This window comes from Amycolatopsis sp. MEPSY49 (assembly GCF_051337345.1).
GTDB lineage: Bacteria > Actinomycetota > Actinomycetes > Mycobacteriales > Pseudonocardiaceae > Amycolatopsis.
Genome location: NZ_JBDLYJ010000005.1, coordinates 401,087 through 456,564, shown reverse-complemented (window position 1 = coordinate 456,564; position 55,478 = coordinate 401,087). Strand labels below are relative to the sequence as shown.

Here is a 55,478-nt window from a genome sequence, read left to right as displayed (position 1 = left end):
TCGCGCACGACCCAGCGCCCCGGCCGGTCGGTGACCTCGGGCAGGATGCGGCCCGACGCCTCGACGAGGTGGAACCGGAGTTCGTCGCGACGCAGTTCGGGGTAGCGCTTGAGCAGCGCGGTGGCCAGCGACAGCAGCTCGCCGAAGCCTTCGACGCCCGAGAAGCCGCCGCCGACGAAGGTGACCGTGAGCAGCTTCCGCCGTTGCGGGCCTTCGGGGAGCACGGCGGCGCGGTCGAACGACGTGAGCAGCCGGTCCCGGATCGCGACCGCCTCTTCGACGTGCTTGAGGCCGATCGCCTCTTCGGCGACGCCGGGCACGGGCAGCTTGCGGGTGACGGCGCCGGCGGTGACGACGACGATGTCGTAGCCGAGCTCGAAGGCGTCCCCGTCGGTCGGCCGCACGGTGACGACGCGGTCCGCGTGGTCGATGGCCGTGACGGTCCCGGCGACCACGCGGGTCCGGCGCAGGTGCCGCCGCAGCGACACGGCGGCGTGCCGTGCCTCGACGGCCCCGGCGACGACTTCGGGCAGGAACGGTTGGTAGGTCAGGTAAGGCCGCGGGTCGACGAGGGTGACTTCGGCTTCGTCCGGGCGGAGTTTCTTCTCCAGCTTCCAGGCGGCGTAGAACCCGGCGTAGCCACCGCCGACGATCAGGATCCGGCGCATTTCGTCCTCTTTTCTCGCTTCACCCCTTGGACGAGGTGGCGGGCGAGGACGTGACTGATATCCGCGTCACAGCGAGGACGCGCTCCCGGTGGTGCTCCTCGTGCAGATCGCGGCGCCGGGCGTGCAGCAGCTGCGCGAGCGTGATCACCCCGCGGACCCGGTCCGGCTCGGCCCGGTCGACCACCACGGCCTGCGTGACGTTGCCGGCCGCCAGCTTGTTCGCCACTTCGCGGAGCGTGTCGTCGGGGTGGCAGGTCGCGTGGGCGCCGCGCGCCAGCAGCGCGTGGCCGACCTCCGGGTCGGCCGTCATGACTTCGTGCGCGAAGAACGTCTCCAGCGGGTCGGTCGTGTACTCGCGGGTGAGGTGCAGCCGGCGGCGGGCGATCTTCTCGGTCAGCACCGATCGCTTGAGCAGCAGCACGGACACCGCGTACGCCGACACCGACGCCACCACCAGCGGCAGCAGGTCGTTCCACGCGTGCGTCAGCTCGAGCGTGAACACGATGCCCGTCAACGGCGAGCGCATGACGCCGCCGACGACCGCGGCCAGGCCGCACACCGCCCAGAACCCGGCCGACACGTGGGGGAGCAGGCCGCCTTCGGCCGCCCCGAGCGCGGCGCCGATCATGAACACCGGCGCCAGCACCCCGCCGGACGTGCCCGAGCCGAGCGACAGCGACCAGATGAGCGTCTTGACCACCAGGACGCCGATGATCAGCGACGTCGTCGCCTGTCCCGTGAGCAGCTGGTCGATGACGTCGTAGCCGACGCCGAGCGCGCGCGGCTCGACGAGCCCGCCGGCGCCGATGACCAGTCCGCCGATCGCCGGCCACCACATCCAGTGGATCGGCAGCCGCGCGAAGCCGTCCTCGGCGAGGTAGACCAGTGCCGTCGCGGCGATCGCGAGCAGGCCGCCGGTGATGCCGGGCACGAGGGCGAGCACGTCGGCGCCCGCGCCCGGCGCCGGCGCGGCGGGCAGGCCGAAGACCGGGGCGGTGCCGAGGAGGAAGCCGCGGCAGAGCGTGCTGGTCAGGACGGCGGCGGCGACCGGCACGAAGCTGCGTGGCCGCCATTCGAACAGCAGCAGCTCGACCGCCAGCAGGATCGACGCGAGCGGGGCGTTGAACGTCGCCGCCATGCCGCCCGCGGCGCCGGCGACGAGCAATGTTTTGCGCTCGTCGGCTGACAGGTGCAGCAGCTGCGCGAGGATCGACCCGACGGCGCCGCCGGTCATGATGATCGGGCCTTCGGCGCCGAACGGCCCGCCGGTGCCGATGCTGACAGCGGCCGACACGGGCTTCAGCACGGCGACGCGCGGCGCGACCTTGCTCTCGCCGGTCAGGATGGCCTCGATCGCCTCCGGCATGCCGTGGCCGCGGATCTTTTCCGACCCGAACCGGGCCATCAGGCCGATCACGAGCGCCCCGGCGACGGGCGCGGTCAGCACCAGCCACCACGGGTGCGCGGCGGCGCCGGGCGCGACGAGCGCGGTGTCGAACCGTTGGTAGAACACGAGGTTCGTGATGAGGCCGATGAGTTTCAGCAGCGCGAGCGCGGCCAGCGCGGCGGCGCCCCCGACGGGGACCGCGAGCAGGGCGATCAGCAGCATGCGCGGCCGCACCTGGAAGTCGCCCAGGTGCGTGGCGCGGGGCTGCGCGGGCGTGGCGCCGCTCATCCGGCCTCCGTTCGTGTATTGCAGTCAGCAATACTTGTAGTGGCGAACGGTTGCGGTCAAGTCGAGCCGCGGTCGAGTGGCGGGGTTCACGGCAGGCCGAGGGGACGTTCCCCGCGTCCGGCGGGATCGGGTGGTCCGGTCAGCCCCAGATGGCTTCGGGTGCCGCGGCCGCGGGCGGTTCGCCGCCGGCTTCGGCGAACGCCGTGAGCGCGTCGACGAGCCCCTGCCTGCTCTCCGCCGGCATCCGGGCGACGATCTTGGCGATCTCCCGGCGCCGCCGGGTCGTCACCTGCCGGACGATCCGGGCGCCCTCCCGGGTGATGTCCAGCACGATCTCGCGGCGGGACACCGGGCTGTGCTGCCGGTCGACGAGCCCGGCGGCGACCAGGCGGTCGACCATCCGGCTGGCCGTCGACGGCGTGACGCCGAGGTGCTCGGCGAGCGTCGCGTGCTTGAGCGGCCCGCGGGTGTGCAGGACCACGAGGAGCCGGAACTGCGGCAGCGTCAGGCCGTCCTCGGCCGCGGCGATCGACCGGACGGACACCGCCACCAGCAGCCGCGACGCGGTGAGGACGGCGTCGGTCAGCGTGTCGACGCAGGCGGCGTCCATGCCCGGGTTCGTGCGGGTCATGCCGTCCAGTGTGCCGGAGCGGTCCTGCCCCGCGGGGGTGACCCCCGGCTTGACAGCGGGCCGCTCGTCTCGCACTATGCGAACAAGTGTTCGATAACTTTCTCCTGGGTGCGCCCGCCTGGTGCGGGTGTCTCCGGTGCGAGTACGTGGTGCTGGAGGTGAGCGGTGGTGGCGGTGCCGGACGCGCTGGCCGGGCTCACGGCGATCCCGGGGGTCCGCACGGCGGCCCAGCTGGGCGCCGCCCCGGCGTCGGATGACGTGCTGGCCGTGCTCCCACCGCTGGCCGGACTGCTGCCGGGCGGCGCCTTGCGACGCGGCACGACGGTCTCGGTACGCGGCGCGACATCGCTGGCGCTGGCGTTGCTGGCGGCGGCAACCCGCGACGGTTCCTGGGCGGCGGTGACGGCCCTCCCCGAGCTGGGCCTGGCCGCGGCGGCGGAACTCGGCGTCGACCTGGAGCGGCTCGCGCTGGTGCCGCACCCGGGCGCGGAGCTGACGGGCGTGTTGTCGGCGCTGGTGGACGGGTTCGACCTGGTGGTGCTCGGCCCGGTCGCCGTCGAGTCCCAGCTGGCGCGCCGGTTGGCGGGGAGAGTGCGCAACCGTGGGGCGGTGCTGCTGACGATGGGCCCGTGGCCGGGCGCCGACGTGGAGTTGCGGGTGTCGGGCCGCCGCTGGCACGGCTTGACGCCGGACGGGTACGGGCACTTGAGGACGCGCGAAGTGGTGGCGACGAGCGTCGGGCGAGGCGCGGCGGTGCGGCCGTCGTCGGTGCGGTTGCAGCTGCCGGGACCGGGCGGGGCGGTCGCGGCGGGTGAGCCCCGGAAGCGGCGGCTCGCCGAGGTGGCCGGGTGAGCCGTGTCGGTGGGAACGAAAGCCGGCTGTGGTGCCTTGCGTCCCCCGCGCGGTGACCAGCCGGGCGCCGTGCGCGATGTGCGGAGCCGCGCTGCGGGTGTGGTGGTTTCGGCGTGGCGGTGTGCGGTCGGGATGCTTTGCTGTGCTTGCGTTGTGAGTCGGGCTGCGGGTGTTCGCGCCGGCGAGATGCCTTGCTGCGCCTGCATTGTCAGCCGGACCGCGGTCGTCCGGGTCGGCCGCGCCACGAGCCGCGCCGCCGGCCGGGGGCGGGCGTTGCCCTCGTCCGTGCTTGCCTCGGCCGCGGGATGAGCGGTTCACCACGGCTGCTGGTGCTGTGGTGCCCGGACTGGCCGGTCGTCGCCGCCGGGGCCGCGGCCGGTACTCCGCCCCTCGCGCCCGCCGCCGTCTTCTCCGCCAACCGCGTTGTCGCCTGCTCCGCCTCCGCGCGCCGCGATGGGGTCGGGCGCGGGATGCGGCGGCGCGATGCCCAGTCGCGGTGTCCCGGTCTCGTCGTCCACCAGCACGATCCCGACCGCGACGCCCGCCTCTTCGAACCCGTCGCCGCCGCCGTCGAACGGCAGGCCGTCGGGGTCGAGGTCGTGCGGCCGGGCATCGTCGCCGTCCCGGTCGCCGGTGCCGCCGGGTACTTCGGCGGCGAGGAAGCGCTCGCCGAGCTGCTCATCAACGAGGTCGAAGCGGGCGCCGGCGTCGAATGCCAGGTCGGGATCGCCGACGGGCTCTTCGCCGCGACCCTCGCCGCCCGCCGCGCGGCCCTCGTCCCGCCCGGTGGCACGGAAGCCTTCCTCGCGCCCCTCCCGATCACCGAGCTGAACCAGCCGGGCGACGACCGCGGCGAGCTCGTCGGCCTGCTGCGGCGCCTGGGCCTGCGCACCCTCGGCGCGTTCGCCGCGCTGGCCGAACGCGACGTCGCCGGCCGCTTCCCGAAGGACGCCGTCACCGCGCACCGCCTCGCCCGCGGCCTCGCCGAACGCCCGCCGCTGCGCCGCGCCCTCCCACCGGACCTGACGGTCACCGAGGAGTTCGACCACCCCCTGAGCCGCGTCGACGAAGCCGCGTTCATCGCGAAGACCCTCGGGGAACGCTTCTTCGCGGGACTCGCGAACCACGGCTTGGCCTGCACGCGCTTGGCGATCGTCGCGGTCACCGAAGCGGGCGAAGAACGCGTACGCGTCTGGCGCTGCGCCGAGCCCCTGACCGCCCGCGCGACGGCCGACCGCGTGCGCTGGCAGTGCGAAGGCTGGCTCACCGCGCGCGACCGGCCCAGCGCCGGGATCGTCCGGCTGCGCCTCGACCCCGAAGAGGTCGTCGGCGGCCAGGCGCTGCAGCTGCAGCTCGGTTCCCTGGGCCGCGACGCCGACGCGGCCGAGCGCGCGGGCCGCGCGCTGGTCCGCATCCAGGGTCTCCTCGGCCCGGACGCGGTGGTGACGCCGCTGCTGGACGGCGGTCGCGGCCCGGCCGAGCGAGTCCGCCTGATCCCGTGGGGCGAACCGCGAAAGCCGGCGGTCGAGGACCGCCCGTGGCCGGGCCGCCTCCCGGCACCATCGCCGGCGCGGGTACCACCCGAGCCACCCCCGGCGAGCGTGCTCGACGCCGTGGGCGACCCGGTCGCCTGCACGGACCGCGGCGAGCTCACGTACCCCCCGGCGACGATCGCCATCGACGGCGGCCCGGTGCGCCGCGTCCTGGGCTCGGCGGGACCGTGGGTGGTGCAGTCGTCACTGCCGGCGAAGCGGGGCGACCGCCCGCTGGCCCGCATGCAGGTGGTGCTGGAGGGGGAGCACGACGACCTCGCGTTGCTGCTGAAAGTGACCGTGGGCAGAGATCCACAATGGACGGTCGAGGGTGTCTACGACTGACCGTCCGTTGTGATCGAGACGACGTCGAGTTGACACCGGCCCCCGCCGGGCTCAGGATCGAGCCAACGCAGTCGTACGTGTGTTCGAACAGTAGTCGCTGGCTTCCCCACAGCGAACTCCTTGTGGGGAGCGGAGTTTTGGCGTTCAACAATCCGAGTGTGCCGTGGTCCGAAGTGGAACGGATCGCCTCCGGGCGGCCGCCCGTTCCCGGTGACGGCAACGATGCTCCCGCGTGGTCGCGCAAACGCGAAGGGTACGCCGGCGCGCCCGAAGACCTGCGGCACCGCAGAGCCCGGGACGACGGCGGCGACCGGATCCGCGCCCCCTACGCCGAGCTGCACGTCCACTCCAACTTCAGCTTCCTCGACGGCGCCTCTCACCCCGAGACGCTCGTCGAGGAAGCCGCGCGGCTGGAGCTCGACGCCCTCGTCCTCACCGACCACGACGGCCTCTACGGCGCCGTCCGGTTCAACGACGCCGCCCGGGAGCTCGGGGTGCGCGTCGGGTTCGGGGCCGAGCTCTCCCTCGACCTGCCCGGCCCGCAGGCCGGCGAGCCCGATCCGAACGGGTCGCACCTGCTGGTGATCGCGCGGCAGCAAGCGGGTTACCACCGGCTCTGCAAAGTCATCTCGCGCGCGCAGCTCGCCGGCGAGGAGAAGGGCCGGCCCCGCTACGACCTCGACGAGCTGGTCGGCGAGCTGGCCGGGCACGTCGTCGTGCTCACCGGGTGCCGCAAGGGGCCGGTGCGCCGCGCCCTCGCCGCCCGTGGGCCTGCCGCCGCGCGGGCCGAGCTCGGCCGGCTCGTCGACCGGTTCGGACGCCGGCACGTCGCCGTCGAGCTGATCGACCACCGGCAGCCCCTCGACGACGCGGCCAACGACCACCTCGCCGAAATGGCGGAGGACCTGCGGCTGCCGACCGTCGTCTCGAACAACGTCCACTACGCCCGCCCCGAGGACGCCGTCGTGGCCGACATGGTCGCCGCCGTCCGGGCGCGGCGCTCGGCCGAGGACCTCGAAGCCTGGCGGCCGCCGTCGGGGCAGGCGTTCCTGCGGTCCGGGATGGAGCAGCGCCGCCGCTTCGAGCGCCGCTACCCGGGCGCCGTCGGACGCGCCGCCGTCCTCGGCGTCGAGGTGGCGTTCGACCTGAAGCTCGTCGCCCCCGACCTGCCGCCGTTCCCGGTGCCGCCCGGGCACGACGAGATGTCGTTCCTTGGTGAACTGACCTGGCGCGGCGCGGCGAAACGCTACGGGCCGCGGTATGAGAACCCCGAGGCCTACGCCCAGCTCGACCACGAACTCGACGTCATCGACAAGCTCGGCTTCCCGGGCTACTTCCTCGTGGTGTGGGACATCGTCCGGTTCTGCAAGGAGTCGAACATCCTGTGCCAGGGCCGCGGCTCGGCGGCGAACTCCGCGGTCTGCTACGCGCTGGAGATCTGCCACGCCGACCCGGTGAAGTGGAACCTGCTGTTCGAGCGCTTCCTCGCGCCGGAGCGGGACGGCCCGCCGGACATCGACATCGACATCGAATCCGACCGCCGCGAGGAGGCCATCCAGTACGTCTACGAAAAGCACGGCCGGTTCCACGCCGCGCAGGTCGCCAACGTCATCACCTACCGCGCGGCCTCGGCGATCCGCGACGCCGCGAAGGCCCTCGGCCACAGCCCAGGGCAGCAGGACGTCTACGGCAAACTCGTCGACCGCTGGGGCGCGATCAAGCAGCAGAACGCCGGCGAAATCCCCGCCGACGTCCTCGACCTGGCCGCCCGGATCGAGGACTTCCCGCGCCACCTCGGCATCCACTCCGGCGGCATGGTCATCTCGAAGCAGCCGGTGTCCGAAGTGGTCCCGGTCGAATGGGCGACCATGGCGAACCGGTCGGTGCTGCAGTGGGACAAGGACGACTGCGCGGCCGTCGGCCTGGTCAAGTTCGACCTGCTCGGCCTCGGCATGCTGTCGGCACTGCACTACATGATCGACCTCGTCGCCGAACACCACGGAGCAGGAGTGGACATCGGCAAGTTCGATCTCGCCGATTCGAACGTCTACGACATGCTGTGTGAAGCCGACGCCGTCGGAGTGTTCCAAGTGGAATCCCGCGCGCAGCTGGCGACGCTGCCGCGGTTGCGGCCCAGGGAGTTCTACGACCTCGTCGTCGAAGTCGCGCTGATCCGGCCCGGCCCGATCCAGGGCGGTTCGGTGCACCCGTACATCCGGCGCCGCCGCGGTGACGAGCGGTGGGAGCACGCCCACCCGCTGCTGGCGTCCAGTTTGGACCGGACGCTCGGCGTGCCGCTGTTCCAGGAACAGGTGATGCAGATGGCTGTGGACGTCGCGAGCTTCACCCCGGCCGAAGCCGACCAGCTCCGGCGCGCCATGGGTGCCAAGCGGTCCAGCGCCAAGATGAAGGCGCTGATGGCGCGGTTCTTCGCCGGCTGCGAGGCGAACGGCCTCGACCGCGAGCTGGCGACGCGGATCTTCGAGCAGATCCACGCGTTCTCCGGCTACGGTTTCCCCGAAGCACATTCGATGTCGTTCGCTCTGCTCGTGTACGCGTCGGCGTGGTTCAAGCGCTACTACCCGGCCGCCTTCTGCGCCGGCCTGCTGCGCGCGCAGCCGATGGGCTTCTACTCACCACAGTCCTTGGTGGCCGATGCGCGCCGGCACGGCGTCCGCGTCCGCGAACCGGACATCAACGCCAGCCTCGCGCACGCCACGCTCGAACCCGACGCCGAGAGCACCGGCGGCGTCGCGCTCCGCCTCGGCCTCGCCGGCGTCCGGCACGTCGGCGACGCCGTCGCCGGCGAAATCGTCGACGAACGTGCCGAGAACGGCCCATACGCCGGAGTCGGCGACCTCACCCGCCGCGTCCAGCTGAAGAAGAACGTCGTCGAGGCACTGGCCACCGCCGGCGCGTTCGGCGGCGACCGGCGGCAGGACCTCTGGGCCGCCGGTGCCGCGGCGGCCACCCGGCCCGGGCACCTGCCCGGTCTCGCCCCGGGCCTCGACGCGCCCGCGCTGCCGGGCATGACGCGGCTGGAGGTCACCGCGGCGGACCTGTGGGCCACCGGAGTCTCCCCGGACAGTCACCCGGTCGAGTATCTGCGCTCGTTGCTCAGGAAGCGCGGCGCGCTCACGACGGCGGAACTGGCGCGCGCCGAGGACGGGACGCGCGTCTGGGTCGGCGGCGCGGTCACCCACCGCCAGCGCCCGGCGACCGCCGGCGGGATCACGTTCCTCAACCTGGAGGACGAGACCGGCATGGCCAACGTCATCGTGTCCCAGGGGCTCTGGCGCCGGCAGCGGCTGGTCGCCCACACGAGCGCGGCGTTGCTGGTCCGCGGGTACGTCCAAGCGGCCGAAGGGGTGGTCACGCTCGTCGCGGACCGGCTCGAACCGCTCGACCTGTCGATGCGGACCGCGCCGTCCCGGGACTTCCGTTGACTTCCGGGCGCCGCGCTGGTTCTCTGCTCTGAGAGCGCTTCCAGCCATCCGTTCGTGCCCGACGAGAGGATGGACCCTTCGATGACAGCTCGACGTCTGCGCTGGGCGGCGTGGCCGGTGGCGGCCGTGTTCGTGGCGGCGGTGCCGGCGGCCGCCGCGGCGACGCCGGCCGAAACGACCGTGACCGTCAACGCGAAAGCGGGCCTGGCCACCGTGCCGGACACCGCGGTCGGCGTCAACCACGCCGTGTGGGACAGCCAGCTCGGCACCGATGCCGTCGCCGACCTGTTCGGCGCCGCCGGGGTCCGCACGATGCGGTACCCGGGTGGTTCCTACGGCGACATCTACCACTGGAAGGACAACACCGCGCCGGGTGGTTACGTGGCGCCGAACACCGATTTCGACACCTTCATGGGCGGCGTCCGGCGGGCGGGCGCCCAGCCGATCGTCATCGCCAACTACGGCACCGGGACGCCGGAGGAAGCCGCGGACTGGGTGCGGTACGCCAATGTCACGAAGGGTTACGGCGTCAAGTACTGGGAGATCGGCAACGAGCTCTACGGCAACGGCCACTACGGCGCGAACTGGGAGGCCGACAACCACGAGGACAAGAGCCCGGCCGCGTACGCCGCGGGTGTCGTGGCCTACGCCGACGCCATGAAGGCCGTAGACCCGACGGTCAAGATCGGCGCGGTGCTGACGACGCCGGCGAACTGGCCGGACGGCATCGTCGCGGCCGGCGACACCGGCACGTGGAACCAGACGGTGCTCTCGATCGCGGGCCCGCACGTCGACTTCGCCGTGCTGCACTGGTACCCGAGCGGATCGACGGCGGAGGAAGCGCTTTCCCGTACCGAGCAGGTGGACGACATGCTCTACCTGGCGCGCGAGCAGATCACGCGGTACGCGGGCAAGCCGCTCGGTATCGCGCTGACCGAGACGAACACGCCGGTGGGCATGAACACCCAGCCGGGCGCGTTGTTCGCGGCCGAGGCGTACGCGTCGATGCTGGAGAACGGCGTGTTCACAGTGGACTGGTGGGACACGCACAACGGCCCGACCGCATTGTCCACAGTGGCCGGTTACCCGGACTACGGTGACATGGGCGTGCTGTCCAGCGGGACCTGTTTGGACGGTGGTTGCGAGCCGGCGTTGAACACGCCGTTCGCGCCGTACTACGGGGTGAAGATGCTGAGCACGTTCGCGCGCCCGGGCGACCGGTTCATCCGCGCCTCCGCGGACGACCCGCTGATCGACGCGCACGCGGCCCGCCGTCCGAACGGAGACCTGGCGGTCCTGTTGGTGAACAAGGACCCGGCAGCGGCGCGGTCGGTCACCCTCTCCGGTCTGCCGTCGTCCGTGTCCGAGGTGTACACGTTCACGAACGGCGCGTCGTCGATCACCCGATCGTCTACCTGGGACCGGACATTGCCCCCGTATTCCTTGACGACGGTGGTGCTGCACGCCGGTGTTCCGCCGTTGGCCGCCCCCGGGCAGCCGACCGCGACGACAACCGACACGACGGCGACGATCAGCTGGCCCACGTCGGCGCCGGGCGTGAAGTACGAGGTGTACCGGCAGGTGGGGGCGGTCAGCGAGGAGTGGGGCGAGACGACGGGGACGTCGTTGTCGGTCCGGAACCTGGCCCCGGGGACGAGGTACACGGTGAACGTGCTGGCCCGCGACGCGGCGGGGAACGTGTCGTGGGCGTCGCCCCCGCTGACGTTGACGACGGGCGCGCCGGCGTCGAGCAGCTGCACGGTCCGGTTGACGGACGTGAACGACTGGGCGAGCGGTTTCGTGGGCGGGATCACCGTGTCGTCGTCGGTGGTGACGGGTGATTGGACGTTGACGTTCACGTGGCCGACGGCGAGGCAGCGGGTGACGAGCGGCTGGAACGGAACGTGGGTCCAGGAGGGGGCGGCGGTGAAGGTGACATCGTCGGCGGCGTTGGTATCGGGTACGGACGTCGGGTTCGTGGCGGACTACGGCGGGCCGAACATCCTGCCGACGGCGTTCCGGTTGAACGGAACCCTCTGCTCGCTCGGCTGAACCGACGTGAATGACTCATTCATGTCGCCAGGCGACATGAATGAGTCATTCACGTCATCCCAGGGTCCCGGCAAAGCCGAGGCGGCGTGGTCGGCGGCGGCTCCGGACGCCGACGTTGCCGAGCGCCTGACGTCGGCGCCGGTCAGCCGGAGTTCGCCAAGTGAGCCAGCGCCGACCGCAGCACCCGCCGCTCCTCGGCGCTCAACCCCGCCAGCTTGCGCTCCTCCAGGGTCCGGATCGCCGCCCGGACCGCCGCGTGCCGCTCGATCCCCAGCTCCGTCAACCGCACCACTCGCGCCCGGCGGTCGGCCGGGTCCGGGGCTCGGCTCACCAGCCCGGCCGCTTCCAGGCCGTCCAGCAGGGCGATCAACCGCGTCTTGTCGTAGTGGATCTGCTGGGCCAGCACGAGCTGGCTCGGCGCCGCGCCCGGGGACAGCGCCGACAACACCACGTACTGCCACATCGTGAGCCCGTGCGACTCCAGCACCGGGCGCTCGGCCTCGGCCAGCGCGCGGCCCGCTCCGGCGCACAGCGCCCCGAGATCGTCGTCCTCGTTCACGCGCCGGATTTTACGCGTGGACAGATGATAAGCAGATGCGTATCGTTTGCCTCATGACCGCATTCAAGCCGGGGCGCGCCGAGACGCGCACCATCTCCGTCTCCGCGCCGCCCGCGCGGGTCTTCGCCTACCTGTCCGACGCCCGCCGCCTGCCGGAGTGGGCGCCGGGCTTCGCCACTTCCGTCGAGCACGACCACGATGACGTCTGGCGCGTCGGCGAGGACGCGCGGCCGGTCGCCGTCAAGGTCGCGGCGGACCACGGCGTCGTCGACTTCGTCAGCGCCGACGCCCCGAACCTCGGCCTCTTCGCGCGCGTCGTGCCCAACCTGGCGGGGGCCGAGCTGATCTTCAGCCTGTTCTTCCCGCCGGACACGGACCCGGCGGCCGTCGCCGCGCAGATGGCGGTCGTCGACGAGGAACTGCAGGCCGTCCGCGCGCACGTCGAGCGGTGAACCGGGACATCCGGTCGCTCGACGACCTTTTGCGGATGCTGGACGGCCTCTTCGAAAACATCGAGTGGGACGGCTTCTACGCCGACCGCGACCGGCCGATCCCGTTCTTCGCCGACGAACCCGACGAAAACCTCGACGCCTGGACAAGAGACGGCCGGCTGACCGGCGGCCGCGCGCTGGAGCTGGGCTGCGGGCCCGGCCGCAACGCGCGAAGGCTCGCCGAAGCCGGCTACGACGTGGACGCGGTCGACGGCTCGCCCACCGCGATCGCCTGGGCGCGAGAACTCGGCGGCGGCGTCCGCTTCCACCAAGCCGACATCTTCGCGATGGACCTGCCGCACGAGGAATACGACCTGGTCTACGACTCGGGCTGCCTGCACCACCTCGCGCCGCACCGGCGGATCAGCTACCTGGCCCTGCTCGACCGGTACCTGAAGCCGGGCGGGCACTTCGGCCTCGTCTGCTTCGCCGCCGGCACCGGAAACCCCGACGCCGGCACCGAAATCCCGGACGCGCAGCTCTACCGCGACCGCAGCCTCCACGGTGGCCTCGCCTACACGCCCGACGAACTGCGAAAGCTGTTCGACGGCTTCACCGAACTCGAACTGCGCCCGATGAAGGAGAACACCGGCCGCTTCGGCACGACCTTCCTACTCGCCGGACTGTTCCGAAAGGACTGAAAACCCCGGCGGCACCCGAAGTTCGGTGACTTCGCCGGCAACGGAGATGGAGACGTCGAGGGTCCCACCCGCCAGCGGCAACCCCGTCACCCGCAACGCGCCGACCGGGCTCGGCCGGGGCGGGGACAAAGAAACCGTCCCCGCCGGAACGTCGACCGCCAAGCCGAGGAACGCCACCAGCAAGCTCACCGCGGCCGCCGCCGACCACGCCTGCGGGCGGCACGACGCCGGGTACGGCAAGGGCGCCGTCGTCTCCGCAACGCCGTACCCGGCGAACAATTCCGGCAGCCGGTAGTCGAACGCCGGCGCGGCCGAAAGCAGTTGCGCGCCCAGGGCGGCAGCGCGGGACCGCTGACCGGATCGCTGCAGACCCCGGACGACGATCGCCGTGTCGTGGGGCCAGACCGAGCCGCAGTGGTAGCTCAACGGCGAATAGCCACCCGCGGACGCGCTCATCGTGCGCAAGCCGAAGCCCGACGCCAGTGCGGGGTCCAGCAACAACGAACCGATCGACGCACTTTCGGAGGGGGAAAGCAATCCGGTACCCAGCAAGTGGCCGATGTTGCTCGTCAGCGCGTCCACCGGCCGCTTGTCGCCGTCCAAGGCCAATGCCGGATAACTCCCGTCCGAAGTGGACACCCAGAACCTGTCCCGGAACCGCGACCGAAGAGACGCGGCCCACTCGGACAGACCGGGAACGGGCTCGCCCAGAGCCGTCAACAGAGAATCCGCGCGTACGACGGCTTCGTGTTGATACGCCTGGACTTCACTCAACGCGATCGGCGGCTTCGCCTGCGCGCCATCGTGGAAGCGGACCGCGTCCCCGGAATCCTTCCAGCCCTGGTTGGCCAGGCCGTGGCCGCTTTCGTCGAGGTACTCGGCGAACCCGTCGCCGTCCGGGTCCGCGGCGCCGGTGATCCACGACAGCGCGAACCGCAGCGTCGGCAGCAGGTCGCGGACCTCGTCCTCGGGCAGGCCCCAGCGCCACGCGTCGTGCAGCAGGCACACCCACAACGCCGTCGCGTCGACCGTCCCGTAGTACTCGGCGGGCAGCGAGGCGCCGCCGATCGTCTCGAAGACGTCGCGGCGCCGCTCGTGCAGGATCTTGCCCGGCGCCTCGCCGGTCGCCGGGTCGTGGCGCGTGCCCTGCGCCCGGGCGAGCGTCCGGAGTGTCCCGCCCGCGAGGTCGACCGACAGCGGCAACGCGAGCCGCGCGGCCCACAGGCTGTCGCGGCCGAACAGCGTGAGGAACCACGGCGCGCCCGCGCCGGCGAACGCGTCGCCGGGGTGGTCGCGTTCGGCCAGGAGCAGCCCGTCGAGGTCGTCGAGCGCGCGGTCGAGCAACGCGGTGAACCGGCGGTCGTCGGCGTGCACCTCCGGCCGGGGCAGCCGGGTGCCGGCCGGCACGAACAACGCCCGCTCGTCGGAAATCCGCAGCGACCAGCGCAGCGTCGCCGCACCTTCGACGGTCCAGCGCAGCCGGAGCCGCGGCCCGTCGACGACGACTTCGGCGCCTTCGGCCGTCACCTCGGAGACGGCCGAGGAAGCGGCCCACCCGGTGCCGGCCGGGACGACGGGGGAGCGCCGCCCGCCCGACTTGATCTCGTCGATCGGTGCGAAGTCGGCGGCCAGCACGACCTCTACGACGCGCCGGCGGTTCACCGAAGCCGTCGAAACGAGCGAAAGCTCCTCGGTCATCCCCGACGCCGTCACCGTGCGGTCGCGCCGCAGCCACACCGTCGGGTCGGGGCCGGGGTCGCCGAGCCGGCGCAGCAGCCCGGTGAACCGCGCGCGGTCGGCGCCGGGCTCGTCGCCGCCGATGGCCTCCGGCTCGTCGCCGTCGACCGTCACGACGGCTTCGCTGAGCAGCCGCAGGTCGCCGTGGAGCAGGCCTTGGGTCCCGCCGGCGCGGATCTGCCCGTCCCGGCCGGACAGGACGACGGTCGGGGCGTGCAGCGCGATCGCGAGGTCGTGGAGCAGGGGTTGGAGGTCCACCATGACTACGATTGGATCGATCAAACGAAAGAATGTCAACTGACTTCGAAGTCTTGACAGCTCAGCGCCACGGGTTCAGAGTGGCCCGCAGTTGAACGTTCAAACCCGGAGGCACGACATGGGACGGCCCACGCTGAACTCGGTGGCCGAGGCGGCCGCGGTTTCGCGCCAGACCGTGTCCAACGTGATCAACTCGCCCGAGGTCGTGAGCCCGGAGACGCGCGAGCGCGTGCTGGCCGCGATCGAACGGCTCGGCTACCGCCCGAACACCGCGGCGCGGCAGATGCGGACCACGCGGTCGCAGATCATCGGGCTGTGCGTCCCGCCGTCGGGCAACGGCGTGAGCGGCGTCGTCCTCGACCAGTTCCTGCACTCGCTGACCGCGACCGCCGAGCGCTACGACCACCGGATCATGCTGTTCACGGCGGCCGACGACGAGGCCGAGACCCGCGCGTACGCCGACCTGATCGCCTCGGTCGGGATCGACGGGTTCGTGCTGACCAGCACCCACCACGACGACCTGCGCACCCGCTGGCTGCTCGAGCGCGAGCTGCCGTTCGTCACGTTCGGCCGGCCGTGGGGCGCGGAGGACACGCACCCGTGGGTGGACGTCGACGGCGCCGCGGGCACGCGGCTGGCCACCGACCACCTGGTCCGTCAGGGACACCGGCGGATCGCGTTCGTCGGCTGGCCCGAGGGGTCGGGCAGTGGCGACGACCGCCGCGCGGGCTGGGCGGCGGGACTCGCGGCCGCCGGGCTGGGCGAAGGTCCGCAGGTCGCGGTGTTCGACGGCGTGGAAGGGGGACGCTCGGCGGCCGCAAGGCTGCTGGACGGGGGCGGCTCGGCCGGGAGCAGCGGCTCGGCTCCCGCCCACCACCCCGGCGCCGGCGACCGGCCGAGTGCCGGCGACCGGCCCGGCGCCGCCGACCTCGCCGACGCCGGCGCGCCCACGGCGTTCGTCTGCGCCAGCGACTCGCTCGCCCTCGGCGTCACCGCCGAACTCCGGGACCGCGGCATCCGGCCCGGTGCCGATGCCGCCGTCATCGGCTTCGACGACACCCCCACCGCCGCCGTCCTGGGGCTGAGCAGTGTCGCCCAGCCCATCGCCGACGTCGCCGCCGAATGCGTGCGGCAGCTGCGGACCGCCCTGCGCGGCGAAGCGGCCTCCGAACCCGCGACCACCCTCTTCACCCCGCACCTCGTGCTCCGCACCACCTGAGTCCCCGCGCGATCAAGGAGGATCGATGCTTTCCCGCCGAACTGTGGCCGCCTTCGCGGCAGCCGGCCTGCTGCTCCCGCTTTCCGCCTGCGGCAGCGGCTTCGACGATTCGTCCCAGCCCGCCACCCAGCAGGCCGGCCCCGCCACGCTCAAGGTGATGATCGCCGCGAGCGGGGGCGCCGAGCTCAAAGCCATGCAGGACGCCGCCGCCGCGTGGCACCCCGAAGGATCGAAGGCCGAGGTCGTCTCCGCCAACGACCTCGCGCAGCAGCTGAGCCAGGGGTTCGCCGCGGGCAGCCCGCCGGACGTCTTCGCCGTCGACGCCACCAAGTTCCAGGGCTACGCCGACGAAATGCTCCCGTACGGCGACACTCTGTCCTACAAGGACGACATCTACCCGACGCTGCGCACGACGTTCACCAAGGACGGCAAGCTTTACTGCGCCCCCAAGGACTTTTCGACGCTGGCGCTCGCGATCAACACCGACGACTGGGCCGCCGCCGGGCTGACCGACAACGACGTCCCCAAGACGTGGGACCAGCTGAAGACCGTCGCGCGGAAGCTGACCACCGGCGGCCGCACCGGGCTCGTCTTCAACGACACCCGTGACCGCATCGGCGCCTTCCTCGTCCAGGCCGGCGGCTGGGCCGTCGACGCCGACCAGAAGAAGGCCACCGCCGACACCCCGCAGAACCTGCAGGCCCTGACCTACGTCCGCGACCTGCTCGCGTCCGGCGTCGCGAAGTACCCGAAGCAGATCGGCGCGGGGGACTCCGGTGAGGCGTTCGGCCAGCACAAGGCGTCGATGAGCATCGACGGCAACTGGATGGCCGGCGGCATGAAGAAGGACTACCCGGACGTCAAGTACCGCGTCGTCGCGCTGCCCGCCGGGCCGGCCGGACCCGGGACGCTGTCGTTCACGCAGTGCTGGGGCATCGCCGCCAAGAGCAAGTTCCAGGAGCAGGCCAAGCAGCTCGTCGACTCGTTCATGCAGCCGCAGCAGCAACTCGCCTTCGCCGAGGCGTTCGGCGTGATCCCGTCGCGGCAGTCCGTGCGGGCGCAGTACGAACAGAAGTTCCCCGCGCAGGCGGCGTTCGTCGCCGGCGCCGACCACGCCCACGGGCCCGTCACCCTGACCACAATGGACCCCGTGCTGACCGACTTCGACGCCCAGCTGCAGCAGCTGCCGGGCGCCGACCCGAAGCGGATCCTGCAGCAGCTGCAGCAGAACACCGCGGCCGCGCTCGGGCAGTGACGCCGTGAGCACCGTCCTCACCGCTCCGGCCGCCGCGCCCGCGCGAGGCGGCCGGAGCCGCCGCCCCCTCCGGCGCGACGGCCGGGCCGGCTGGCTCTTCCTCGCCCCGACGCTGCTCGTGCTCGGCCTGTTCATGGTGCTGCCGATCCTGATGGCGCTGTGGGTGAGCGTCAGCGACTGGACCGGCAACGGCAGCCCGTTCTCCTCGCGCGTGCGCTTCGTCGGCGGGGACAACTACGCCGCGCTGCTCGCCGAACCCGGGCTGACGCGCCGGAACTTCGCCACCAGTGTCCGCAACAACGGCTACTTCGTGCTGTTCGTCGTGCCGCTGCAGACGGCGCTGGCGTTGTTCCTCGCGCTCACCCTGCACCAGAAGAAGCTCAAGGGCCGCCAGTTCTTCCGGACCGCGTTCTACTTCCCGACCGTCACCAGCTCGGTCGCGATCTCGGTCGTTTTCCTCTTCCTCTTTTCCAGCACCGGCACGGTGAACGCCGCGCTGAAGCTGTTCGGAGTGGACGGTCCCAGCTGGTTCGCCGACCCGCGCGGCATTTTCCACCTCGCCCTCGGCGACCCGGCGAACCCGCCGTCCGCCCTGGCGGGCCACGGTTTCCTGGGACTGTCCTGGTGGGACTGGCTGGCCGGCCCCAGTGTCGCGATGTGCTCGATCATCGTGCTCGTCGTCTGGACCTCCACCGGCGGCTTCATGCTGATGTTCTACGCGGCCCTGCAGAACCTGCCGCCGTCGGTCGACGAGGCCGCCCTCATCGACGGCGCGACGTCGTGGCAACGCTTCTGGCGCGTCACCCTGCCGCAGCTGCGCCCGACGCTGTTCCTCGTGCTGACGCTCGGCCTGATCGGCACCTGGCAGGTCTTCGACCAGGTGTACGTGCTCAGCCGCGGCAACCCCGCCAACACCACGCTCACCCCGGCGTACCTGTCGTACTCGACGTCGTTCGTCGGCCACCAGTGGGGCCAGGGCGCGGCGATCGCGTTCCTCCTGTTCGTCGTGATCGTGGCCTTCACGCTGGTGCAGCGCTGGGCCTTGCGGGAGCGCCGATGAAGAAGCGCTGGTTGGGCTACGCGGTCCTCGTCCTGGTCGCGGCGCTGTACATCTACCCCTTCCTCATCCAGCTCGCGACGGCGTTCAAGACCGACGCCGACGCCACCGCGCACCCGCTCCTGCCGTGGCCCCGGCAGTGGTCGGTCAGTGTCTTCCGGACGCTGGCCGAGCAGGACTTCCCGCGCTGGGCCATGAACTCCGTGTTCGTCTCGGTGACGATCACCGTCGGCCGGGTCGTGTTCGACTCCCTCGCCGGCTACGCGCTTTCCCGGCTGCGGTTCCGCGGCAGGCAGGCGGTTTTCGGGGCCGTCCTGGCGGTCATCGCCGTTCCGAGCGTGGTGCTGCTGATCCCGAAGTTCCTGGTGCTCAACCAGCTCGGCATGTACGACACCTACGCGGCGATGATCATCCCGCTGCTGGTCGACGGGACCGGGGTGTTCATCATGAAGCAGTTCTTCGACACCGTGCCGGTGAGCGTCGAGGAAGCCGCCCGGATCGACGGCGCCGGTCCGTTCCGGACGTTCCGGTCGGTGGTCCTGCCGATGTCGAAACCGGCGTTGATCACCGTGACCATCCTGTCGTTCCAAGGATCGTGGAACGAGCTGCCGCACTACATCGTGTCCCGGCAGGACCCGGCGCTGAACACGCTGACCAGCGGCGTGGCGAGCCTGGTGTCCGGCGAACTGGGCCAGGGCAACCAGTTCCCGCTCAAGCTCGCCGCGGCGCTGCTGATGACGCTGCCGGTCGCGATCGTCTACTTCGTCTTCTCGCGCCGGTTCACCCAGGGCACCTACGAGGGAGCCGACAAGTAGCTCAGCGGATCAGCTCGTCGGCGACCCACTGGACCACGCCGTCCGGGTACGGGTTGCCCAAGCCGAGCACGACGTGCCCGAACCCGTTGTCGACCGCTTCCTCGATCTTCTCGCGCGTGGCGGCCGGCTTGTCGTAGTCGACGGCGAGGAAGATCGAGCGCAGGATCGAAGCCGGGTCGCGCCCGATCTCCGTGCAGTAGCGGTCGAGGAGCTTGCTGCGGCCGACGAGGTCGTCGATGTCGCCGCCGCCCGGGATGTTCCACTGGTCGGCGTGCTCGGCGACCACGCGCAGCGTCGCGCTCGCCCGGCCGCCGATCATGATCGGCGGGTGCGGCCGCTGCACGGGCTTCGGGTTGCCGAACGCACCCTTCAGCTTGACGTACTCGCCGTCGAAGTCGAACGGTGCGTCCGCTGTCCACAAGCGACGGATGACCGTGCACGCCTCGGCCAGCGCGGCGACGGCGTCGTCCTGCGTGTGGTACGGCAGGCCGTGGCCGTCGTATTCGCGGCGGGCGAGGGGATGACTCGGGCGGGAACCGGCGCCGATGCCGAAGTCGAGCCGTCCGCCGGACACGACGTCCACGGTGGTCGCGATCTTCGCCAGCACCGCCGGTGGCCGGAAGCGGTTGCTGGTGACCATCAGGCCGAGCCGGATCCGCTCGGTCTGCGCGGCCATCGCCGAGAGCAGCGTCCAACCCTCGAAGATCGGGCCGTCCGGGTCGCCGCCGATCGGCATGAGGTGGTCGAACAGCCAGGCGTGCTCGATCTCCGGGATCTGGTCGGCTTCACGCCAGACGCGCTGGATCTCGTCGTAGCCGACGTTCATCGGCGCGGTCAGGATGCCGAAGCTGGTCATCAACGCCTCCGGAGGGACGGGTCGAGCAGGGCGGGCGGGGTGTCGAACTTCTCGTGCGCGGCCAGGTCGACGCCGGGCGCGACGACGGCGTCGATTTCGTCGAGGACGTCGGCGGGCAGGACGGTGTCGGCCGCCGCGAGCTGCGACGTCAGGTGGCCGAGCGTGCGCGGGCCGATGAGCGCGCTGGTCACGCCCGGGTGCGCCGTCACGAACCCGAGCGCGAGCTGAATCAGGGAAAGATCCGCCTGCTCGGCGAGCTTGACGAGCTTCTCGACGGCGTCCAGCCGGGCCTGGTTGGCGGGGTCGGTGAGGTCGAAGCGCTGGGGCAGGGCGCCGGCGCGGTTCGTCGTGATCTCGCGCCCGGCGCGGACCGCGCCCGAGAGCCAGCCCGAGGCCAAGGGGCTCCAGGCCAGCACGCCGAGGCCGTACTCCTGCGTCACCGGCAGGACGTGGGCTTCGATGCCGCGTTGCAGGATCGAGTAGCTGGGCTGCTCGGTGACGTACCGGCCCAGCCGGTTTTCCCGCGCGGCCCACTGGGCCTGCACGATCCGGTAGGCGGGGAACGTCGACGAGCCGAAGTAGCGGATCTTGCCGGCGCGCTGGAGGTCGGTCAGTGCGGAAAGCGCTTCCTCATCGCTCGTGGCGGGGTCCCAGCGGTGCATCTGGTACAGGTCGACGTGGTCGACGTCGAGCCGGCGCAGGCTGTCTTCGAGGGCCTTGAAGATCCAGCGGCGCGAGGTGCCGCGGTGGTTGCGCTCCTCGCCCATCGGCATCGCGGCCTTGGTCGCGAGCACGAGGTCGTCGCGGCGGTTCTTGATCGCCTTGCCGACCATGACCTCCGACTCGCCCTGGCCGTACATGTCGGCGGTGTCGACGAGGTTGATCCCGCCATCGAGGGCGGCGTCGACGATGGCGGTGGCCTCGTCCTGGGTGGTGCGCCCGATCGCGCCGAAGTTCATCGCGCCGAGGGCGAGGCTGCTGACCTGGACGCCGGTGCGGCCAAGGGTGCGGTACTGCATGAGGGGATTCCTCCGTGAGATGATGGCAAGCGGAACGTTGCTCCGTTAACCATACGGAGCATTGTTCCGGTTAGCAACCCCGGGAGGTGTGGTGAACAAACCCAAGCGCGCGGACGCCCGGCGCAACGAGAAGGCGTTGCTCGACGCGGCGGCCGCGGTCTTCGTCGCGTCCGGGGTGGACGCGCCGGTGCGGGACATCGCGGCGAAGGCCGGCGTCGGGATGGGCACGATCTACCGCCACTTCCCGACCCGGGCCGACCTGATCGTCGCGGTCTACCGGCACCAGGTCGAAGCCTGCGCCGACGCGGGCCCGGCGCTGCTGGAGACGGCTTCCTCGCCCCATGCCGCGCTGGCGGAGTGGATCGACCTGTTCGTCGACTTCCTGGTGACCAAGCACGGGCTCGCGGGGGTCCTGCAGGGCGACGGCTTCGCCTCGTTGCACGCGTACTTCCTCGATCGCCTGGTCCCGGTGTGCGCCCAGCTGCTCGAAGCCGCCGAGCTGACCGCGAGGGTGCGTCCGCTGGAGCTGATGCGCGGGGTGGGCAACCTGTGCGTCGGCGCGGAGGACGGCAACCCGGACTACGACGCGCGCCGGCTGGTCGGGCTGCTCATCGCGGGGCTGCGGGCGTGACGATCGAGCAGCTCACGACCGACCCGTACCCGCTGCTGGCCCGGCTCCGGGCGACCGATCCGGTGGCCTGGCTGCCGGAGCTGAACGGCTGGCTCGTCACGCGGCACGACCTCGCGCTGCAGGTCATGCGCGATGCCGCCACGTTCACCGTGGACGACCCGCGCTTCTCGACCGCCCGGGTCGTCGGCCCGTCGATGCTCTCGCTCGACGCGGGTGCGCACACCCGGCACCGGACGCCGTTCGCGCGGCACTTCCGGCCGCGGGAGATCGAAGACCGGTTCGCCGGGTTCGTCCGCGCCGAGTGCGCCCGGCTGGTCGACGGGTTCGCCGCCGCCGGCCGGGCGGAGCTGCGGCGGGCGCTGGCCGGGCCGCTGTCGGTCGCGGTGGTGGCCGACGCGCTGGGCCTGGACGGCACCGACACCGCGCGGGTGCTGGCCTGGTACGACGCGATCGTGTCCACAGTGGACGACATTTCGGCCGGACGTGAGCCGGGAGACCGTGGCGCGGCGGCGTTCGGCGAGCTGCGCGCGCACATCGAGGGCACGGTCGGGCGGCCTTCGCTGCTCACCGAGGCGGCGTCGGCGCTGGAACTGCCGGAGGTGGTGTCGAACGCGGCGGTGCTGATGTTCGGCGGCATCGAGACGACCGAGGGCATGATCGCCAACCTCCTGCTGCACCTGCTGCGTGAACCGGCGCGGCTCGAGGCGGTGCGGGCGGACCGCGCGCTCGTCCCGGCCGCGATCGAGGAGTCGCTGCGCCTGGAACCCGCGGCCGCGGTGGTCGACCGGTACGCCACTCGCGACGTCTCGCTGGCCGGAGCGTCGATCGCGCGGGGCGACCTCGTGACGGTCTCGCTCACGGCCGCCAACCGCGATCCGGCGGTGTTCGCGAACCCGGACGTCTTCGACCCGACCCGGCCGGACCTGCGCAAACAGCTGGCGTTCGCGCACGGGCCGCACTTCTGCCTCGGCGCCGACCTCGCCCGGCTGGAGACGCGGATCGCCGTGGAGACCGTGCTCGACCGGTTGCCCGGGATCGCGCTGGCGGAGCCGGCCGCGCCGGCGGGGCTGGTGTTCCGCAAACCCGTCGCCGTCCCCGCGCGGTGGCTGCCATCATGACCGGATGACGGCGTGGCGTGAGTTCGAAGCGGCGGAACCGGAGTTCGCCCGGCGCGTGCGGACGTTGTTCGACGCGCGCAGGCACAAGACGATGGCGACCCTGCGCGCCGACGGTTCGCCCCGGATCTCGGGCATCGAAATGAAGTTCGACGACGGCGAGCTGACGTTCGGGTCGATGCCGAACGCGCGCAAGGGCGCCGACCTGCGGCGGGACCCGCGGGTGGCGCTGCACAGCGCGACGGTCGACCCAGTCGACGGCGAAGAGGCGAAGTGGCCGGGGGAGGCGAAGATCTCCGGCCGGGCCGTCGACGACGGCGAGCGGTTCCGCGTGGACGTCGCCGAGGTGGTGCACACGCACCTGAACGAGGCGGCGACGCTGCTGGTCGTCGAGTGGTGGACGCCCGAGGCGGGCCTCCGCAAGGTCGAGCGCGAGTAGTCCGGCGGCCGCCGGACGTCATGAAAGAGTCGTTCATGACGTCCGGCGAGGTGAAAGGGTCGTTCATGACCTTCGAGGCGGCGCCAATTAAGTCAAGCGCTTGACGTAATCGGGTTTCGTGGCCATGCTGCGTCTTAGGGGTCATTCACCAACGAGGAGACCGCCATGACGCAAAGCCACCCCGAGCTGCCGCGCTTCCCGTTCGTCGCCGAGACCGCGCTCGCGCCGCCCGCGGAGTGGGCCGAGTTCCGGACGAAGTGCCCGGTCGCGCCCGTGCGGCTGGCCAGCGGGGACGAGGCCGCCCTGGTCACCCGCTACGCCGACGTCAAAAAGGTGCTGTCCGATCCGCGGTGGACCCGGCCCACGCCCGCCGACAACGCCGCCCGCGTCGCCGACACCGAATCCGGCGGGGTCTTCAACAGCGAGATGGCGACCGTCCTCCCGCGGCACGGCGAAGCCCACCTCACCTGGCGCCGCACGATCGGGAAGTGGTTCACCGCCAAGCGGATGACCGCGCTGCGGCCCGGGATGGCCGCGATGGCCGAGCAGCTCATCGACGACCTCGTCGCCAAGGGCGCGCCCGGGGACCTCAAGGCCGGCCTCGCCTTCCCGCTGCCCGTCTGGGTCATCTGCGACATGCTCGGCGTGCCCGATTCCGACCGCGACCGGTTCGCGCACTGGTCGGACGTCATGCTCAGCATGACCCGCTACACCCAGGCCGAGTTCGACGCCGCGCAGCAGGAGTTCGGGCGGTACATGGGCGGGCTCATCGCGGCCAAACGCGACGAACCCGGCGACGACATCCTCAGCGCGCTGCTGCCCGAAGGCTGGTCCGACGCGATGCTGACCGCCACCGGCATCGGCCTGCTCATCGCCGGCCACGAGACCACCGCCAACATGATCGCCAAGATGGTCGCGATGCTGCTCGCCGACCGGACTCGGTGGGAGCGGCTGCTGGCCGACCCGGCGCTCGTGCGCACCGCCGTCGAGGAATCCCTGCGGTTCGACGCGAACGCGGGGATCGGCATGTCCCGCTACCTGTCCGGCGACTTCGAGGTCGCCGGCACCGTCCTGCCCGGCGGCACCACCGCGATGTGCAGCATGGCCGCCGCGAACCGCGACGAGACCGCGTTCGAGAACGCGTCCGAAATGGACCTCGGCCGCAGCCCGAACCCGCACCTCGCGTTCGGCGCCGGCGCGCACGCCTGCCTCGGGCAGCCGCTGGCCCGTACCGAACTGCAGGTGACGCTGGAAGTCCTGCTGCGCAAGCTGCCGTCGCTCGAGCTCGCCGTCCCCGCCGACGAGCTGCGCCGCGTCGAAGGGCTCGCCGTCGGAGGACTGCGGGAACTGCCCGTCCGGTGGTGACCGCTCCTGCCCGGGCGTCCGCGACGAGGGAGGCGATCCTGACCGCGGCGGAACGGCTCTACGCCGAGCACGGCGTGCTCGCCGTGTCCAACCGGCAGATCAGCGAGGCCGCCGGACAGGGCAACAACACCGCCGTCGGCTACCACTTCGGCACCCGCGCCGACCTCGTCCGGGCCATCGCCCGCCGGCACTCCGCGGCGGTGGAAGAGCTTCGGGCGCGCAGGCTCGCCGAGCTCGGCCCCGGCGCGGACCTGCGAGACTGGGTCCGGTGCCTGGTCCACCCGTCGACCGAGCACCTGGCGCGGGCGGGCACGCCGAGCTGGTTCGCCCGGTTCACCGCGCAGGTGATGACCGAGCCGTCGCTGCGGTCGGCCATCGCCGTCGAGACGCTCTCGTCGCCGTCGCTGGCGCGGACCGTGGAGGGGCTGAGCCGGTGTCTGCCCGAACTGCCCGCCGACGTCCGCGCCGAACGCAACGCCATGACCCGTCAGCTGCTGATCCACACGATGGCCGAGCGCGAACGCGCGCTGGCCGAAGGCAGCGATACCCCACGAGCCAACTGGCATGAGGCCGCCATCGGCCTCACCGACGCCCTCGTCGGCCTCTGGCTCGCCCCCGTGACACCCCGGAACCCAGGAGAGGAACAGGCATGAAGGTCACTGTGGACGAAGGAAAGTGCTGCGGCGCCGGCACCTGCGTGATGCTCGCGCCGGACGTGTTCGACCAGCGCGACGACGACGGCATCGTCATCCTCCTCGACGAGACCCCCGGCGAAGAGCTGCACGCGACCGTCCGGGAGGCGGCGAGCGTCTGCCCGGGCGTCGCGATCTCGGTCCGCGAGGACGCGTGAACGTCCTGGTCGTCGGCGCGTCGGCGGCCGGCCTCGCGACCGTGGAGGCCCTGCGCCGCAAGGGATACGACGGTGGCGCGACCGTGCTGGGGGCCGAGGCACACCTCCCGTACGACCGGCCGCCGCTGTCCAAACAGGTCCTCGCCGGTGCCTGGGCGCCCGAGCAGACCAGCCTGCGGACACCCGACGCACTGTCCGCATTGGACGTCGAGTTCGTGCTCGGCGATCCGGCGGTGCGGCTGGACGCCCAGGCACGGACCGTCCACACGGCACAGGGGCGGGCGCTGACCGCGGACGCCGTCGTGCTCGCCACCGGGCTCCGGCCGCGCACGCTGCCGGGCCAGGACGGCCTCGTTGGAGTCCACGTGCTGCGTACTCTCGACGACGCGCTGGGCCTGCGCGCGGACCTGGCGCCGGACAAGCGGGTCGTGGTAGTCGGCGACGGCGTCCTCGGCGCGGAGATCGCGGCGACCGTGTGCGGCCTCGGTGTGCCGGTCACGCTGGCCGGCCCACAGTCCGCGCCGCTCGCGTACCAGTTCGGGCCCTTGGCCGCGGGTCTGCTCGCCGACCTGCACGCCGGCCGCGGCGTCGAACTGCGGCTGGGATCCGCGGTCACCGGACTGTCCTCGGAGGACGGTCGGGTCACCGGCGTGCGTCTGGAGACCGGTGAGGTGCTGCCCGCCGACGTCGTCGTGGTGGCGTTCGGCGCGGCCCCGGCGACGGACTGGCTGGCGGGCAGCGGCGTGCTGTGCGACAACGGCGTCGTGTGCGACTCCCGCTGCCGGGCGGCGGACGGGATCTACGCGGCCGGCGACGTGGCCCGCTGGCACCACGAGGGCCTCGACGTGCTGCTGCGCCTGGAAAACCGGACCAACGCGACCGAGCAGGCGGCCGCCGTCGCGGCGAACATCCTGGGCGAAGACCGCCCGTACACGCCGGTGCCGTACTTCTGGACCAGCCAGTTCGACGCCCGGATCCACGTGCACGGGACGCTGTCCGCCGACGCCGAGATGTCCATTGTGGAAGGTGAGGTGGCGGCGGGCCGGTTCGTGGCGCGGTACCACCGGGGCGGTGAGGTGGTCGGCGTGCTCGGCTGGAACATGCCCAAGCAGGCCCGGCAGCGTCGTCAGGAGATCGCCGGGGCGGCGGTGTTCGCCGGGAAGCCGTGACCGCGATACCCCCGTTCGCCGGTTGACGGAACTCCCCGGGGTGGGTGACCCTGTTCACGTTAACATCGTGGAAGGGGTGGCCGTGGCGACGCGTTCCCGGATCCTCGGCGTGCTGGCGGCCGTCGTCCTTTCCCTGGCACCCGCCCCGCCCGCTTCCGCGGCGGCCGTGTCCGCGGCGAAGATCGGGGACACCCAGCTCGACGCCACGGCGCTGTACTTCGTCTCCTACGACGGGCTGGTGAACAACGACTCGTTCCAGCAGAGCGGGATCTTCAGCTACGCCGGCTACCAGTACGCGGCCTGGTACACCGCCGACCGCAGCGCCGTGCTCGCCCGGCGGGCCGGCACCGGCGCGTGGCAGACCGCCGTACTGCCGCACAAGCTGACCGTCGACGACTCGCACAACGTGATCTCGATGGGCGTCTCCGCCGACGACGGCCGGCTGCACGTGGCGATGGACACCCACGGCAACCAGGTCTTCTACGTCGAGTCGGTCGCGGGCCTGCTCTCCGCGCCCGCCTCGCACGCCTGGACGCCGGCCGCGTTCGGCCCAGTGCAGCGCACGCTGAACGGCGTGGACCTCGGCGCGATCACCTACCCCCAGTTCGTGGTCACGCCGGAGCGGCGGCTGCAGCTGAGCTACCGGACCGGCGCGTCGGGCAACGGCACCAACGAGCTGGCCGAGTACAGCGGCGGTAGCTGGCGCAAGCTCGGGAAGTGGACGTCGGCGACCGGTTCGTGGACGGCCGGCAACGGCGTCACCAGCACGACGCGGAACATGTACCTGCACGGCCTCACCTACGGCCCCGGCGGCCGGCTGCACGCCGCGTTCACCTGGCGCGAAGGCAATTCCGGCGTGCTCTGCAACGCGGGCGGGCTCGCCAACCACGACACCGGGTACGTCTACAGCGACGACCGCGGCCGCACCTGGCGCAACAACGCGGGCACGGCCGTCGCGACGACGGGCGGCACGCCGGTGGCGGTCGGTGCGCCGGGCGCCGTGGTCGACCCGCTCGGCGTCGACCACGGCCTGATGAACCAGGAGAGCCAGGCGGTCGACTCCGCCGGGCAGCCGCACGTGGTGATCAGCTACGTACCCGGCCGGTTCACCCAGTGCGTCACGAACTACTCCGCGCAGCGCAGGCAGTACGGCCGGACGTTCTTCCTCAGCCGGGCCGCCGACGGCGGCTGGACCAAGCGCGAGGTGCCGGTCGCGCCCGGGTCCACCCAGCGCACGAAGCTGGTGTTCGACCGCGGCGACAACGCCTACCTCGTGATGCCGTACGGCCGGATCGTGGCCGCGTCGAAGGCGAGCGGCTGGACCGACTGGACGACGGTGTACGCCCCGGACCTGAACGCCTTCGGCGAGGTCGACGTCGACGACTCGCGCCTCGCCGCCACCGGCGTGATTTCGGTTATGTACCAGCAGGTCTCGACCGGAACGACGCCGTCGCCGATCCGGGTGGCCGACTTCCGCCTCGGCTGACGCCTACTCGACGGTGACGGACTTGGCGAGGTTGCGCGGCTTGTCGATGTCGTAGCCCAGCGTCAGCGCGGCGTGGTAGGCGAGCAGCTGCAACGGGATGGTCAGCAGGATCGGGTCGAGCTCCGGCTCGGTCCGCGGCACGATGATCCGCGGGACGTCCAGCTCGCCGAAGTCGACGTCCTCGTGCGTCACGGCCAGGACGGACCCGCCGCGGGCCTTGATCTGCTGCAGCGCGGCCAGGTTGCGGCCCGCCAGCTCGTCGGCGGGCACGATCGCGACCGTCGGGAGCGAGTCGTCGATCAGGGCCAGCGGGCCGTGCTTCAGCTCGGACGTCTGGTACGCCTCGGCGTGGCGGTAGGAGATCTCCTTGAACTTCTGCGCGCCTTCGCGGGCCACCGGGAACCCGCGGACGCGGCCGATGAAGAACAGGCTCTTCGCGGTGGCCGCGGCCTTCGCGTGCTCGGCGATCGCGGGCTCGTCGTCCAGAACGGACTTGATCTGACCGGGCAGCGCGCGGATCGCGGCGATGATCCGCTGACCGTCCGCATTGGACAGATCGCGCACCCGGCCCAGCGCCAGCGCGATCAAGGCGAAGCCGACGGCCATGTTCGTCAGCGCCTTGGTCGAGGCGACCGCGATCTCCGGGCCGGCGTGCAGGTAGACGCCGCCGTCGCAGGCGCGGGCGATGGTCGAGCCGACGACGTTGACCAGGCCGACGACCCGGCCGCCCTTGCGCTTGATCTCCTCGACGGCGAACGCGGTGTCGATCGTCTCGCCGGACTGGCTGACCGCGATGTAGAGCGTGTCCGCTTCGATGATCGGGTTGCGGTAGCGGAACTCCGACGCGGCTTCGGCGTCGGCCGGGATCCGGGCGAGCTCCTCGATCATCGTCGCGCCGATCTGGCCGACGTAGTAGGCCGAGCCGCAGCCGAGGATCTTCACGCGGCTGAACCCGCGCAGCTCCCGCGGCGTCAGGTTGAGCCCGTCGAGCCGGGCGACGCCGAACCGGTCGTCGAGCCGGCCGCGGATGATCCGCTCGACGGATTCGGGCTGCTCCTGGATTTCCTTGACCATGTAGTGCGGGAAGCCGCCGAGGTCCAGGTCTTCCGCGGCGATGTCGATCTCGGTGGCCGGCTTGGTGGTGTCGCTCTCGTCGACGGTGAACGTGCGGTAGCCGGTGGCGAAGACCGTGGCGAACTCGCCGTCGTCGAGGTGCGTGACCTGCGAGGTGTGCCGGACCAGCGCGGCGAGGTCGCTGGCGACGAACATCTCGCGCTCGCCGACGCCGATGATCAGCGGGGAGCCGTTGCGCGCGATCACCAAGCGGTCCGGGTGTTCGCTGTCGGCGACGGCGATCGCGTACGTGCCGGTGATCCGCGAGACGGCCTCGACCACGGCGTCTTCGAGCGTTTCGGCGGCCGAGCGCGCGATCAGGTGGGCGAGGACCTCGGTGTCGGTCTCGGAGCTGAGGGTGACGCCGGCGTCGGTGAGCTGGGCGCGCAGCGCGTCGGCGTTGTCGATGATGCCGTTGTGGACGACGCTGATCCGGCCGTCCTCCGACGTGTGCGGATGCGCGTTGGCCTCCGACGCCGGGCCGTGCGTCGCCCAGCGCGTGTGGCCGATGCCGGCCTTGCCGGCCAGGCGCTTGGGCAGCGCGGCGGCGAGGTTGCGGACCCGGCCGACGACGCGGTGGACCTGCGGGGCGCCCTTGGCGCCGAGGACGGCGATGCCCGCGGAGTCGTACCCGCGGTACTCGAGCCGGGTCAGGCCCTCGAGGAGGATGGGGGCGGCGTTCTGGCCGCCGATGTAGCCGACGATCCCGCACATGGCGAACCTTCTTTCAGCCGTAGACGATGCGCCGCAGCTGGCGCTCGGAGAGGTCGGGCGCGGCCACCAGCCTGCCGCGGAGCTCGGCGGCGATGAGCGGGAAGATCTCGGGGTTCTTCCGGCCCTCGGCCTGCAGCTCGGCGTGCCGGCGGCGGACGTAGGCCTCGGTGGGCGTCCGGTAGTAGGCGAGGACGTCGTCGACGACGCGGGCGGCGACCCCCGGCGGCAGACCGGTGGACGCGGCCACGCGCTCGACGATGTCGGTCTCTGCCACGTCGGCCATCATGCCCTGCGCGTGTCGTGGACTTCAAATTCCTGCCCGAAATCGGGCAAGCTTTAATGGTTGGACAGGTTTAGGGGTGGCGGCGAGGGTGGAGGTGTGCGTCAAGAAGACATCTGGGACGTCGAGGCCGCCGAACGCTACGACACCCCGGGCCGCGGCATGTTCGCGCCCGAGGTCGTGGACCCGGTCGTCGACCGCCTCGCCGCGCTGGCCGGCGACGGCCGCGCGCTGGAATTCGCGATCGGCACCGGCCGGGTGGCCGTCCCGCTCGCCGCGCGGGGCGTGCCCGTCACGGGCATCGAGCTGTCCGAGCCGATGCTCGCCAAGCTTCGCGAGAAGGCGGCGATCCCGGTGGTCGTCGGCGACATGGCCACCGCGACGGCGCCGGGCGAGTTTTCGCTGGTCTACGTCGTGTACAACACGATCGGCAACCTGCTGACCCAGGACGAGCAGGTCGAGTGCTTCCGCAACGCGGCCCGCCACCTGAGCCCGGGCGGCCGGTTCGTGATCGAGCTGGGCGTCCCCGAGCTGCGGCGGCTGCCACCGGGCCAGGACGCGCTGGTCTTCACGGCCGAGTCCGGGTACGTCGGCGTGGACACGTACGACACGGTCCGCCAGCACCTGGTGTCGCACCACTTCACGTTCGGCGACGGGCGGCAGGCACGGGTGAGCCGCTGCCCGCAGCGCTACATCTGGCCGGCGGAGCTGGACCTGATGGGGCGGCTGGCCGGGTTCGAGCTGGAGTCCCGGCACGCGGACTGGACCGGCGGGGAGTTCACGACGCGATCGCCGTCGCACGTGTCGGTCTACCGGCTGCCGTCGAGCTGACCTCGACCAGCGGGAGGCGGACCGTCGCGTGCGGGAGGACCCCGAGGTCGGCGAGGGCCGCCTTGGCCGCGGTCGTCCCGGGGCCGGCCCGCATGATCGTCTCCACCAGCGGGACCAGTGCGTCGTTGATCGCCCGCGCCGACTCCAGGTCGCCGCGGCGGACGGCGGCGATCAGGTCCGCCGTGCGGTCCGCCGCCACGTTGGCGACCACGCTCACCACGCCCGCCGCGCCGCACGCCAGGTACGGCAGGTTCAGCTCGTCGATGCCGCAGTAGTACGCCAGTCCCGTGCCCGCCATGACCGTCATCGCCTCGAACAGGTCGCCCTTCGCGTCCTTGACCGCCCGGATCCGGGGGTGCGCGGCGAGTTCGGCCAGCGTCGCCGGCGTCATCGCGATGCCGGCGCGCGCGGGGACGTCGTAGAGCATCACCGGCAGCCCGGTCGCGTCGGCCACCGCGAGGCAGTGGGCGACGACGCCGGCCTGCGTCGGGCGGGAGTAGTAGGGGCAGACGAGCAGGAGCCCGTCCGCGCCGGCCGCCTCGGCGTCGCGGGCCCGGCGGACGCTCGCGGCGGTGTCGTACGTGCCGACGCCGGCGATCACCCGCGCCCGGCCGGCGACCCGGGCCACCACGCTCCGGACGAGCCCGGCGGCTTCCGGCTCGGTCAGGGTGGGGGATTCGCCGGTCGTCCCGCCCACGACGAGGCCGTCGCAGCCGGTGGCGAGCAGGTGGTCGACGAGGCTCGCGAGGCCGGGTTCGCTGATCGCCCCGCCGGGCTGCATGGGGGTCACCATCGCGGCGAGGTTGGCGCCGAAGTCGGTCATGACGTCGACACTGCCCGGCGTGACTGATGCAGTCCAGCGATGCTTTTTTGGCAATATTGCGTAGCCTGGCTTGATGATCGAAGTCGGAGCACTGCGGGCGTTGCGGTCGGTGGCGGCGCTCGGCACCCTGGCCCGGGCGGCCGACGAGCTGGGGTTCACGGCGTCGGCGGTGTCGCAGCAGCTCAAGCGCCTGGAGCGGCAGGTCGGCGTGCCGGTGCTGGCGCCGGCGGGCCGTGGGGTGGTGCTGACCCCGGCCGGCCAGGCGATCGCCGACTTGGCGCCTTCGGTGTTCCAGGCGCTGGAGCGGTGCGCGGAAGCGGCCCAGTCGGTGTCGGAGGGGGCGCCGCGCGGCACGCTCCGGGTGGTGGCGTTCTCGACGGCGATCCGCGGTTTGCTGGCGCCGGTGCTGCGGGGACTGTCGGAGCGCTGTCCGGACCTGCGCGTCCGGATCACCGAGCAGGACCCGGACGAGGCACTGCGCAGCGTCGACGCGGGAACGGCCGACGTCGCGCTCGTCCACGACGCCGACGGGTTGCCGGCTCCGCTCCCGCCGTCGATGACGCAGCGGCTGGTGCACACCGACGTCGGCGACGTGGTGCTGAGCCGTGCGCATCCGCTGGCGGCTCTTGCGGAACCGCTGGGCCGGCTCGACCTCGCGGGGCACGCGTGGGTGACCAGCCCGCCGGGAACGGTGTGCCACCAATGGTTCCGTCGGCTGGTCGCGGACGCGCCGGAGGAGCCGGACGTGCGTCACCTGGTCGACGACTTCGCGACGCAGCTGGCGTTGGTCGCGTCGGGCGAGGTGATCGCGTTGATCCCTCGGCTGGCCCGGCCGCCGTTGGGGGAGGACTTGGTGGCCCGTCCGTTGCGCCGGCAGCCGAAGCGGGAGGTCCACGCGGCTTGGCGGCGGAGCGCGGACGCCAGCCCGGCGATCCGGGCGCTGCTCACGGAACTCGGTTAAGCTGACCACAAGCGGGTGCAGCGTCGGAACGCCCGCCCGGAAACCCCATGGCGCACTACGTCAAAGGAGTGCGCCATGATCACGTTCGCCGGCTTGAGCCTGCCCGTCACCGACTTGGGCCGTTCAGTCCCCTTCTACACCTCCCTCGGGTTCACCGTCGAAGTCCGCAACGGCCGGTTCGTGTTGCTGCGCCTGGATTCCGGCACCCTCGGCCTGCTCGAACTCGGCGCCGTCGTCGCGCGGGAAGCCTCGAACCTGCGGCAGTTCGTCCAGGTCGAACTGCTCGCCGACGACCTCGACGAGCTTTACCGGGACTTCCTCGCGCGCGGCGTTCCCGTGCACAGCCCGCCCCGCGATCGCGGCTTCGAACGGCAGCTCCAGCTGCGCGACCCGGACGGCTTCACCGTCGAGTTCGCCGATCGGAGCGCGCGAGGTCTCCATCCCACGCCGGCGGGGCCAGGTCGGTGACCCCGACGCGCGCCAGTGCGCGCCGGGCCGTGTGGTCCACCACGTCGTCCAGCGTGGCCGGGTTCGGGTAGAACGCCGGGACCGGTGGGGCGATGATCGCGCCCGCTTCGGCGGCCGCGGTCATCGCCCGCAAGTGCCCCACGTGCAACGGTGTTTCGCGCACCATCAGCAGCAGCGGGCGGCCCTCCTTGAGACACACGTCCGCCGCGCGGCTGACCAGGTCGTCGGTGTAGCTCCAGGCGATCGCCGACAACGTCTTGATCGAGCACGGCGCGACCAGCATCGCGTCCACCGGGAACGAGCCCGACGCGATGGACGCGCCGATCTCGCCCGGCCGGTGGTGCACCGTCGCGAGTTTTCCCAAGTCCGAAGGGGAAAGCCCGCACTCGTGGCGCACGGTCACCGCGCCCGCCTTCGACAGCACCAAGTGGACTTCGACGTCCGGCCGGTAGGCCAGCAGCTCCAGGATCCGCACGCCGTAGCACGCGCCGCTGGCCCCCGTGATCGCGACGACCAGCGTGGTCATTCGATCGCCTCGATGCGCCGTCCGGTCTTGTCCGGCGCCGCGATCGCGAGGACCGCGGCGGCGACCGGGCCGACGATGCCGAGCGCCAGCGCGAGCGGCACCGTGCCCGCCAGCGACAGCGCGACCAGCGGGAACAGCCCGGCGCCGAACCCGCGGCCGGCGTAGTAGGACAGGTTCGACCCGCTCGACCGCACGCGCGTCGGGAAGAACTCGGCCATCCAGATGCCCAGCACGCCGAACCCGCCGCTGCCGCCGGCGCACATCATCAGCGCCCAGAACGTCGGGTACGCCCAGAAGTCCGTGCCGATCTTGGCCGAGCCGCTCACGACGAGGCTGAGGAACCAGCCGAACCCGAGCACCCCGAACACCGCCGACGCGAACATCGCCCACTTGCGCTTGAGCACGTCGGACAGGATTCCCGTGAGCGGATAGGTGATCCCGGTGACGACCAGTCCCAAGAGGACGATCAGGCTCGCGGTGCCCAGCGGCACCTTCTCCACCTTGATCAGGAACGTCGACAGGTAGGAGATGAGCGAGTTCGTCGTCAGGAACAACGCCGTCGCCAGCGCCATGAACACGATCGTGCCCAGCGCGTAGCCGCCGCGGAACACGTCGAACAACGGCACCTTGGTGCGCCGCAGTTCCTCCGGCACCCGGCCGGCCTTCAGCTCGCGCTGGTAGAGCAGCCACTGCTCGGACTCGGGCAGCAGCACGGCCGACGCGACGCCGATCACCAGCGTCGCGACGCCGATCAGGACGTACCCGGTGCGCCAGCCGCGGTCCTCGCCGAACGCGACGAGGCAGCCGTACACCACACCCTCGGTCAGGATCTGGCCGACGAAGTACATCGCCTGGATCGAGCCGCCCATCATGCCGCGCTTGCGCGTCTTCCAGCACTCGGCGAACATCGAGAACGACAGCCCGAACAGGCCGCCCATCCCGACCCCTGCGAGCAGCCGGGTCAGCAGGAACACGAAGTAGTTCGGGGCGAGCCCGCCGAGCAGCGCGGCGACGCCGAACGCGAGCACGGACCCGGTGTAGGTCCACCGCCTGCCGTAGAGGTCGCCGAGCCAGCCGCACAGGATCCCGCCCGCGATCGAGGCGAACCCCTGCAGCGTCGCGACCTGCACGATCTGGATGGTGCTGACGTGGAAGCTCTCGGCCAGATAGGACAGTGGGTAGCCGACGAGGTTGAGCTCGGCGCCGTCGAAGAGCGTGCCGAGGAAGGCGAAGAAGAGGATGCGGGCGGTTTGCGGGCGTGCCGAAGTGAGCCCACCGGCACCGGTGGGCGTGCGCAGGGTCGACAAGGAGGGTCCCTTTCCCGGGGATCAGTCAGGCAGCTGTTGGCCCCGGGTCTCGGGGCAGAACGGGGCGACGACGAGGCCGAGCACGTAGATCGACCCGACGGCGGTCGCGGCGACGCCGTACCCGCCGAGCTTCGAGATGATCGCGCCGGCGGTGAGCGGGCCGAGGAAGGCGACGAACCGCGCGGCGTTGAACACGAACGCCGCGCCGGTGGCGCGCAGGTGGGTGGGGTAGAACTCGGGCAGCCACACCGGCATCCAGGTGTACTGGCCGAGCGTGAAGAAGCCGTTGACGACGAGGACGACCACGATCAGGCCGAGGCTGTGCGTCCACAGGAACAGCACGGGGGTGAGGACGAGCGAGGCGGCGAAGTACAGCAGCACCGCGGGTTTCCGGCCGAGCCGGTCGGCGATGAAGCCGAAGGCGATGTACCCGGCGATGGCGCCGGCGTTGTAGATCATCCCGGCGCCGCTGGCCCACGCGGTCGCGGACTGCCCGGAGCCGGCGGCGCGCGAGGCGACGTAGGCCGGGACCCAGGTCGAGATGCCCCACCAGCCGAGGGTGGTGACCAGGGACATCAGCGAGCCGAGGATGGTCAGCCTGCGCAGCTTGGGGTCGACCAGGATCTGGCGCAGGGTGAGGCGGGTGAACGACTTTTCGTGGGCGGTCAGCTCGCCGTCCCGCTGCTTCAGCTCGCGACGGCGACGGTGCGCGCTGGTCCACGACTCGGACTCGGGCACCTTGCGGCGCAACCACAACGCGAACAACGCGGGCAGCACGCCGATGAGGAACATGTACCGCCACGAGTCCGGTCCCAGCGGCGCGATGAAGTACCAGCACGCCGACGCGACGAAGAACCCGAGCCCCAGCCCGCACTGCATGAGGCCGGCGGCCTTGGCCCGCGCGTGCGCCGGCCAGGTCTCGGCGACCAGCGACGTGCCGGTGCCCCACTCCGAGCCGAGCGCGAAGCCGGTGATGAACCGCAGGACGAGGAACGACGTCCACGACCAGGAAACCGCGGTGAGCCCGGTGAAGGCGGCGTAGAGCACCATCGACGTCAGGAGGGCTTTGCGGCGGCCGAAGTAGTCGGCGAACACCCCGCCGGCGATCCCGCCGAAGCCCCAGCCGAGCAGCGTGACGGCGATCGTGGCGCCGGTCAGGAAGGAAACTTGGGTGGCCGGGGCGCCGGGCTCGAGTGTCCTGAGGACGAGACTGGCGGTCAGGATGAGCGCGTAGGTCTCGAAGCCGTCGAAGAGCCAGCCGAGGTTCGCGGCGAGCAGGGACCGCCACTGCGTGCGGTCGAGTGTCTTGGCCCAGGGCTTCCGGGCGAGCGCGACCTCGGACACGGGATCTCCTTTCCGGGCCGCCGTGGGCCGGATCTTGTCCTCCATCGAGGACATCGAGTCCTGCTGGCGGGAACGGTAGGCGAGGTGGCGGGTGAGGTCAAGGAGCGGTCGGGTGCGGGAGGGTGCTCGGTTGCCGCAGTTGCGGAGATCGGGGCTGTTCGGCCCCCGTGTTTGCGGGGATGGCGGTGGGTTTGGACTCGCACCGGCGGATCGGTGCGGGGATGATCCACAGTGGACTGGATGACGTGAATGACTCATTCATGTCGCCAGGCGACGTGAATGAGTCATTCACGTCATGTGGGGACCCTCGCCTCCTGCGCGACCCCGGCCTTCCCGTTCCGGCTTTGCGGCCGGTGGCAGGGGGCCTGGCGCGCGACCTTGCCGGACCCCTGCGGCGCCACACGACATGAATGAGTCATTCACGTCATGTGGGGGACCCTCAGCCGGAAACTTTCGCCGCGCCGCCGGTGCGCTCGGTGATCCGGAGCGCGCATTCGCGGATCAAGGCACCGTAGTGATCCACAGTGGACTCGTTGAGTTCCGAGGCGAACGCCAGCGAGCACACGACCATCCGGACGTGCCCCTGGGCGTCGAAGACCGGCGCCGCCACGCCGGACTGGCCGAGGTCGTACTCGCGGATGCTCTCGGCGTAGCCGCGCTCGCGGGTGTCCTCCAGGACTTCGCGCAGCTCGTCGGGGGTTGCGACCGTCTCGGGGGTGAACTCCTCGACGCCGAACTGCGCGATCAGCCGGTCCACCTCGGCCGGCTCGGACCAGGCGTGGAACGCGCGCATGATGGCCGGCGCGGAGAACGGGAACGTGTCGCCCACGCCGACGGTGATCCGCACGCCCTTGCCGCGGTCGCCCTTGGCCAGCACCGAGTACTCGCCCTTCCCGTGCGGCTGCACGGCGAAGACGACGAAGTTGATCCGCTGGTTGAGGTCGTCCAGTTCCTGCTGGACGATGTCCGTCATCCAGTCCTCGGACAGCCGGGCCATCGCCAGCAGGCGCGGGCCGAGCGACCAGCCGTCACGGCTGGTGGTCCAGCCCGCTCGCTGCAGGGTGCCGAGGATGTTGTAGCAGGTGCTGCGGTTGAGTCCCAGCTCCTCGATCAGCACCCCGGAGGCCACCGGTTCCGGCCAGTCCCGGGCGATCCGCTCCAGGAGCCGCACGGCGCTCAGCACCGCTGGTACGTCGCTCGTCATCCTCGCCCCTCGTCGTTCTTCCTTCGCGCACGGTAGCTGAGCGGGTTTGCGTGTCGCCAGGACCGTGTTAGTGTCCTCTATATTAGACACCTAGTCCTCTCTGGTGGTCATATGAAGCTCGGATCCTCCTTCCTCGTCCCCGCCGGGCACGATCGCGTGTTCGCGCACTTCCTCGATCCCGACTCGATGCGGGTCAGCGTGCCCGGCTGCACCGAGCTCGACCGCGCGGATCCCGCGCACTACCGCGGCCGGCTCGTCAACGAAATCGCGCACGTGCGGTTCAGCGCCGGGTTCTCCGCGGAGATCACCGAGCTGGACGAGCCGAAGCTGGTGCGCGCGCTGCTCAAGGGCGAGGACCACAAGCTCGGCAGCTCCATCAAGATCGACGCCCGGCTCGCGGTCCGGCCCGACGGCGCGGACTCGTCCAAAGTGGACTACAGCCTGGACGTCGCGATCTGGGGCCGGATCGGCCGGCTCGGCGAGTCGCTCGTGCGCCGCCGTTCGCAGGAGGTCGAGAAGGAGTTCGTCGCGGCCTTCTCCGAGATCTGCGCCGCCGGTCCGCCGGGGCCGGGCAACCCGGGCCTGCGCAGTGTCCTCGAGCGGCGCAACGGTCCCTCGGAAAAGACCGAGACGCCGGCCTCGTGGTGGCGCCGCCTGCTCGCTCGCCTGTTCGGGAAGAAGAGCTGATGCCCGTCTACCACTACCCGGACACGCTCGGCGAAGCCTGTTCGATCCTGGCGGCCGGCGAAGACGCGATGGTCTACGGCGGCGGAACGGCCGTCCAGATCCTGCTCAAGCAGGGCGTGCTCTTCGCGTCCGACCTGGTCGACATCGGCGCCGTCCCGGGCCTCGGGGAGATCACCCGGACCAAGGACGGCCTGCGCGCCGGCCCGCTGGTCACGCTGCGGCAGATGGAAACCAGCCCGCTCGTGCGGGAGCTCGCGCCGCTGGCCGCCGAGGTCTACGGCCGGGTCGCCAACCCGCGCGTCCGCAACACCGCGAGCGTCGGCGGCAACCTCGCGCACGGCGACTACCGGCTCGATCCGCCGACCGCGCTGATGGTGCTCGACGCCCGGGTCGAGCTCACGTCGTCGCGGGGCAAGCGGGCCGTGCCCGCGCGCGAGTTCTTCGTCGACTTCCAGCAGACCGCCCTCGAACCCGGCGAGATCATCACCGCGGTCGAAATCCCGCGGCAGCCCGAAGACTCGGGCGCGCACTTCGCCAAGCTGTCCAGCCTGGCGGTCAACGACTGGCCGGCCGCGTCCGCCGCCGCGCTGGTCGTGCCGGCGTCCCGCGGCCGCCGCCAGGTCCGGCTCGGGCTCGGCGCGCTGGCCCACGTGCCGGTGTTCACCCAGTTCGAGCTGGCCGGCGACACCCCGGTCGACGAAGCCGTGGCCACGGCGAAGGAAGTCGCCCGGCCGCTGATCGACCCCCTGCCGGACGTGCGCGGGGGAAACGCTTACAAGACGCGGCTCGGCCTGGTGGCCGTCGAAGAAGCCGTGCGAGGTTCCTGGAAGGAGCGAGACGATGAGCGACGGATCCCGTTCCTCGGCCGGCGCCGCCGTCGGTGAGCGGTGGGCCCGCACCGACGGGCGCGCCAAGGTCCGCGGTGAGTTCCGGTACGCCGCCGAAGAACCCGTCCGGCCGTGCCTCGACGTCGCCGTCCACCGCAGCACCCGGCCGCACGCGAAGATCGTCGCGGTCGACACCTCCCGGGCGCTCGCGGCCGACGGCGTCGTCGCGGTCGTCACCGGCGCGGACCTGTTCGCCCTGCTCGGCGACCGGATGATGACCGGGCCCGCGTTCTCCGACCAGCCGTGCCTGGCCGTGGGCAAGGTCCGGTACGTCGGCGAGCCGGTCGCGGCCGTGCTGGCGCACAGCGTCGCGGCCGCCCGCCGGGCGGCCGAGGAGATCCAGGTCGACTACGACGAGCTGGACCCGGTGCACGACGTCGACGCCGCCATCGCCGGAACCGCCTACGTGCACGAGGAACTCCGGCCGTCGGCGGTGTTCGGCGACCTCAAGCACCTGCGCGGCAAGCGCGACACGAACGTGAACTACGAGTTCAACCTCCGCCGCGGCGATCCCGACGCGGCGTGGGGGACCAAGGTGAGCGCGGAGTTCTGGGCGCCGCCGACCCACCACGTGCCGATCGAGCTGCCGTACGCGGCCGCGTGGCCCGAAGGCGACCGCGTCGAGCTGCTCGCGACGACGCAGACGCCGTCGTACGTCCGCCAGAGCCTCGCCGACCTGCTCGACCTGCCGCTCAACCGCGTCCGGGTGCGGACCGCGCCGCTCGGCGGCAGCTTCGGCGCCAAGATGTACGACCGCCTCGAACCGCTGGTCGCGGCGCTGGCGTGGACGCAACGGAAAGCCGTGCGCATCACCGCCACCCGCGAGGAGGCGTTCCTGCTCACCACGCGCCACGGCGCCGCCGTGTCGGGCAGCATGACCGCCGACGAGGACGGCCGGATCGTCGCCGCCACCGCCGACGTCCGGTACGACACCGGCGCCTACGCCGACGTCGGCCCGCGCATCACGGCCAAGTCCGGCATGGTCGCGACCGGTCCGTACAAAGTGGACAAGGTGCGAGTGCGGTCCCGGTGCGTCTACACGAACAAGCCGTCCGCCGGGCCGTTCCGCGGCTTCGGCGTGCCGCAGGTGACGTGGTCACACGAGTCGCTTGTGGACGAACTGGCGCGCGAGCGCGGCGAAGACCCGGCCGAGTTCCGGCGGCGCAACCTGCTGCGGGAAGGCGACATCGCGCCGGTCGGCACGCCGATGCACAGCGCGGACTTCGTCGGCTGCCTCGACGCCGTCACCGAAGCCATCGGCTGGTCCGAGCCGCTGCCGCCGGCGGACGGCCGGTTCGTGCGCGGGCGCGGCGTCGCGGTCGGGATCAAGGCGGTGCTGACCCCGACGATCTCCAACGCGACCGTGCAGCTCAACCAGGACGGCTCGGCGACCGTGCTGATCAGCACGGTCGACATGGGACAGGGCAGCGACACGATCATGGCGCAGATCGCCGCCGAGGTGCTCTGCCTCGGCGAGGGCCGGGTGCGCGTGATCGGCGCGGACACCGACGTCACGCCGTACGACACGATCACCGCGGGTTCGCGGTCGACCTATCACACCGGCAACGCCGTCCGGCTGGCCGCGGAGTCCATGCGCGACAAGCTGATCGCGCTGGCGGCGAAGCACTTCGACGTCGAGCCGACCGATATCAAGATCACCGGCGACGGCTTGGTCAGCGCCCAGAACCAAGCCACCGTCGGCGTCCCCGACCTGCTGCTCGCCCACTTCGGCGCGCGCGGGACCACGCTCACCGCCGAGGCGAACTTCAGCACGTCGTGGCAGCCCTACGACCACGAGACCGGGCAGTCGCCGCAGGTCACCGAGCACTGGTTCGCCGGTGCGGCCGCCGTCCAGCTGACCGTGGACACCGCGACCGGGCGCGTGCACGTCGAGCACCTCGCGGTCGCCGGCGACGTCGGCCGCGCGATCAACCCGGCCATGGTCGAGCAGCAGCTCTCCGGCGCCGCGATCATGGGCCTCGGGCACGCGCTGTTCGACCAGCTCGTGTTCGACGAGGGCCAGATCGTCAACGGCACCCTGCTGGACTACCAGCTGCCGTCCATCAAGGACATGCCGGACCGGCTGACCCCGATCGTCGTCGAGAGTCCACATCGGACCGGGCCGTTCGGCGCCAAGGGCGTCGGGGAGACCGCGATCATCCCGCTCGCCCCGGCGATCGCCAACGCCGTGCGCGACGCGACCGGCGTCCGGCTGACCGAGCTGCCGCTCACCCCCGAGCGGATCCTCACCGCGATCACCGAGCAGGAGCAGTCATGAGGGAGATCCAGCTGACCGTCAACGGACGGCGCCGCCGCCTCGCCGTCGCCGACGACGAGCTGCTGCTCGACGTGCTGCGCCGCGAGTTCGGCGTGACGAGCGCGCGCGAAGGCTGCGGCGTCGGCGCGTGCGGGGCCTGCACGGTCCTGGTGAGCGGACGCAGTGTCTCCAGCTGCCTGACCCGCGCCGCGCGGTACGACGACGCCGAGATCACGACCGCCGACGGGCTGCCCGAAGACGACGAGGTGGTCGAGGAGTTCGTCGCGGCCCGCGCGATGCAGTGCGGCTACTGCATTCCCGGGTTCGTGCTGATGGCGCACGAACTCCTCGAAGAGAACCCGCGGCCGACCGACGACGACGTCACCGAGCACCTGGAAGGCAACATCTGCCGCTGCGGCACCTACGGCGAGATCCGCACCGCGATCAAAGCCGCGGCCGCCCGCCGGGAAGCCCGCGAGGGAAGGAAGAGCGCGTGAAAGAACTGAACGTCCACCGCACCGGGACGCAGGGGCGGCCCGTCGTGCTCCTGCACCCCCTTGCGCTCAGCGGCGCGGTCTGGGACCCGGTCGCGGAGTACCTCGGGCAGCGGCACCGGGTCCTCGCCCTCGACGCGCGCGGGCACGGCGAGTCCTCGTGGGACGGCGCCGAGTTCACGGTGGAGGATATGGCCGCCGACGCGGCAGCCGTCATCGAAGACTTCGGCGTCGGCCCCGCGGACGTCATCGGGTTGTCCATGGGCGGCAGCACGGCGCTGGTGCTCGCCGCGAGCCGGCCGGACCTCGTGCACCGACTCGTCCTCGCCGACGCGACCGCGTGGTACGGCCCGGACAGCGCCGCCGAATGGGCGCACCGGGCCGAGCGCGCGCTCGGCCTGGACCGCCGGGCCCAGCTGGAGTTCCAGCGGGACCGGTGGTTCGCCGAGGCGTTCCGCGCGGCCCGGCCCGACGAGGTCGAGCGCGTGTGCGAGATCTTCGTCGCGACGGACTCGAAGGCGCACGCGGCCGCGTGCCGGGCACTGGGCACTTTGGACGCGCGCGACCGGCTCACCGACGTCCGCGCCGAAACCCTGGTCCTGGTCGGGGCCGAGGACTACGCGACGCCGCCATCGATGTCCCGTGAACTGGCGGACGGGATCGCCGGTGCGCGGCTCCAGGTGCTCGACCGCGCGCGGCACCTGAGCCTGCTGGAACGGCCGGACCTGTGGCCGGTCGTCGCCGCGCACTTCGCCGGGGAGCCGTCGTGACGGAACCGCTGCTGAGCCTGCGTACGCACCTCGACGCCGTCGCCGGGTTCGGGGAGCTGCGGACCGTGCGGGGCGCGCACTGGGACCTCGAACTCGGCGGGATCGCCGAGCTGAGCTACCGGCTGCCCGGGACGCCCGCGGTGCTGTTCGACGAGATCGCCGGCTACCCGGCGGGGATGCGCGTGCTCACCGGGAGCACGGGGTCGCCGCGGCGGTTCGGGCGGACGCTGCGCCTGGGCGACGACCTCGACGACGCCGGCGTGGTCGAAGCGCTGCGCGGCAAGCCGTCGCGGTGGGCGGCGGCGGCCCGGGACTTCCCGGTCCGGCCGGTCGGCGACGCTCCGGTGCTGGCCAACGAGGTCCCCGGCGAGAAAGTCGACTTGTTGACCTTCCCGGTGCCGCGCTGGCACGAGCACGACGGCGGCCGGTTCATCGGCACCGGCTGCTTCGTCGTCACCAGCGACCCGGACACCGGTGTCCACAATGGTGGGTGCTACCGGATGGAGGTCGTCGACGAAGGCCGGTCCGTCACCCTCGCCGTGGTGCCGGGCAAGCACGGCGACCAGAACATCCGGCGGTGGTTCGAACGCGAAGGCCGTGCGCCGGTGACTGTCTCCTTTGGACACGATCCGCTGCTGCTGGTGCTGGGTGGCACCGAGGTGCCGCACGGGATTTCCGAACTGGAGTACGCCGGCGCGGTGCTCGGCGAGCGCGTCCCGGTCGTGCCCGGGCCGGACACCGGGCTGCCGATCCCGGCGGGCAGCGAGCTGGCGATCGAGGGCTGGCTGCGGCCGGACCACCTGCGCGACGAGGGGCCCTTCGGCGAGTGGACGGGCTACTACACGGGCCTTCGCCGGCCGAACCTGGCCGTGGACATCACGCGGCTGTACCACCGCGACGACCCGATCCTGCTCGGCGCCCCGCCGGGCAAGCCACCGCACGACTATTCGTACATGCGCACGGTGATGAAGTCGGCGATGATCCAGGACGAGCTGGCGGCTTCAGGAGTCCCGGGTGTGGTCAAGGCGTGGGCCCACGAATCGGGCGGTGGGCGGCTGTTCGTCGCGGTGTCGGTGAAGCAGCGGTACGCGGGTCACGCCCGCCAGGTCGCGTGCCTGACCGCGCAGTGCCCGGCGGCGGCGTACATGAACCGGTACGTCGTGGTGGTCGACGACGACATCGACCCCGCGGACCTCGACCAGGTCGTCTGGGCGATGTCGACGCGCAGCGACCCGGCCGGGGACATCGAGGTCCTGAAGCGGACGTGGGGCAGCAAGCTGGACCCGTTGTCGGTGGCGGGCGAGCCGCCGTTCACCAGCCGCGCGATCATCGACGCCTGCCGTCCCTACGAACGGCTGGAGAGCTTTCCGCGAGTGGCGGAAAGCTCTCCGGCCTTCCTGCGGGAGCTCGAACGCAAGTGGCGTGCCGAGCTGGGGTGAGCGGTACTACGTGCGGTAGCGGAACAGGATGCGGCCTCGGGCGAGGTCGTACGGGCTCAGCTCGACCAGGACCCGGTCGAACGGCAGGATCTTGATGTAGTTCTTCCGGATCTTCCCGCTGATGTGCGCGAGGACGTGGTGCCCGTTCGGCAGCTCCACCTTGAAGGTGGCGTTGCGCAGGCACTCGATCACGGTGCCCTCGACTTCGATGCCGCCCTTATTCACCATGGCGCACCAGCTCCAGGGTGCTGTTCGCCCGCCGGCCGCCGACGCTCTCGAACAGCGCCGTCGCCGCCGGGTTGGCCTCGTCGACTTCCGCCGTCGCCGTGGGGATTCCCGCCGCGTGCAACGAGTTCAGCACGTCGGCCAGCAGCGCGCGGGCGATGCCGCGGCGCTGCCGGTCGGCGCGGACGGCGATCAGCCCGATCCGCGGCAGCCGCGTCACCTGGACGACCCGGACCAGGCCGACGTACTCGGTCCCCGCGGCGGCGGCCGCGTAGAGCGCCGGGTCCACGATGGTGTCCCCGGCCGGCCGGGGCAGCACCTCGGCCGGCATCTCCTGCCAGCCGACGCTCGCCTCGACCTCGGCCCGGAGCACGCGGTCCAGCGCGCGCAGCGGACCCTCCGCCGCCGAGCCGCGGGGCACCAGAGTCACCCCGGGCGGCGGGGCCGCGGCCCCTTGCCGAGTGGGCACCAGGTAGTCCCACTCGCGACGGCGGATCGTGAAGCCGGCTCGTTCCCACCCCGCCGTCAGGTCGGTGTGGACTTCGTCGACGACTGTGTACAGAGGAGCGGGCAGGTCCGCGAGCATCGCGTCGGCGAGCTGGTCGAACACCGAGCGGTGCCAGGCGTCGATGCTCAGGAAGGTGCGCCCGTCGGGCCGGGTGGTGGCCTCGCCGCGGCCGACGACGACGTCGTCCTCCAGCGCGTGCCAATGCCGTGGCGCGACTCGGGTGATCGCCACCGCGGGTTCGCCCGCGATGAAATGCGTGGTTTGCATAGGTACCTCTCGGGAGTGCTCGAAGCGCTCCCGGCGACCCCTACGTCAGTCGCCCGACCGTGACGACGAGGGGAGCACCCACATCGAAACAGCGTTCATGGGGTTCACCTCCCGGCGTCGAGTCACGGTCACCGGCACGATAGCGGGCTCGCGTCGCGCGGCCCACTCATTTACCGGGCGGCGCGGCGCTCCCCCAGCCAGAAGGCGATCCGGGCCGGGAAAAGCAACGACGGTGCTGCTCCACGCGAACACGAACACTACAATCCCGGGGTCATGACCGTCGCCGCCGCGATCACGTTCACCTGGCTCGGGATGGTGCTCGCCATCTCCTTCCTCGAAGCGCCGCTGAAGTTCCGCGCGCCCGGCGTCACCCTGCCGCTGGGGCTCGGTATCGGCCGCGTGGTGTTCGCCGCGCTCAACAAGGTCGAGGCCGGGCTCGCGCTCGGGGTCGTCGTCTTCGTGGTCATCGGGCCGCGGACGGTCCTGGCCGTCGTCTTCGCCGCCGTCGCGTTGCTCGCGCTGCTCGTCCAGCTCGAAGACGGGCCGCGCAGCCACGCCCACTTCGTCTACATCGGACTCGAGGTGCTCAAGGTGGCCGCGCTGCTCGCGTTCGGCGTCGCGGCCCTCGCCTGAGTCATCGCCGCGGCAGCACCAGCAGCGCGTCGCCGACCGGGCGTTCGCCGGTCGCGTCGGACGGCGAGCTGACCAGCTTGCCGTCGATCGCCATCGCCGTCGAGCCGCCGCCGTCGAGGTTGATCGCGGTCACCGCGCCCAGCCGCGCCATCAGCTTCGCGCCCTCGATCAGGGACAGCCCTTCGGCGAAGCCCGGCTGCCGCCCGTCGGCGGTGACGATCAGCAGCCGCCCCCGCCGGTCGAGGCCGACCATCGTGCGCGGGTTGCGCTTGACGCCCCAGCCGTACACGAACGACGGGTCGCCCGGGTGCACGATGCCGTCCGAAGCCGCGTTCACCGAGATGCGGCCGTCGCGGACCAGCCACGGGCCTCCGTTGACGACGCCGGTGGGGTGGACCGGCCGGCCGGCGTCGAAGACGCGCGTCCCGACCGGCAGCCTCGTGCCGGGCCGCGCGTGCCCGGTCAGCCACGTCGCCGCCGCGCCGATGCCCTGCACGGTGTGCCCGCCCGCGGGCACGTCGCCGCCGGCCGCACGCACCGCCGTGACGACGTCCCGGGCGTCCAGCACGGCTTCGACGCCGTCCCCGGCCGGGGTCGGCGTGCCGAGCTGCGGGGTGAAGAGCACGAGCTCGTCGGGGTGGGTGCAGGTCGTGTCGTGCAGCGGCCGGTCCGTCGGGACGTCGCCGGGCTCGCCGCAGTTGCGGATCAGGCCGGGCTTGCGGTTGACGCCGTTGACCTCCCGCCCGCCGACGGTGAGCGCGGTCCGCGGCACGCCGATCGACGGCCGCTCGCCGAGCAGCAGCGCGGGCCGTCCGGTGGTGGCTTCGCTCTGCAGGAGGCCCTGGTAGACGCCGATGCCGGCCGGTTCGCCGGGGATGCCGTCGCGCGGGTCGATGACGAAGAAGCCGCCGTTGGTCCCGACGAGCGCGCCCGCCGCGGCCGCCAGCGCCGACGTCGTGCGCCGGCCCGCGACCGACTCGCCGTGCGAGGCCACGACGTCGCCGCGGAACCGCCGCGGATCGACGACGGCGACGCGGACGCGTTGCGGCCCCTGCGCTTCCGGCCCGTCCTGGCCGGTCCACTCGACGGCGCCGGTGAAGCCGTTGGCGGCCATGGCGCTCGCGGTGGCGGCGGCCTGCGCGCGGTCGGCGAAGGAGCCGACCCGCACCCGCCAGCCGAGGGCACCCCGCGGGGTGTCGGCGAAGGCGGGCCAGTCGACTTCTTCGGCGCGCGCGGCGAAACCCTTGCCGCGCAGGGCGGTCACGAGTGTCTCGGCGTGCTCACGGGTCCCGAGCGCGGACGGCGGCGCGTCCGGGTCCGGGCTCGACCCGCCGGGCACCTGCGTGGTGACGGTCCAGGAGTTGTGGCCGGTGCGCTCGCCGGTGACGGTGGTCGAGACGGTCAGGCCCGGCGCGAGAACGTCCCCGGCTGCCAAGGCCGGCGAACTCAGCGCGAGGGTGAGCGCGGCGGACAGAACCAGGGCGAGCGGCATCCTCGTCTTCACGCGAAGCAACGTACTCGCACCACGGCGGATTCCACACGGGCTCGCAGCGGAATTTCCGGTGTACAGCAGCGTGCCGCTTGCCCAGCGAGCAGATCGACTTCGTGCCGGACCGGCGAGGGCTTCGCGTGTGGGTGATGCAGGCGGCCTCCTCCGGAGGTGACCGCTCTTACCGGCGGTGACCCCGAGCGGACGGGCACGGCGCGACTCCACCGGACGCGCCGTGCCCTGCCCTCAGCTCCGGACGTTCTGCTGGGCCTCCTGCGCCCGGTCGGTGACGTCGCCCGTTGCCGAGCGCGCCTCCTCCTTCACCGTCGACGCGCTGTCGGCCGCCTCGGACTTCACCGACTCGACCGCCTGCTGCGCCGGCTCGCGGAGGTTGTCCTTCAGCTCCTCCGCCGCCTGCTGGGCGACCGGGGCGAGCTGCTCGCGGGCCAGGTCCGTCGCCTGGCTCGCCAGCTTGCGCTCCGGCTCGCTCGCCGGCAGCAGGGACGACACCAGCCAGCCCGCGCCGAACGCGATCAGGCCGGCCGCCAGCGGGTTGCCCTGCGTGCCGCGGCGGATCTGCTGCGGGGCGTCGGACACCGCGTCGGCCGCGGAGCTCACCTTGTCCTGCGCCGTCGAGGCGACCGAACCCACCTTGTCGCCGGCGACCGATGCGTGGTGGTCCGCGGTACCCATGACTCGCTCCTTCGCGTTGCCGACGGCCGTCCGCAGCCGGCCGACCCGGCGCTCGACGATGCGGCCGGGGCTCACCTTCTCGGTCAGCGCGTTGACGTCGGTGCTCAGGTTCCGTTGTGTGCCTTCGATTTCCCGGCGGATCCGGTCCGGTTCGGTCATGGTCGTTCGCCTTTCAGTGCGTCCGGGACCTGCTGCAGGGTCTCGACGGTGCGTTCGGGTTTCGGGTTGATCCGGCGGAACGCGCTGCGCCCGGTGGCGTACAGGACCGCGCCGGCGATCGCCCACACCGCGGCCACGATGAGCGCGGCCCAGCCGCCGTCCATCACGTTCTCCAGGGCCTGCCAGAGTGCGACGGACAGGAACAGCAGGACCATGTAGCCGGCGAACCCGGCGCCGCCGAACATGCCGGCGCCCTTGGCCGCCTTGGTGGCCTCGGCCTTCGTTTCGGCCTTGGCCAGCTCGACCTCCTGGCGCACCAGGGTGGAGAGGTCCTTCATCACGTTGGACATCAGCTCGCCGACCGAGCTGTCGGCGACGTCGACGGGCGGGCTCGCCTGCGGCGGGGGCCCGGGTGGCTGCGTCATCACGGCACCTGCCCGGGCGCGGTGTGGCGGCTCGGCTGCGGCAGGGGCGGCGGCGCGGCGAACCCGCCGGGCGTGGTCGGCGGCGCGTCCGCCCCGCCGGGACCGGGCGGCGGCGCGTCGGCGGCACCCGCACCGGGTTGGGGCGCGGTGAGGCCACCCGGGCCGGGCTGAGGGGCGATGAGGCCGTCGGGACCGACCGGCCCGCCCGGCTGCGGCGCGTTGTACCCGCCCGGCGCGACCGGCGGCGGGTATCCCGTCCCGCCCGGCCCGGGTGCCGGGGGCACCGGCGGGACCCCGGCCGGTCCGGGGTGCGGCGGCGGGGTGGCCGCGGCGGCCTGGCCGTTCGAGGAGTTTTCCTGCTGCTGCTGGGCGACGACGCCGCGGGTGAGCCGTCCGACGAGGGCGCCGGCCACCGCCGCGCCCACCAGGAAGGTGCCGGGACGGCGGCGGGCGAAGCGCCGCACCTCGTCGAGCAGGTCGCCGGGTTCGCGGTGCTCCAGCCAGTCCGCGACCGAGCGCGTCCGGTCGGACACCTGCCGCGCGACGTCGGCGGCGACGCCGGGGGAGTCGGTCTGGTCGGCCATCCGGTCCAGCTGGCCCGCCAGCTGGTGGAGGCTCTGGGCGGCCTTCCGCTGGCCGTCCTTGGCTTGGGACTCCAGCTGCGCGCGGCCTTCGCGAAGGAGGTCACGCACTTCGTGCTGAGCGTGCTCGGCGACGTGTTTCGCCTCCTGCGCGGCGGTTTGCGCGACCTCGCCCCCGCGGTCCGCGGCCGTCGTGGCCACTTCGCGGGCTTCGTGCTTGGCGGTGTCCGTCGTCGACGGCGGCGACTGGCCGCCGGATCCCTGTGACATCTCGACCTCCTTGCGGGAGAGGCACATCCGGTGCCCTCGGCTTCGTAGAGCGGCGGGCTACCCGGGCGGAACCGGCATAAACGGGCATGCGTGTCCGGCCGGGAAGGGGGTAGCCCCGCTCACGGAGGTGGTGGGTGTGCCGGAGGTCGGCGTCCGGAAGGCGCGTTCGGCGTGGGCGGGGGTGCTCGCCGGGGTCGGCGTCGCCGCCTTCGCCGACGAAACGGTGTTCCACCAGTTGCTGCACTGGCACCACTTCTACGACGGCTCGACCACCGACGCCGGCCTGGTCTCCGACGGGCTGTTCCACGCGTTCGGCTGGTTCGCGCTCGTGTTCGGCCTCGTGCTCGTCGCCGACCTGCGGCGCGGCGACCGCCTGTCCGGCCGGGCCCTCGCCGGCGGCGTGCTGACCGGAGCCGGCGCGTTCCAGCTGTACGACGGCACGATCCAGCACAAGCTGTTCGGCCTGCACCAGATCCGCTACGGCGTCGACCTCACGGCGTACGACTGGACGTGGAACGTGCTGGCGGTGGTGCTGCTGGCCGTCGGCGTGCTGCTCCTGCGCCGCGCGAAGACGGCGTGACGGGCCACGGCGGCCCGGTCACCGCGGTACTGGCCCTGGTGGTGTTCGCGGCCTACGAGCTGGGCGCGTGGCGCCTGCGCGGCCGCGGCGACCGGTGGCCACCGGCGCGCGACGCCGGGTTCGGCCTCGGCGTCGCCGCCGCGGTCTTCCCCGCCGCGCCCGGGTTCACCGGGCACGTGCTGCAGCACGTCGTGGCCGGCATGCTCGCGCCGCTCCTGCTGGTGCTCGCCCGCCCGGTGACGCTCCTGCTGCGCACCGCCCCGCTCGCGGTGCGCCGCCGGCTCAAGCCGGTGCCGCGGTCCCGCGCGGCGGCGGTGTTGACGTACCCGCCGGTCGCGGCGGTCCTCGACGCCGGCGGCCTCTGGCTGCTCTACCGGACCGGCCTGTTCGCCGCGGCCGGCCGCGACCCGTGGCTGCACGTCTTCGTCCACACGCACGTCGTCCTGACCGGCGTCCTGTTCACGGCGTCGGTGTGCCGGCTCGACCCGCTGCGCCACCGGGTCGGCCTCGGCCCGCGCGCGGCCGCGCTGGTGGGGGCCGCGGCGGCGCACGCCGTACTGGCCAAGTCGCTGTTCGCGACACCACCGCCTGGCACGACCCTGTCCGTCGCCGACCGCCAGGCCGGCGCCCAGCTCATGTACTACGGCGGGGACCTGGTCGAGCTGGCTCTCGCCCTGGTCGTCGCGCTGAGCTGGTACGCCGCGCGCGGGCGGCCCGTCAGCCGCCGACGTGGATGCCCGGCCGGCGGGCCGGGTCCTTCTCCGCGCTGCGGATGATCTCCCGGACCACCGGCGCCGTGTCGCCGCGGCCCAGGATCAAGTACCGGAACAAGTGGCCGAGCGGGTTGCCCTCCGACCACTCGAAGTGGCACTGCGGCCGCACGCCGGTGACGTCGCGCAGGGCCAGCAGGATCGCCGCGATCGCGTTCGGCGCCGCCGGGCTGTCCGCGCGCAGGATGCGGTAGCCGTCGACATCGACGCCGCGCACCTTCAGCACGTTGCTGAACTCCGACGGGTCCACCACGTCGATCTCCAGGAACAGGATGTCGGCCGCGCCGGGCACCGGGTTCATCGCGCGCTGTTCGGCTTCCTTGGCCGAGTACTCGGCTTCGTCGCCGCCCTGGCGGCGGTTCGCGACGATGTGCAGCGCGCCGTCGTTGGCGAGGGAGTCCGCGACGAACCGGCGAGCTTCCTCGTCGAACTCGATGCGCTCGGCCCGCAGCTCCGTCGTCCGCGAAACCCGCGACACCAGCGAGACGACGATGATGCCGAGGATGAACAGGGCCGAGATGGCGATGCCGTCCGGCTTCTCGATGACGTTCTCGACGAGCGCGTACAGCAGGACGAGCGTCAGCACGCCGAACCCGATCGCCGCGCCGCGCTGGCGCCGCCGGATCGCCGAGATGCTGACCGCGACCGATCCCGACACCATCATCGCGAGGATGCCGGTGGCGTATGCCCCGGCCTGCGCGTTGACGTCCGCGCCGAACGCGACGGTGATGAGGATGCTGATCACGGTGTAGACGATGACGACCGGCCGCACCGCGCGGCCCCACTCCGGCGCCATGCCGTAGGACGGCAGGTACCGCGGGACGATGTTGATCAGCCCGGCCATCGCCGACGCGCCGGCGAACCAGAGGATCAGGACGCTGCTGATGTCGTAGGCGGTGCCGAAGATCTCGCCCAGCTCGCGGTGGGCGAGGTAGGCCATGGCCCGGCCGTTGGCCTCGCCGCCTTCCTTGAACGCGTCCGCCGGGATCAGCACGGTCGTGACGAAGCTGGTCGCGATCAGGAACACGGACATGATCAGCGCGGCCGCGGTCAGCAGCTTGCGCGTGTTGCGGATCCGCGACTCGAGCTTCTCCTCCGGCGTCTTCCCGTTCGCGGCGACCAGCGGCATCATGCTGACCCCGGTTTCGAACCCGGAGAGGCCCAGCACCAGCAGCGGGAAGGCGATCACGGCCGGCCCGACGATGCCGCCGAACCCGCCGCCGCCCGCGGTGAGCGCGTCGGTCCAGCGGGACAGCGCCGCGGAGTCGCCGAGCAGGTCGATCACGCCGGCGACCGTCACCACGGCGTTGAGCAGCAGGAAGACCGCGACGAGCGGGATGGCGACGCCGACCGCCTCGCTGAAGCCCAGCAGGAAGACCCCGCCGAGGATCAGCAGCAGCACGACGGTGATGAGCACGGCGTGCCCGTGCAGGAACCCCGGCAGGTACGGGTTCTCCAGCATGTGCACGGTGGCGTCGGCCGAGGACAGCGTGATGGTGATGATCCACGACGTCGCGACGAAGCCGAGGAGCGTGAGCACGAAGAGCTTCCCGCGCCAGAACGGCAGCAGGTCCTCCAGCATCGCGACCGAGCCCTGGCCGTGCGGGCTTTCGCGCGCGACCCGGCGGTACATCGGCAGCATGCCGAGCAGCGTCAGCGCGACGATCAGCAGGGTCGCCAGCGGCGAGAGCGCCCCGGCGGCGAGCGCGGCGATGCCCGGCAGGTAGGAGAGGGTGGAGAAGTAGTCGACGCCGGTCAGGCACATGACCTTCCACCAGGACTGCGGGGTGCCGTGGTCCTCGCCGCCCTGCCGGCCGACGGGGGCGACACGGTGCTCCAGCAGCCACCGGGCCAGCCCGGAGGCCGGCGGCTTCGGCGGCACCGGGCTGTCGACGCTCGCCGGCACGGTCACCTCGGGTGAAGCACCCATCCTCGTCCCCTCATCGCTGGACAACTCCGCGCACAAGGATGCCGGATGGGGGACGGGCGGGCCGCGCAGGCCGGGTAGCGGGTGTCGTGCACCCGCTCGACCCCGGCGCTAGCGGGTCTCGATCACCCGCTTGAACTCCGTGCAGGCGCGTTCGACCTTGCGTTGCGGGTCCGCGAGCAGGGAGGCCACGGCCTGGCCCACCTTCCCGCCGGGCGGCGCGTACTCCAAGCTGACCTCGAGCTCGGTGCGCCCGTCGCCCTTGTCCTCGAACAGCACCACGCCCGCGTTGGTCACGTCCGGGTCGGCGGCGTCGACCGTCGTCCACGCGATCCGGTGCGGTGCGGCGTCCTCGGTGATCCGCGCTTCCCACTCGAGGGTCTTACCGGCCGGGCCGGCGACCTTCCAGCGCGTTCGCGAGCCGTCTTCGGTGAGCGCTTCCACGGACTCGACGTCGGAAAAGATCTCCGGGAGCCGGGTCAGCGGGCGCCACCAGTCGTAACACGCCTGGGCGGGCGCCTGGACCTCGATGCGGTGCGTGGCCGTTTCCATGGCTCGCGGCTACCCCGGCCGCCCGCCGATATGCCCGTCGAGGACAACGAGTGCCTCGCCGAGCGTGGCCGGGCGCGCCGCCCGTCCGGTGCGGGGCGGCCAGCCCGGCCCGGCCAGCAGGAGCAACGGCACGCGAAGCCGGCGCGGGGGTTCCGCCGGGCGGCCGGCCCACAGGACGACGGCCACCGGGTGCGTGCGGGCCACCGCGTCCCGCAGCGCCGAGTCCGGAATGGACCCGCCCAGGAAGAGCGCCGCGCGGCCGTGTTCGGCCAGGGCCGCGCGCAAGGCCTCCAGCGGCAGGGTGTGCCGCTCGCCGTCGGCGCACGCCAGCAGGACCGGCGGCGACGCACCGCCCGGCGCGGGGATGCGGTGCAGGGCCGCGGCGATGGCCCACGACAGCCCGTGCACCAGGTCGACGCACCGGTCGCCGTCGAGGGCGCCCAACGCGGGCCGGCACAACTGTTCCCACGTGCCGACGACGTCGTGGCCGCCCAGGTGGGCCTCCAGCAGCGCGGTCGCGGTGTCGATCTTCAGCTGCCGGACCGCGGTCAGCAGCGTCTCGACGTCGGTGCCGCCGGCGTGGAACGCGCGGGCGGCCGCGGACTCCGCGCCGAGCCCTTGGTCGATCAGGTGCTTCATGCGCAGCAGCGCGTCGACGTCGGCCCGGCCGTACCGGCGGTGGCTGCCGGTCTGGGGTGTGGTGAGCCGCAGGTCGTAGCGGCGGTGCCACGCGCGCAGCGTCGACGGCGGCAGGCCGAGCAGGCGCGCGACCGCCCCCGCCGTCCAGGTGACGGCGGGGGCGCTCGCCGGGGTGTTCGCCGGCTCAGCTCCCGGGCCGCTCGACATCGCCGCGCCACGCGCCGGTCTCGCGGCCGCCGCGCTCCTCGATGAACGTCTTGAAGCGACCCAGGTCGCCCTTGACCCGGCGGTCGAGGACGCCGAGCTTGTCCGCCACGTTCTCGACGAAGCCCTCGGGGTCGATGTCCAGCTGCGCGGTGACCCGCGTGTGCCGGTCGTCGAGGCGGTGGAACGTCACCACACCGGCGTGGTTCGGGCCGGTGTCCGATTTCCAGGCGACGCGCTCGTCGGGGTGCTGCTCGGTGATCGTCGCGTCGAATTCGCGCGTCTGCCCGCCGACGCTGATCTTCCAGTGCGTGTGCGTGTCGTCGAGCTGCCTGATCTCGTCGACGCCTTCCATGAAGTGCGGGAAGGACTCGAACTGGGTCCACTGGTTGTACGCCGTGCTGACATCGGTTTCGACGTCGACGGTCTCGGTCACGGTGCTCATCGTGGGCGTCTCCTTCCTGATGTGGTCCCGGTCCGGTTACCCGGCAAATCGATGACAAAACGATGCGGGCCGCCTAAAGTCGGCCACCGGCGGAAGGAGGGCACGGTGACCGGTGAGCAGACGCTGACCGTGCGGGTGCGCACGGTGCCCGGAGCCGTCGTCGTCGCGGCCGCCGGTGACCTGGACCTCGGCACCGCGCCGGTGCTGCGCGCGCGGACCAGGGCCGTGCTGGACGGCCGGCCGGGCGCGCTCATCGTCGACCTGGACGGGATCGGGTTCTGCGGTTCGGCGGGCCTGCAGCTGCTGGCCGAGCTCGCCGCCGAGACGACGGCGGGCGGGGTGCCGCTCGCGGTGGTCGCCGACGGCTACCCGGTGCTGCGCGCGGTGCGGCTCAGCCGGCTGGACGAGGCGTTCGCCGTGCACGCGACCGTCGACGCCGCCCGCGCGTGGATCCGCGACCGGGCGTGACTCCACAGTGGACATCCACTGTGGAGTGAATCTCACGCCGCCGTGGCCGGCCGCGGGGTCCGGGCGCTGCCCGTGACGGCGGCGAGCACGGCGTCCGCGTCGAGGGCCGGGTCCCACAGCGCGCAGCCGACGACGTGCGCGAGCCGGCGCCGCCGGTGGGGCCCGGAGTCGGTGAGCGCGACGTCGGTGGGGCGGCCGTTCTTGACCGCGTGCACCGCGCGGGTGACGAGCACCGCCTCCTGGCGGGTGGTGCCGAGTTCTTCGGCCGCGGCGAAGATCCGCTCCGCCGCGGCGTGCACGGGATCGGTCATGCTGGTCCTCGAAAAGCCCTTCGCGGCGGACCGGCCGGTGCCGGTCCGCCGCGGCCGGGTGCGT

56 protein-coding genes (1 of these 56 cut by a window edge) are annotated in these 55,478 nt (G+C 72.2%); 31 read left to right on the top strand and 25 right to left on the bottom strand.

Features of this window, described 5'->3' with window-relative positions; translation table 11 throughout:
• The 3 genes from ABFJ78_RS25275 to ABFJ78_RS25265 form a co-directional block, all read right to left on the bottom strand.
• A protein-coding gene (locus ABFJ78_RS25275) for an NAD(P)/FAD-dependent oxidoreductase (RefSeq protein ID WP_436388832.1) crosses the window boundary here: on the bottom strand, positions 1-668 show its 5' portion. It extends 664 nt beyond the left edge of the window; the window shows 668 of its 1,332 coding nt (coding positions 1-668); the start codon lies at positions 666-668; its stop codon lies beyond the left edge, outside the window.
• A gap of 19 nt (positions 669-687) precedes the next feature.
• Entirely contained in the window at positions 688-2,343 is a 1,656-nt protein-coding gene (locus ABFJ78_RS25270; protein ID WP_436388831.1) for a chloride channel protein, read from the bottom strand.
• Positions 2,344-2,482: 139 nt separating this feature from the next.
• Positions 2,483-2,974 carry a MarR family winged helix-turn-helix transcriptional regulator gene (locus tag ABFJ78_RS25265; protein WP_436388830.1) on the bottom strand — a complete coding sequence of 164 codons (492 nt, stop codon included), beginning with the start codon at positions 2,972-2,974 and terminating at the stop codon, positions 2,483-2,485.
• Positions 2,975-3,142: 168 nt separating this feature from the next.
• Here ABFJ78_RS25265 and ABFJ78_RS25260 point away from each other — a divergent pair, with 168 nt between their 5' ends.
• The 4 genes from ABFJ78_RS25260 (at position 3,143) to ABFJ78_RS25245 (ending at position 11,201) form a co-directional block, all read left to right on the top strand.
• Positions 3,143-3,826, top strand: a complete 684-nt coding sequence (locus ABFJ78_RS25260) for a hypothetical protein (protein WP_436388829.1) — start codon at positions 3,143-3,145, stop codon at positions 3,824-3,826.
• Between the two features lie 305 nt (positions 3,827-4,131).
• Positions 4,132-5,703, top strand: coding sequence for a DNA polymerase Y family protein (locus tag ABFJ78_RS25255; protein WP_436388828.1), 1,572 nt, complete (start codon positions 4,132-4,134; stop codon positions 5,701-5,703).
• A 137-nt stretch (positions 5,704-5,840) separates the two neighbouring features.
• Complete coding sequence (locus ABFJ78_RS25250) at positions 5,841-9,149, top strand: error-prone DNA polymerase (RefSeq protein WP_436388827.1); 3,309 nt, start codon at positions 5,841-5,843, stop codon at positions 9,147-9,149.
• Positions 9,150-9,230: 81 nt separating this feature from the next.
• On the top strand, positions 9,231-11,201 hold the full coding sequence (locus ABFJ78_RS25245; RefSeq protein WP_436388826.1) for a cellulose binding domain-containing protein: 1,971 nt from the start codon (positions 9,231-9,233) through the stop codon (positions 11,199-11,201).
• Positions 11,202-11,343: 142 nt separating this feature from the next.
• Here ABFJ78_RS25245 and ABFJ78_RS25240 read toward each other — a convergent pair whose 3' ends face one another.
• Positions 11,344-11,760, bottom strand: coding sequence for a MarR family winged helix-turn-helix transcriptional regulator (locus ABFJ78_RS25240; protein ID WP_436388825.1), 417 nt, complete (start codon positions 11,758-11,760; stop codon positions 11,344-11,346).
• 53 nt (positions 11,761-11,813) lie between these two features.
• On the opposite strand from ABFJ78_RS25240, the gene ABFJ78_RS25235 reads away from it, so the two are divergent.
• Together ABFJ78_RS25235 and ABFJ78_RS25230 are read left to right on the top strand one after the other, a co-directional pair.
• Positions 11,814-12,212: an SRPBCC family protein gene (locus tag ABFJ78_RS25235; protein WP_436388824.1), complete on the top strand. Its 399-nt coding sequence runs from the start codon at positions 11,814-11,816 to the stop codon at positions 12,210-12,212.
• Positions 12,209-12,892 carry a class I SAM-dependent methyltransferase gene (locus ABFJ78_RS25230; protein WP_436388823.1) on the top strand — a complete coding sequence of 228 codons (684 nt, stop codon included), beginning with the start codon at positions 12,209-12,211 and terminating at the stop codon, positions 12,890-12,892. Before ABFJ78_RS25235 ends, ABFJ78_RS25230 begins: the two co-directional genes overlap by 4 nt.
• Here the strand turns inward: ABFJ78_RS25230 and ABFJ78_RS25225 are convergent.
• Positions 12,863-14,890 carry a glycogen debranching N-terminal domain-containing protein gene (locus tag ABFJ78_RS25225; RefSeq protein WP_436388822.1) on the bottom strand — a complete coding sequence of 676 codons (2,028 nt, stop codon included), beginning with the start codon at positions 14,888-14,890 and terminating at the stop codon, positions 12,863-12,865. The two genes, ABFJ78_RS25230 and ABFJ78_RS25225, sit on opposite strands and share 30 nt — an antisense overlap.
• Positions 14,891-15,005: 115 nt before the next feature.
• On the opposite strand from ABFJ78_RS25225, the gene ABFJ78_RS25220 reads away from it, so the two are divergent.
• Genes ABFJ78_RS25220 through ABFJ78_RS25205 form a run of 4 tightly spaced genes read left to right on the top strand, consistent with a single transcriptional unit; the run spans position 15,006 to position 19,233 of the window.
• A complete protein-coding gene (locus tag ABFJ78_RS25220; protein ID WP_436388821.1) occupies positions 15,006-16,106 on the top strand; it encodes a LacI family DNA-binding transcriptional regulator in 1,101 nt (366 codons plus the stop codon).
• Positions 16,107-16,131: 25 nt separating this feature from the next.
• On the top strand, positions 16,132-17,361 hold the full coding sequence (locus ABFJ78_RS25215) for a sugar ABC transporter substrate-binding protein (protein WP_436388820.1): 1,230 nt from the start codon (positions 16,132-16,134) through the stop codon (positions 17,359-17,361).
• Positions 17,362-17,365: 4 nt separating this feature from the next.
• Positions 17,366-18,421 carry a carbohydrate ABC transporter permease gene (locus ABFJ78_RS25210; protein WP_436388819.1) on the top strand — a complete coding sequence of 352 codons (1,056 nt, stop codon included), beginning with the start codon at positions 17,366-17,368 and terminating at the stop codon, positions 18,419-18,421.
• Positions 18,418-19,233 carry a carbohydrate ABC transporter permease gene (locus tag ABFJ78_RS25205; RefSeq protein ID WP_436388818.1) on the top strand — a complete coding sequence of 272 codons (816 nt, stop codon included), beginning with the start codon at positions 18,418-18,420 and terminating at the stop codon, positions 19,231-19,233. Before ABFJ78_RS25210 ends, ABFJ78_RS25205 begins: the two co-directional genes overlap by 4 nt.
• Position 19,234: 1 nt before the next feature.
• Here the strand turns inward: ABFJ78_RS25205 and ABFJ78_RS25200 are convergent, their stop codons facing one another.
• Positions 19,235-20,089: an LLM class flavin-dependent oxidoreductase gene (locus tag ABFJ78_RS25200; protein WP_436388817.1), complete on the bottom strand. Its 855-nt coding sequence runs from the start codon at positions 20,087-20,089 to the stop codon at positions 19,235-19,237.
• Positions 20,089-21,108, bottom strand: coding sequence for an aldo/keto reductase (locus ABFJ78_RS25195; protein WP_436388816.1), 1,020 nt, complete (start codon positions 21,106-21,108; stop codon positions 20,089-20,091). Before ABFJ78_RS25195 ends, ABFJ78_RS25200 begins: the two co-directional genes overlap by 1 nt.
• A gap of 91 nt (positions 21,109-21,199) precedes the next feature.
• Here ABFJ78_RS25195 and ABFJ78_RS25190 point away from each other — a divergent pair, with 91 nt between their 5' ends.
• From ABFJ78_RS25190 to ABFJ78_RS25155, 8 genes are all read left to right on the top strand, one after another.
• The gene (locus ABFJ78_RS25190; protein ID WP_436388815.1) at positions 21,200-21,739 is read left to right on the top strand and encodes a TetR/AcrR family transcriptional regulator; all 540 of its coding nucleotides are present in this window, start codon (positions 21,200-21,202) and stop codon (positions 21,737-21,739) included.
• Positions 21,736-22,857, top strand: coding sequence for a cytochrome P450 (locus ABFJ78_RS25185; RefSeq protein WP_436388814.1), 1,122 nt, complete (start codon positions 21,736-21,738; stop codon positions 22,855-22,857). The genes ABFJ78_RS25190 and ABFJ78_RS25185 overlap by 4 nt, the downstream gene beginning before the upstream one ends.
• Before the next feature lie 4 nt (positions 22,858-22,861).
• Positions 22,862-23,293: a pyridoxamine 5'-phosphate oxidase family protein gene (locus tag ABFJ78_RS25180; protein ID WP_436388813.1), complete on the top strand. Its 432-nt coding sequence runs from the start codon at positions 22,862-22,864 to the stop codon at positions 23,291-23,293.
• A 165-nt stretch (positions 23,294-23,458) separates the two neighbouring features.
• The gene (locus tag ABFJ78_RS25175; RefSeq protein ID WP_436388812.1) at positions 23,459-24,658 is read left to right on the top strand and encodes a cytochrome P450; all 1,200 of its coding nucleotides are present in this window, start codon (positions 23,459-23,461) and stop codon (positions 24,656-24,658) included.
• A complete protein-coding gene (locus ABFJ78_RS25170; RefSeq protein WP_436388811.1) occupies positions 24,655-25,311 on the top strand; it encodes a TetR family transcriptional regulator in 657 nt (218 codons plus the stop codon). Before ABFJ78_RS25175 ends, ABFJ78_RS25170 begins: the two co-directional genes overlap by 4 nt.
• Complete coding sequence (locus tag ABFJ78_RS25165; RefSeq protein WP_436388810.1) at positions 25,308-25,508, top strand: ferredoxin; 201 nt, start codon at positions 25,308-25,310, stop codon at positions 25,506-25,508. Before ABFJ78_RS25170 ends, ABFJ78_RS25165 begins: the two co-directional genes overlap by 4 nt.
• Positions 25,505-26,677 carry an NAD(P)/FAD-dependent oxidoreductase gene (locus ABFJ78_RS25160; protein ID WP_436388809.1) on the top strand — a complete coding sequence of 391 codons (1,173 nt, stop codon included), beginning with the start codon at positions 25,505-25,507 and terminating at the stop codon, positions 26,675-26,677. Before ABFJ78_RS25165 ends, ABFJ78_RS25160 begins: the two co-directional genes overlap by 4 nt.
• An 82-nt stretch (positions 26,678-26,759) precedes the next feature.
• Positions 26,760-28,163 carry a BNR repeat-containing protein gene (locus ABFJ78_RS25155; protein WP_436388808.1) on the top strand — a complete coding sequence of 468 codons (1,404 nt, stop codon included), beginning with the start codon at positions 26,760-26,762 and terminating at the stop codon, positions 28,161-28,163.
• A 3-nt stretch (positions 28,164-28,166) separates the two neighbouring features.
• Here ABFJ78_RS25155 and glmS read toward each other — a convergent pair whose 3' ends face one another.
• Together glmS and ABFJ78_RS25145 are read right to left on the bottom strand one after the other, a co-directional pair.
• The gene (gene glmS, locus ABFJ78_RS25150; RefSeq protein ID WP_436388807.1) at positions 28,167-29,990 is read right to left on the bottom strand and encodes a glutamine--fructose-6-phosphate transaminase (isomerizing); all 1,824 of its coding nucleotides are present in this window, start codon (positions 29,988-29,990) and stop codon (positions 28,167-28,169) included.
• 13 nt (positions 29,991-30,003) lie between these two features.
• Positions 30,004-30,276: a hypothetical protein gene (locus ABFJ78_RS25145; protein WP_364462832.1), complete on the bottom strand. Its 273-nt coding sequence runs from the start codon at positions 30,274-30,276 to the stop codon at positions 30,004-30,006.
• Between the two features lie 156 nt (positions 30,277-30,432).
• Between ABFJ78_RS25145 and ABFJ78_RS25140 the strand changes: the two genes are divergently transcribed.
• Positions 30,433-31,101, top strand: a complete 669-nt coding sequence (locus ABFJ78_RS25140) for a class I SAM-dependent DNA methyltransferase (protein ID WP_436389017.1) — start codon at positions 30,433-30,435, stop codon at positions 31,099-31,101.
• Here ABFJ78_RS25140 and dapA read toward each other — a convergent pair.
• Positions 31,049-31,924: a 4-hydroxy-tetrahydrodipicolinate synthase gene (gene dapA, locus ABFJ78_RS25135; protein ID WP_436388806.1), complete on the bottom strand. Its 876-nt coding sequence runs from the start codon at positions 31,922-31,924 to the stop codon at positions 31,049-31,051. The two genes, ABFJ78_RS25140 and dapA, sit on opposite strands and share 53 nt — an antisense overlap.
• Positions 31,925-31,997: 73 nt before the next feature.
• Between dapA and ABFJ78_RS25130 the strand changes: the two genes are divergently transcribed.
• Together ABFJ78_RS25130 and ABFJ78_RS25125 are read left to right on the top strand one after the other, a co-directional pair.
• Positions 31,998-32,885 carry a LysR substrate-binding domain-containing protein gene (locus ABFJ78_RS25130; protein ID WP_436388805.1) on the top strand — a complete coding sequence of 296 codons (888 nt, stop codon included), beginning with the start codon at positions 31,998-32,000 and terminating at the stop codon, positions 32,883-32,885.
• A 75-nt stretch (positions 32,886-32,960) separates the two neighbouring features.
• Entirely contained in the window at positions 32,961-33,353 is a 393-nt protein-coding gene (locus ABFJ78_RS25125; protein WP_436388804.1) for a VOC family protein, read from the top strand.
• Here the strand turns inward: ABFJ78_RS25125 and ABFJ78_RS25120 are convergent.
• The 4 genes from ABFJ78_RS25120 to ABFJ78_RS25105 form a co-directional block, all read right to left on the bottom strand.
• Positions 33,286-33,879 carry a UbiX family flavin prenyltransferase gene (locus tag ABFJ78_RS25120; RefSeq protein WP_436388803.1) on the bottom strand — a complete coding sequence of 198 codons (594 nt, stop codon included), beginning with the start codon at positions 33,877-33,879 and terminating at the stop codon, positions 33,286-33,288. The genes ABFJ78_RS25125 and ABFJ78_RS25120 overlap by 68 nt on opposite strands.
• Entirely contained in the window at positions 33,876-35,186 is a 1,311-nt protein-coding gene (locus ABFJ78_RS25115) for an MFS transporter (RefSeq protein WP_436388802.1), read from the bottom strand. Before ABFJ78_RS25115 ends, ABFJ78_RS25120 begins: the two co-directional genes overlap by 4 nt.
• Before the next feature lie 21 nt (positions 35,187-35,207).
• Positions 35,208-36,530: an MFS transporter gene (locus ABFJ78_RS25110; RefSeq protein WP_436388801.1), complete on the bottom strand. Its 1,323-nt coding sequence runs from the start codon at positions 36,528-36,530 to the stop codon at positions 35,208-35,210.
• A gap of 439 nt (positions 36,531-36,969) precedes the next feature.
• Complete coding sequence (locus ABFJ78_RS25105; protein WP_436388800.1) at positions 36,970-37,734, bottom strand: IclR family transcriptional regulator; 765 nt, start codon at positions 37,732-37,734, stop codon at positions 36,970-36,972.
• A gap of 111 nt (positions 37,735-37,845) precedes the next feature.
• Between ABFJ78_RS25105 and ABFJ78_RS25100 the strand changes: the two genes are divergently transcribed.
• The 6 genes from ABFJ78_RS25100 to ABFJ78_RS25075 are packed head-to-tail and all read left to right on the top strand — an operon-like array spanning position 37,846 to position 44,268.
• Positions 37,846-38,421, top strand: coding sequence for a CoxG family protein (locus ABFJ78_RS25100; protein ID WP_436388799.1), 576 nt, complete (start codon positions 37,846-37,848; stop codon positions 38,419-38,421).
• A complete protein-coding gene (locus ABFJ78_RS25095; protein WP_436388798.1) occupies positions 38,421-39,305 on the top strand; it encodes an FAD binding domain-containing protein in 885 nt (294 codons plus the stop codon). The genes ABFJ78_RS25100 and ABFJ78_RS25095 overlap by 1 nt, the downstream gene beginning before the upstream one ends.
• Positions 39,262-41,586 carry a xanthine dehydrogenase family protein molybdopterin-binding subunit gene (locus ABFJ78_RS25090; RefSeq protein ID WP_436388797.1) on the top strand — a complete coding sequence of 775 codons (2,325 nt, stop codon included), beginning with the start codon at positions 39,262-39,264 and terminating at the stop codon, positions 41,584-41,586. Before ABFJ78_RS25095 ends, ABFJ78_RS25090 begins: the two co-directional genes overlap by 44 nt.
• Entirely contained in the window at positions 41,583-42,062 is a 480-nt protein-coding gene (locus ABFJ78_RS25085; RefSeq protein ID WP_436388796.1) for a (2Fe-2S)-binding protein, read from the top strand. Before ABFJ78_RS25090 ends, ABFJ78_RS25085 begins: the two co-directional genes overlap by 4 nt.
• A complete protein-coding gene (locus ABFJ78_RS25080; RefSeq protein WP_436388795.1) occupies positions 42,059-42,829 on the top strand; it encodes an alpha/beta fold hydrolase in 771 nt (256 codons plus the stop codon). Before ABFJ78_RS25085 ends, ABFJ78_RS25080 begins: the two co-directional genes overlap by 4 nt.
• Positions 42,826-44,268, top strand: coding sequence for a UbiD family decarboxylase (locus ABFJ78_RS25075; protein WP_436388794.1), 1,443 nt, complete (start codon positions 42,826-42,828; stop codon positions 44,266-44,268). Before ABFJ78_RS25080 ends, ABFJ78_RS25075 begins: the two co-directional genes overlap by 4 nt.
• A gap of 6 nt (positions 44,269-44,274) precedes the next feature.
• Here the strand turns inward: ABFJ78_RS25075 and infA are convergent, their stop codons facing one another.
• A complete protein-coding gene (gene infA / locus ABFJ78_RS25070; protein ID WP_436388793.1) occupies positions 44,275-44,496 on the bottom strand; it encodes a translation initiation factor IF-1 in 222 nt (73 codons plus the stop codon).
• Positions 44,486-45,268 carry a GNAT family N-acetyltransferase gene (locus ABFJ78_RS25065; protein WP_436388792.1) on the bottom strand — a complete coding sequence of 261 codons (783 nt, stop codon included), beginning with the start codon at positions 45,266-45,268 and terminating at the stop codon, positions 44,486-44,488. Before ABFJ78_RS25065 ends, infA begins: the two co-directional genes overlap by 11 nt.
• 273 nt (positions 45,269-45,541) lie before the next feature.
• Here ABFJ78_RS25065 and ABFJ78_RS25060 point away from each other — a divergent pair, with 273 nt between their 5' ends.
• Entirely contained in the window at positions 45,542-45,901 is a 360-nt protein-coding gene (locus ABFJ78_RS25060; RefSeq protein WP_436388791.1) for a hypothetical protein, read from the top strand.
• A 1-nt stretch (position 45,902) separates the two neighbouring features.
• Here ABFJ78_RS25060 and ABFJ78_RS25055 read toward each other — a convergent pair whose 3' ends face one another.
• The 4 genes from ABFJ78_RS25055 to ABFJ78_RS25040 form a co-directional block, all read right to left on the bottom strand.
• Entirely contained in the window at positions 45,903-47,405 is a 1,503-nt protein-coding gene (locus tag ABFJ78_RS25055) for a phosphodiester glycosidase family protein (protein WP_436388790.1), read from the bottom strand.
• Between the two features lie 231 nt (positions 47,406-47,636).
• A complete protein-coding gene (locus tag ABFJ78_RS25050; protein WP_436388789.1) occupies positions 47,637-48,242 on the bottom strand; it encodes a DUF3618 domain-containing protein in 606 nt (201 codons plus the stop codon).
• A complete protein-coding gene (locus ABFJ78_RS25045; RefSeq protein ID WP_436388788.1) occupies positions 48,239-48,667 on the bottom strand; it encodes a phage holin family protein in 429 nt (142 codons plus the stop codon). Before ABFJ78_RS25045 ends, ABFJ78_RS25050 begins: the two co-directional genes overlap by 4 nt.
• Positions 48,667-49,518 (bottom strand): hypothetical protein, encoded by an 852-nt coding sequence (locus tag ABFJ78_RS25040; protein ID WP_436388787.1) that lies wholly within the window; start codon positions 49,516-49,518, stop codon positions 48,667-48,669. Before ABFJ78_RS25040 ends, ABFJ78_RS25045 begins: the two co-directional genes overlap by 1 nt.
• A gap of 136 nt (positions 49,519-49,654) precedes the next feature.
• On the opposite strand from ABFJ78_RS25040, the gene ABFJ78_RS25035 reads away from it, so the two are divergent.
• Positions 49,655-50,098 carry a DUF2243 domain-containing protein gene (locus ABFJ78_RS25035; RefSeq protein ID WP_436388786.1) on the top strand — a complete coding sequence of 148 codons (444 nt, stop codon included), beginning with the start codon at positions 49,655-49,657 and terminating at the stop codon, positions 50,096-50,098.
• The gene (locus tag ABFJ78_RS25030) at positions 50,095-50,874 is read left to right on the top strand and encodes a cytochrome c oxidase assembly protein (RefSeq protein ID WP_436388785.1); all 780 of its coding nucleotides are present in this window, start codon (positions 50,095-50,097) and stop codon (positions 50,872-50,874) included. Before ABFJ78_RS25035 ends, ABFJ78_RS25030 begins: the two co-directional genes overlap by 4 nt.
• On the opposite strand, the gene ABFJ78_RS25025 is transcribed toward ABFJ78_RS25030, so the two are convergent.
• From ABFJ78_RS25025 to ABFJ78_RS25010, 4 genes are all read right to left on the bottom strand, one after another.
• Positions 50,816-52,798 (bottom strand): amino acid transporter, encoded by a 1,983-nt coding sequence (locus tag ABFJ78_RS25025; RefSeq protein WP_436388784.1) that lies wholly within the window; start codon positions 52,796-52,798, stop codon positions 50,816-50,818. The two genes, ABFJ78_RS25030 and ABFJ78_RS25025, sit on opposite strands and share 59 nt — an antisense overlap.
• A 108-nt stretch (positions 52,799-52,906) precedes the next feature.
• Positions 52,907-53,347 (bottom strand): SRPBCC family protein, encoded by a 441-nt coding sequence (locus tag ABFJ78_RS25020; protein WP_436388783.1) that lies wholly within the window; start codon positions 53,345-53,347, stop codon positions 52,907-52,909.
• A gap of 9 nt (positions 53,348-53,356) precedes the next feature.
• The gene (locus ABFJ78_RS25015; protein ID WP_436388782.1) at positions 53,357-54,193 is read right to left on the bottom strand and encodes a MerR family transcriptional regulator; all 837 of its coding nucleotides are present in this window, start codon (positions 54,191-54,193) and stop codon (positions 53,357-53,359) included.
• Positions 54,171-54,635, bottom strand: coding sequence for an SRPBCC family protein (locus ABFJ78_RS25010; protein WP_436388781.1), 465 nt, complete (start codon positions 54,633-54,635; stop codon positions 54,171-54,173). Before ABFJ78_RS25010 ends, ABFJ78_RS25015 begins: the two co-directional genes overlap by 23 nt.
• Before the next feature lie 105 nt (positions 54,636-54,740).
• On the opposite strand from ABFJ78_RS25010, the gene ABFJ78_RS25005 reads away from it, so the two are divergent.
• Positions 54,741-55,103 carry an STAS domain-containing protein gene (locus ABFJ78_RS25005; RefSeq protein WP_436388780.1) on the top strand — a complete coding sequence of 121 codons (363 nt, stop codon included), beginning with the start codon at positions 54,741-54,743 and terminating at the stop codon, positions 55,101-55,103.
• Between the two features lie 32 nt (positions 55,104-55,135).
• Here ABFJ78_RS25005 and ABFJ78_RS25000 read toward each other — a convergent pair.
• Positions 55,136-55,478, bottom strand: a 343-nt coding sequence (locus ABFJ78_RS25000) for a hypothetical protein (protein ID WP_436388779.1), incomplete at its 5' end; no start/stop codon positions are given.

Coding starts and splice junctions, on each gene's coding strand:
- ABFJ78_RS25270 (WP_436388831.1), bottom strand. CDS start 2,343: ATGAGCGGCGCCACGCCCGCGCAGCCCCGCGCCACGCACCTGGGCGAC.
- ABFJ78_RS25265 (WP_436388830.1), bottom strand. CDS start 2,974: ATGACCCGCACGAACCCGGGCATGGACGCCGCCTGCGTCGACACGCTG.
- ABFJ78_RS25255 (WP_436388828.1), top strand. CDS start 4,132: ATGAGCGGTTCACCACGGCTGCTGGTGCTGTGGTGCCCGGACTGGCCG.
- ABFJ78_RS25245 (WP_436388826.1), top strand. CDS start 9,231: ATGACAGCTCGACGTCTGCGCTGGGCGGCGTGGCCGGTGGCGGCCGTG.
- ABFJ78_RS25235 (WP_436388824.1), top strand. CDS start 11,814: ATGACCGCATTCAAGCCGGGGCGCGCCGAGACGCGCACCATCTCCGTC.
- ABFJ78_RS25225 (WP_436388822.1), bottom strand. CDS start 14,890: ATGGTGGACCTCCAACCCCTGCTCCACGACCTCGCGATCGCGCTGCAC.
- ABFJ78_RS25220 (WP_436388821.1), top strand. CDS start 15,006: ATGGGACGGCCCACGCTGAACTCGGTGGCCGAGGCGGCCGCGGTTTCG.
- ABFJ78_RS25215 (WP_436388820.1), top strand. CDS start 16,132: ATGCTTTCCCGCCGAACTGTGGCCGCCTTCGCGGCAGCCGGCCTGCTG.
- ABFJ78_RS25205 (WP_436388818.1), top strand. CDS start 18,418: ATGAAGAAGCGCTGGTTGGGCTACGCGGTCCTCGTCCTGGTCGCGGCG.
- ABFJ78_RS25200 (WP_436388817.1), bottom strand. CDS start 20,089: ATGACCAGCTTCGGCATCCTGACCGCGCCGATGAACGTCGGCTACGAC.
- ABFJ78_RS25195 (WP_436388816.1), bottom strand. CDS start 21,108: ATGCAGTACCGCACCCTTGGCCGCACCGGCGTCCAGGTCAGCAGCCTC.
- ABFJ78_RS25180 (WP_436388813.1), top strand. CDS start 22,862: ATGACGGCGTGGCGTGAGTTCGAAGCGGCGGAACCGGAGTTCGCCCGG.
- ABFJ78_RS25175 (WP_436388812.1), top strand. CDS start 23,459: ATGACGCAAAGCCACCCCGAGCTGCCGCGCTTCCCGTTCGTCGCCGAG.
- ABFJ78_RS25165 (WP_436388810.1), top strand. CDS start 25,308: ATGAAGGTCACTGTGGACGAAGGAAAGTGCTGCGGCGCCGGCACCTGC.
- glmS (WP_436388807.1), bottom strand. CDS start 29,990: ATGTGCGGGATCGTCGGCTACATCGGCGGCCAGAACGCCGCCCCCATC.
- ABFJ78_RS25145 (WP_364462832.1), bottom strand. CDS start 30,276: ATGATGGCCGACGTGGCAGAGACCGACATCGTCGAGCGCGTGGCCGCG.
- ABFJ78_RS25140 (WP_436389017.1), top strand. CDS start 30,433: ATGTTCGCGCCCGAGGTCGTGGACCCGGTCGTCGACCGCCTCGCCGCG.
- dapA (WP_436388806.1), bottom strand. CDS start 31,924: ATGACCGACTTCGGCGCCAACCTCGCCGCGATGGTGACCCCCATGCAG.
- ABFJ78_RS25130 (WP_436388805.1), top strand. CDS start 31,998: ATGATCGAAGTCGGAGCACTGCGGGCGTTGCGGTCGGTGGCGGCGCTC.
- ABFJ78_RS25125 (WP_436388804.1), top strand. CDS start 32,961: ATGATCACGTTCGCCGGCTTGAGCCTGCCCGTCACCGACTTGGGCCGT.
- ABFJ78_RS25120 (WP_436388803.1), bottom strand. CDS start 33,879: ATGACCACGCTGGTCGTCGCGATCACGGGGGCCAGCGGCGCGTGCTAC.
- ABFJ78_RS25105 (WP_436388800.1), bottom strand. CDS start 37,734: ATGACGAGCGACGTACCAGCGGTGCTGAGCGCCGTGCGGCTCCTGGAG.
- ABFJ78_RS25100 (WP_436388799.1), top strand. CDS start 37,846: ATGAAGCTCGGATCCTCCTTCCTCGTCCCCGCCGGGCACGATCGCGTG.
- ABFJ78_RS25095 (WP_436388798.1), top strand. CDS start 38,421: ATGCCCGTCTACCACTACCCGGACACGCTCGGCGAAGCCTGTTCGATC.
- ABFJ78_RS25090 (WP_436388797.1), top strand. CDS start 39,262: ATGAGCGACGGATCCCGTTCCTCGGCCGGCGCCGCCGTCGGTGAGCGG.
- ABFJ78_RS25085 (WP_436388796.1), top strand. CDS start 41,583: ATGAGGGAGATCCAGCTGACCGTCAACGGACGGCGCCGCCGCCTCGCC.
- infA (WP_436388793.1), bottom strand. CDS start 44,496: ATGGTGAATAAGGGCGGCATCGAAGTCGAGGGCACCGTGATCGAGTGC.
- ABFJ78_RS25065 (WP_436388792.1), bottom strand. CDS start 45,268: ATGCAAACCACGCATTTCATCGCGGGCGAACCCGCGGTGGCGATCACC.
- ABFJ78_RS25060 (WP_436388791.1), top strand. CDS start 45,542: ATGACCGTCGCCGCCGCGATCACGTTCACCTGGCTCGGGATGGTGCTC.
- ABFJ78_RS25050 (WP_436388789.1), bottom strand. CDS start 48,242: ATGACCGAACCGGACCGGATCCGCCGGGAAATCGAAGGCACACAACGG.
- ABFJ78_RS25045 (WP_436388788.1), bottom strand. CDS start 48,667: ATGACGCAGCCACCCGGGCCCCCGCCGCAGGCGAGCCCGCCCGTCGAC.
- ABFJ78_RS25040 (WP_436388787.1), bottom strand. CDS start 49,518: ATGTCACAGGGATCCGGCGGCCAGTCGCCGCCGTCGACGACGGACACC.
- ABFJ78_RS25025 (WP_436388784.1), bottom strand. CDS start 52,798: ATGGGTGCTTCACCCGAGGTGACCGTGCCGGCGAGCGTCGACAGCCCG.
- ABFJ78_RS25020 (WP_436388783.1), bottom strand. CDS start 53,347: ATGGAAACGGCCACGCACCGCATCGAGGTCCAGGCGCCCGCCCAGGCG.
- ABFJ78_RS25015 (WP_436388782.1), bottom strand. CDS start 54,193: ATGTCGAGCGGCCCGGGAGCTGAGCCGGCGAACACCCCGGCGAGCGCC.
- ABFJ78_RS25010 (WP_436388781.1), bottom strand. CDS start 54,635: ATGAGCACCGTGACCGAGACCGTCGACGTCGAAACCGATGTCAGCACG.